At 70.0% G+C, this 56,561-nt stretch carries 52 protein-coding genes (2 of these 52 only partly in view); 20 read left to right on the forward strand and 32 right to left on the reverse strand.

The features are described 5' to 3' along the window. Positions 1-6, forward strand: partial view of a catalase gene (locus C6Y14_RS31390; RefSeq protein WP_107020252.1) — the final stretch only. It extends 1,458 nt beyond the left edge of the window; 6 of the gene's 1,464 nt are visible here — the last part of the coding sequence; its start codon lies beyond the left edge, outside the window; it ends in the stop codon at positions 4-6. Positions 7-191: 185 nt separating this feature from the next. Here C6Y14_RS31390 and C6Y14_RS31395 read toward each other — a convergent pair whose 3' ends face one another. After that, positions 192-2,483: a transglycosylase domain-containing protein gene (locus C6Y14_RS31395; RefSeq protein WP_107020253.1), complete on the reverse strand. Its 2,292-nt coding sequence runs from the start codon at positions 2,481-2,483 to the stop codon at positions 192-194. 268 nt (positions 2,484-2,751) lie between these two features. On the opposite strand from C6Y14_RS31395, the gene C6Y14_RS31400 reads away from it, so the two are divergent. From C6Y14_RS31400 to C6Y14_RS31425, 7 genes are all read left to right on the forward strand, one after another. Beyond that, entirely contained in the window at positions 2,752-3,702 is a 951-nt protein-coding gene (locus tag C6Y14_RS31400; protein WP_107020254.1) for an SPFH domain-containing protein, read from the forward strand. Then, the gene (locus C6Y14_RS31405) at positions 3,699-3,989 is read left to right on the forward strand and encodes a hypothetical protein (protein ID WP_318658071.1); all 291 of its coding nucleotides are present in this window, start codon (positions 3,699-3,701) and stop codon (positions 3,987-3,989) included. Before C6Y14_RS31400 ends, C6Y14_RS31405 begins: the two co-directional genes overlap by 4 nt. A 307-nt stretch (positions 3,990-4,296) precedes the next feature. Then, entirely contained in the window at positions 4,297-4,821 is a 525-nt protein-coding gene (locus C6Y14_RS31410; protein WP_107020256.1) for a PadR family transcriptional regulator, read from the forward strand. Next, positions 4,818-5,510, forward strand: a complete 693-nt coding sequence (locus C6Y14_RS31415) for an ABC transporter ATP-binding protein (protein WP_107020257.1) — start codon at positions 4,818-4,820, stop codon at positions 5,508-5,510. The genes C6Y14_RS31410 and C6Y14_RS31415 overlap by 4 nt, the downstream gene beginning before the upstream one ends. A gap of 113 nt (positions 5,511-5,623) precedes the next feature. Further along, positions 5,624-7,924: an ABC transporter permease gene (locus C6Y14_RS31420; RefSeq protein ID WP_107020388.1), complete on the forward strand. Its 2,301-nt coding sequence runs from the start codon at positions 5,624-5,626 to the stop codon at positions 7,922-7,924. A gap of 280 nt (positions 7,925-8,204) precedes the next feature. Then, positions 8,205-8,378: a hypothetical protein gene (locus C6Y14_RS44270; protein ID WP_159074342.1), complete on the forward strand. Its 174-nt coding sequence runs from the start codon at positions 8,205-8,207 to the stop codon at positions 8,376-8,378. Between the two features lie 3 nt (positions 8,379-8,381). Continuing rightward, positions 8,382-8,915, forward strand: coding sequence for an alkyl hydroperoxide reductase (locus C6Y14_RS31425; protein ID WP_107020258.1), 534 nt, complete (start codon positions 8,382-8,384; stop codon positions 8,913-8,915). 206 nt (positions 8,916-9,121) lie between these two features. Here the strand turns inward: C6Y14_RS31425 and C6Y14_RS31430 are convergent, their stop codons facing one another. The 4 genes from C6Y14_RS31430 to C6Y14_RS31450 all read right to left on the reverse strand — a co-directional run bounded on the left by C6Y14_RS31430 (position 9,122) and on the right by C6Y14_RS31450 (position 14,194). Beyond that, entirely contained in the window at positions 9,122-10,462 is a 1,341-nt protein-coding gene (locus tag C6Y14_RS31430) for an AI-2E family transporter (protein WP_107020259.1), read from the reverse strand. A 135-nt stretch (positions 10,463-10,597) separates the two neighbouring features. Continuing rightward, a complete protein-coding gene (locus C6Y14_RS31435; RefSeq protein ID WP_450152398.1) occupies positions 10,598-11,296 on the reverse strand; it encodes an aggregation-promoting factor C-terminal-like domain-containing protein in 699 nt (232 codons plus the stop codon). A 436-nt stretch (positions 11,297-11,732) separates the two neighbouring features. Beyond that, complete coding sequence (locus C6Y14_RS31440; RefSeq protein WP_107020261.1) at positions 11,733-13,058, reverse strand: PhoH family protein; 1,326 nt, start codon at positions 13,056-13,058, stop codon at positions 11,733-11,735. A 362-nt stretch (positions 13,059-13,420) separates the two neighbouring features. Continuing rightward, positions 13,421-14,194, reverse strand: a complete 774-nt coding sequence (locus tag C6Y14_RS31450; RefSeq protein ID WP_107020263.1) for an isoprenyl transferase — start codon at positions 14,192-14,194, stop codon at positions 13,421-13,423. A gap of 944 nt (positions 14,195-15,138) precedes the next feature. Between C6Y14_RS31450 and C6Y14_RS31455 the strand changes: the two genes are divergently transcribed. Continuing rightward, positions 15,139-16,299, forward strand: a complete 1,161-nt coding sequence (locus C6Y14_RS31455; RefSeq protein ID WP_107020264.1) for a winged helix DNA-binding domain-containing protein — start codon at positions 15,139-15,141, stop codon at positions 16,297-16,299. A 92-nt stretch (positions 16,300-16,391) separates the two neighbouring features. On the opposite strand, the gene C6Y14_RS31460 is transcribed toward C6Y14_RS31455, so the two are convergent. Beyond that, positions 16,392-18,311 carry a heavy metal translocating P-type ATPase gene (locus C6Y14_RS31460; protein WP_107020265.1) on the reverse strand — a complete coding sequence of 640 codons (1,920 nt, stop codon included), beginning with the start codon at positions 18,309-18,311 and terminating at the stop codon, positions 16,392-16,394. A 67-nt stretch (positions 18,312-18,378) separates the two neighbouring features. On the opposite strand from C6Y14_RS31460, the gene C6Y14_RS31465 reads away from it, so the two are divergent. Then, the gene (locus tag C6Y14_RS31465; protein WP_107020266.1) at positions 18,379-18,729 is read left to right on the forward strand and encodes an ArsR/SmtB family transcription factor; all 351 of its coding nucleotides are present in this window, start codon (positions 18,379-18,381) and stop codon (positions 18,727-18,729) included. A 165-nt stretch (positions 18,730-18,894) separates the two neighbouring features. Here the strand turns inward: C6Y14_RS31465 and C6Y14_RS31475 are convergent, their stop codons facing one another. From C6Y14_RS31475 to C6Y14_RS31550, 16 genes are all read right to left on the reverse strand, one after another. Beyond that, positions 18,895-19,656: a class I SAM-dependent methyltransferase gene (locus C6Y14_RS31475; protein WP_107020267.1), complete on the reverse strand. Its 762-nt coding sequence runs from the start codon at positions 19,654-19,656 to the stop codon at positions 18,895-18,897. 59 nt (positions 19,657-19,715) lie between these two features. After that, positions 19,716-20,216: a GNAT family N-acetyltransferase gene (locus C6Y14_RS31480; RefSeq protein WP_107020268.1), complete on the reverse strand. Its 501-nt coding sequence runs from the start codon at positions 20,214-20,216 to the stop codon at positions 19,716-19,718. Positions 20,217-20,280: 64 nt separating this feature from the next. After that, positions 20,281-21,156, reverse strand: coding sequence for an LLM class flavin-dependent oxidoreductase (locus tag C6Y14_RS31485; RefSeq protein ID WP_107020269.1), 876 nt, complete (start codon positions 21,154-21,156; stop codon positions 20,281-20,283). A 41-nt stretch (positions 21,157-21,197) separates the two neighbouring features. Further along, complete coding sequence (locus C6Y14_RS31490; RefSeq protein WP_107020270.1) at positions 21,198-21,821, reverse strand: OmpA family protein; 624 nt, start codon at positions 21,819-21,821, stop codon at positions 21,198-21,200. Positions 21,822-21,823: 2 nt separating this feature from the next. Beyond that, complete coding sequence (locus tag C6Y14_RS31495; RefSeq protein ID WP_107020271.1) at positions 21,824-22,417, reverse strand: hypothetical protein; 594 nt, start codon at positions 22,415-22,417, stop codon at positions 21,824-21,826. Positions 22,418-22,432: 15 nt separating this feature from the next. Further along, entirely contained in the window at positions 22,433-23,038 is a 606-nt protein-coding gene (locus C6Y14_RS31500; RefSeq protein ID WP_225891380.1) for a pilus assembly protein TadG-related protein, read from the reverse strand. Further along, positions 23,035-23,241, reverse strand: a complete 207-nt coding sequence (locus C6Y14_RS31505; RefSeq protein ID WP_107020272.1) for a hypothetical protein — start codon at positions 23,239-23,241, stop codon at positions 23,035-23,037. Before C6Y14_RS31505 ends, C6Y14_RS31500 begins: the two co-directional genes overlap by 4 nt. A gap of 141 nt (positions 23,242-23,382) precedes the next feature. Beyond that, the gene (locus C6Y14_RS31510; protein ID WP_107020273.1) at positions 23,383-24,135 is read right to left on the reverse strand and encodes a response regulator; all 753 of its coding nucleotides are present in this window, start codon (positions 24,133-24,135) and stop codon (positions 23,383-23,385) included. Next, on the reverse strand, positions 24,128-25,591 hold the full coding sequence (locus tag C6Y14_RS31515; protein ID WP_225891369.1) for a sensor histidine kinase: 1,464 nt from the start codon (positions 25,589-25,591) through the stop codon (positions 24,128-24,130). The genes C6Y14_RS31510 and C6Y14_RS31515 overlap by 8 nt, the downstream gene beginning before the upstream one ends. A gap of 82 nt (positions 25,592-25,673) precedes the next feature. Beyond that, positions 25,674-26,564, reverse strand: a complete 891-nt coding sequence (locus C6Y14_RS31520) for a DUF5936 domain-containing protein (protein ID WP_107020275.1) — start codon at positions 26,562-26,564, stop codon at positions 25,674-25,676. 61 nt (positions 26,565-26,625) lie between these two features. Next, the gene (locus C6Y14_RS31525; protein ID WP_107020390.1) at positions 26,626-27,531 is read right to left on the reverse strand and encodes a type II secretion system F family protein; all 906 of its coding nucleotides are present in this window, start codon (positions 27,529-27,531) and stop codon (positions 26,626-26,628) included. Positions 27,532-27,721: 190 nt separating this feature from the next. Beyond that, the gene (locus C6Y14_RS31530) at positions 27,722-29,062 is read right to left on the reverse strand and encodes a CpaF family protein (RefSeq protein WP_107020276.1); all 1,341 of its coding nucleotides are present in this window, start codon (positions 29,060-29,062) and stop codon (positions 27,722-27,724) included. 162 nt (positions 29,063-29,224) lie between these two features. After that, the gene (locus C6Y14_RS31535) at positions 29,225-29,599 is read right to left on the reverse strand and encodes a TadE/TadG family type IV pilus assembly protein (RefSeq protein ID WP_225891370.1); all 375 of its coding nucleotides are present in this window, start codon (positions 29,597-29,599) and stop codon (positions 29,225-29,227) included. Then, positions 29,599-31,218: an AAA family ATPase gene (locus tag C6Y14_RS31540; protein WP_107020277.1), complete on the reverse strand. Its 1,620-nt coding sequence runs from the start codon at positions 31,216-31,218 to the stop codon at positions 29,599-29,601. Before C6Y14_RS31540 ends, C6Y14_RS31535 begins: the two co-directional genes overlap by 1 nt. Before the next feature lie 68 nt (positions 31,219-31,286). Then, positions 31,287-32,000: a Flp pilus assembly protein CpaB gene (gene cpaB / locus C6Y14_RS31545; protein ID WP_107020278.1), complete on the reverse strand. Its 714-nt coding sequence runs from the start codon at positions 31,998-32,000 to the stop codon at positions 31,287-31,289. 128 nt (positions 32,001-32,128) lie between these two features. Continuing rightward, positions 32,129-33,010 (reverse strand): hypothetical protein, encoded by an 882-nt coding sequence (locus tag C6Y14_RS31550; protein ID WP_225891371.1) that lies wholly within the window; start codon positions 33,008-33,010, stop codon positions 32,129-32,131. Positions 33,011-33,425: 415 nt separating this feature from the next. Between C6Y14_RS31550 and C6Y14_RS31555 the strand changes: the two genes are divergently transcribed. Continuing rightward, on the forward strand, positions 33,426-35,117 hold the full coding sequence (locus tag C6Y14_RS31555) for a chitinase (protein ID WP_199854932.1): 1,692 nt from the start codon (positions 33,426-33,428) through the stop codon (positions 35,115-35,117). Between the two features lie 99 nt (positions 35,118-35,216). On the opposite strand, the gene C6Y14_RS31560 is transcribed toward C6Y14_RS31555, so the two are convergent. Then, a complete protein-coding gene (locus C6Y14_RS31560) occupies positions 35,217-36,614 on the reverse strand; it encodes an Nramp family divalent metal transporter (protein WP_107020281.1) in 1,398 nt (465 codons plus the stop codon). Positions 36,615-36,882: 268 nt separating this feature from the next. Between C6Y14_RS31560 and C6Y14_RS31565 the strand changes: the two genes are divergently transcribed. After that, complete coding sequence (locus C6Y14_RS31565) at positions 36,883-38,220, forward strand: M14 family metallopeptidase (RefSeq protein WP_107020282.1); 1,338 nt, start codon at positions 36,883-36,885, stop codon at positions 38,218-38,220. A 79-nt stretch (positions 38,221-38,299) separates the two neighbouring features. Here C6Y14_RS31565 and C6Y14_RS31570 read toward each other — a convergent pair whose 3' ends face one another. The 5 genes from C6Y14_RS31570 to C6Y14_RS31590 all read right to left on the reverse strand — a co-directional run bounded on the left by C6Y14_RS31570 (position 38,300) and on the right by C6Y14_RS31590 (position 42,923). Further along, entirely contained in the window at positions 38,300-38,854 is a 555-nt protein-coding gene (locus C6Y14_RS31570) for a hypothetical protein (RefSeq protein WP_107020283.1), read from the reverse strand. A 66-nt stretch (positions 38,855-38,920) separates the two neighbouring features. Next, on the reverse strand, positions 38,921-40,480 hold the full coding sequence (locus C6Y14_RS31575; RefSeq protein WP_107020284.1) for a GntP family permease: 1,560 nt from the start codon (positions 40,478-40,480) through the stop codon (positions 38,921-38,923). A gap of 75 nt (positions 40,481-40,555) precedes the next feature. Continuing rightward, positions 40,556-40,969: a RidA family protein gene (locus tag C6Y14_RS31580; RefSeq protein WP_107020285.1), complete on the reverse strand. Its 414-nt coding sequence runs from the start codon at positions 40,967-40,969 to the stop codon at positions 40,556-40,558. Next, positions 40,966-41,730: an IclR family transcriptional regulator gene (locus tag C6Y14_RS31585; protein WP_107020286.1), complete on the reverse strand. Its 765-nt coding sequence runs from the start codon at positions 41,728-41,730 to the stop codon at positions 40,966-40,968. The genes C6Y14_RS31580 and C6Y14_RS31585 overlap by 4 nt, the downstream gene beginning before the upstream one ends. After that, entirely contained in the window at positions 41,727-42,923 is a 1,197-nt protein-coding gene (locus C6Y14_RS31590) for a sugar kinase (RefSeq protein ID WP_107020392.1), read from the reverse strand. Before C6Y14_RS31590 ends, C6Y14_RS31585 begins: the two co-directional genes overlap by 4 nt. A 222-nt stretch (positions 42,924-43,145) precedes the next feature. On the opposite strand from C6Y14_RS31590, the gene C6Y14_RS31595 reads away from it, so the two are divergent. Together C6Y14_RS31595 and C6Y14_RS31600 are read left to right on the forward strand one after the other, a co-directional pair. Beyond that, positions 43,146-44,447: an amino acid deaminase gene (locus C6Y14_RS31595; protein ID WP_107020287.1), complete on the forward strand. Its 1,302-nt coding sequence runs from the start codon at positions 43,146-43,148 to the stop codon at positions 44,445-44,447. 9 nt (positions 44,448-44,456) lie between these two features. Further along, positions 44,457-46,082 (forward strand): N-acyl-D-amino-acid deacylase family protein, encoded by a 1,626-nt coding sequence (locus tag C6Y14_RS31600; RefSeq protein WP_107020288.1) that lies wholly within the window; start codon positions 44,457-44,459, stop codon positions 46,080-46,082. Between the two features lie 27 nt (positions 46,083-46,109). Here C6Y14_RS31600 and C6Y14_RS31605 read toward each other — a convergent pair whose 3' ends face one another. Continuing rightward, a complete protein-coding gene (locus C6Y14_RS31605) occupies positions 46,110-46,991 on the reverse strand; it encodes a S1 family peptidase (protein WP_107020289.1) in 882 nt (293 codons plus the stop codon). A gap of 561 nt (positions 46,992-47,552) precedes the next feature. On the opposite strand from C6Y14_RS31605, the gene C6Y14_RS31610 reads away from it, so the two are divergent. The 6 genes from C6Y14_RS31610 to C6Y14_RS31635 all read left to right on the forward strand — a co-directional run bounded on the left by C6Y14_RS31610 (position 47,553) and on the right by C6Y14_RS31635 (position 54,650). Then, positions 47,553-48,764, forward strand: coding sequence for a pyridoxal phosphate-dependent aminotransferase (locus tag C6Y14_RS31610; RefSeq protein ID WP_107020290.1), 1,212 nt, complete (start codon positions 47,553-47,555; stop codon positions 48,762-48,764). Positions 48,765-48,873: 109 nt separating this feature from the next. Continuing rightward, on the forward strand, positions 48,874-49,317 hold the full coding sequence (locus C6Y14_RS31615; RefSeq protein WP_107020291.1) for an SCO4983 family protein: 444 nt from the start codon (positions 48,874-48,876) through the stop codon (positions 49,315-49,317). Positions 49,318-50,020: 703 nt separating this feature from the next. Next, positions 50,021-51,109 (forward strand): substrate-binding domain-containing protein, encoded by a 1,089-nt coding sequence (locus C6Y14_RS31620; protein ID WP_107020292.1) that lies wholly within the window; start codon positions 50,021-50,023, stop codon positions 51,107-51,109. 13 nt (positions 51,110-51,122) lie between these two features. Further along, the gene (locus C6Y14_RS31625; protein ID WP_107020293.1) at positions 51,123-52,325 is read left to right on the forward strand and encodes a toxic anion resistance protein; all 1,203 of its coding nucleotides are present in this window, start codon (positions 51,123-51,125) and stop codon (positions 52,323-52,325) included. A 215-nt stretch (positions 52,326-52,540) separates the two neighbouring features. Further along, positions 52,541-54,046 carry a substrate-binding and vWA domain-containing protein gene (locus C6Y14_RS31630; RefSeq protein WP_225891381.1) on the forward strand — a complete coding sequence of 502 codons (1,506 nt, stop codon included), beginning with the start codon at positions 52,541-52,543 and terminating at the stop codon, positions 54,044-54,046. Further along, positions 54,033-54,650 (forward strand): hypothetical protein, encoded by a 618-nt coding sequence (locus C6Y14_RS31635; RefSeq protein WP_107020295.1) that lies wholly within the window; start codon positions 54,033-54,035, stop codon positions 54,648-54,650. The genes C6Y14_RS31630 and C6Y14_RS31635 overlap by 14 nt, the downstream gene beginning before the upstream one ends. A gap of 55 nt (positions 54,651-54,705) precedes the next feature. On the opposite strand, the gene C6Y14_RS31640 is transcribed toward C6Y14_RS31635, so the two are convergent. The 3 genes from C6Y14_RS31640 to trhA form a co-directional block, all read right to left on the reverse strand. Continuing rightward, a complete protein-coding gene (locus tag C6Y14_RS31640) occupies positions 54,706-55,434 on the reverse strand; it encodes a Mut7-C RNAse domain-containing protein (protein ID WP_107020296.1) in 729 nt (242 codons plus the stop codon). A 35-nt stretch (positions 55,435-55,469) separates the two neighbouring features. Beyond that, the gene (locus tag C6Y14_RS31645) at positions 55,470-56,138 is read right to left on the reverse strand and encodes a TetR/AcrR family transcriptional regulator (protein WP_404828851.1); all 669 of its coding nucleotides are present in this window, start codon (positions 56,136-56,138) and stop codon (positions 55,470-55,472) included. A 72-nt stretch (positions 56,139-56,210) separates the two neighbouring features. After that, positions 56,211-56,561, reverse strand: the 3' end of a protein-coding gene (gene trhA, locus C6Y14_RS31650; RefSeq protein ID WP_107020298.1) for a PAQR family membrane homeostasis protein TrhA. It continues 363 nt past the right edge of the window; 351 of the gene's 714 nt are visible here — the last part of the coding sequence; the start codon falls outside the window, past its right edge — the gene reads right to left on this strand; it ends in the stop codon at positions 56,211-56,213.

Genomic DNA, 56,561 nt, shown 5'->3' on the forward strand with positions numbered 1-56,561 from the left:
GCGTGAGCCCGTTCCGGGCCGAGCGCCGTGCCTGCTGGCGCCGGTGGGGAGCTGCGGGTCCGCTGTGGCCGGCCGCGCAGTTCCCCGCGCCCCTAAGGGCGAAAAGACTGCGCAGTTCCCCGCGCCCCTAGGAGGGGCGCGGGGAACTGCGCGGCCCGCCCCCACCGGGGCCGCAGGTCACGGGACGTGGGTCAGTCGTCCGACTGGGGGTCGTCCGGGTCCGGGGGGAGTTCGATGCCGCCGGAGGACGACGGGGCGCTCGTCGTCGGGGTGGGGTCCTCCTCCGACGGAGTCTCCTCCGGGGTGGACTCCGGCGCGGACGTGGTCGTCGGGGGCTTCGTCGTCGGATCCTTCGTGGAGGGTTCCGCGGACGGCGTCGTCGGCGTGGAGGTGACCGTCGGCGTCGGCGTGGGCTTGACCGCCGCCCCCTGCTTCGTGTCCAGGTCGAATCTGGTCACGTCACCCATCGCGTCGAACGTGTACGCCGCCCAGATCTGCGCGGGATAGCCACCGCCGTTGACGCGGCCCTTGCCCGGCAGGAGGCCGGTGGCACCCTGCATCGTCACCTGCGCGTGGGACTTCGCGTCCTCGCCGAACATCCCGACCGAGGTGACCAGGTCGGGGGTGTAACCGGTGAACCAGGCCGACCTGTTGAAGTCGGACGTACCGGTCTTGCCCGCGACCTGCTGCCCGTCCCGCGACGGGTTGTCCCGCACGGAGGTGCGGGCCGTACCGTCGTCGACCACACCCGTCAGCACCGAGGTGACGGTGTCGGCGGCCTCACGGCTGATGGCCTGATCGCCGATCGGGTCAGGGAACTTGACCGCGCGGTCCTTGTGCTCGACCTTCTTGATGACGGCCGGGGTGACCTTCTTGCCGTGGTTGTCGAGGGTCGCGTAGACCCCGGCCATCTCCAGCGGGCTCGCGCCCATCGTGCCGAGGGTCTGGGCGGGCACCGACTTGACGCCTTCGACGTCCATGCCCAGCTCGCCCGCGGTCTTCATGACCTGGTCCATGCCGACGTCGACGCCCATCTGCGCGAAGACGGAGTTGATGGACTTGTTCATCGCGGTCTGGACGTCGACGTCGCCGTAGTCGACGTCGTCCTCGTTCGGCGGGGAGAAGCCGACCTTCGTACCGTCGTCGAGGACGGGACGCTTGCTCGTGCCGTCGTAGATCGTGTTCGCCGTGATCGGGTCGTCGTCCTGGGTCGTGGCGTCCTTGTCGACGGCCGCGGCCAGGATGACGGGCTTGAAGGTGGAGGCGGGCTGGTAGTCGCGGCGCGTCGCGTTGTTCGTGAAGTGCTTCACGTAGTCCACGCCGCCGTACATCGCGAGGACCCGGCCCGTCTTCGGGTCGACGGAGGCGGCGCCGGCCTGGATGTCGGCGTCGACGTCCCGCTTCTTCCCGTCGAGCTTGCTGGTCAGCTTGGCCTTGACGGCCTTCTCCAGCTGGGCCTGCTTCTTCTTGTCGATGTTGAGCGTGATGGTCCAGCCGCCCGCCTTGACCATCGTCGCGGCCTCGTCCATGTCGGAGGCGGTGCCGTCCTCGACTAGCTGCTTCTCCAGCGTCGAGTTGGCGGCCTCCACCAGGTAGCCGGCCTGGCCTTCGAGGCCGGGTGCGCCCTGGGGGTCCTCCGGCACGGGGAACGTCATGCCGTCGCGCTTGGCGGAGTCCAGCCAGCCCTCCTCGACCATGTTGTCGAGGACGTAGTTCCAGCGGTTCTTGACGAGCTTCTTGCTGGTGTCGCTCGCCACCGCCCAGTCGTACTGGCTCGGGGCCTGGAGCAGGGCGGCGAGATACGCGCTCTGGGCGACGCTGAGCTTGTCCGCGTCGACCCGGTAGTACGCCTGCGCGGCGGCCTGGATGCCCCAGGCGTTGCGGCCGTAGTAGCTGGTGTTGATGTAGCCCGCGAGGATGGCGTCCTTGGACTGCTGGCGGTCCACCTTCAGCGAGATGACCAGTTCCTTCAGCTTGCGCGTGACGGTCTGGTCCTGCGTGAGGTAGTAGTTCTTGACGTACTGCTGGGTGATCGTCGAACCGCCCTGCTTGCCCTTGCCGGACAGGGTGTTGAGCAGACCGCGGGCCGTGCCCCTCAGGTCGACGCCGGAGTCCTTGTAGAAGGACTTGTTCTCGGCGGCGACGAACGTCATCCGCACGCCCTTGGAGACCTGGTCCAGGTCGACCAGCTCTCGGTTGACCTCGCCGTCGCGGGCGAGGGTGTCGCCGTTGGCGTACTTGTAGATGTTGCTCTGCTGGACCGCCGCCGCGTTCCCCTTGGGAACGTCGATCATCAGATAGAGCCCTACGAAGGCGGCCATGCCGAGCAGGCAGACACCGAAGAACGTGCCGAGGATCTTCTTCCAGGTGAAGAAACGGCGTATACCGCTCTTGCCGGTCTTGCCCTCCGCCCTGGACGAGCGTTTCGGCGCGCCGCGGTGTCCACCGCGCTGCCGCGCTCGTCTCTCATCCGCTCGTCCCATGGGTACGTCCGCTCCGCTTCCGTCTCTCGTGTCTCACAGGTTCATCGCTCGGGCCAGCTCAGCAAACTAACACCGCAGCTGCGGACAAACGCCTGTCGATCCGGCCTTTTACGGACGTGAGAATCAGCACCCACCCCTATGGAACCGACGATTCGCGGGAGTGGAAGGTTGCCGTGGCGGGTAAAGTGATATCACTTAGATAGCCAGACGGATCGAGCCCGGCGCGTCCGCGCGCCGGGCGAAAACACCACGAAACGGGGGAACACCCATGTCCGCACCCGACTCTCCGGACCGCGCCGACGTAGACCGCGCCGACGTACCCGAGATGCCCACTCCGCGCGTACGGGAGGTGGCCGCGCACAGCATCGGCGGCGGGCTCGCGCTGCTGCTCGGACTCCTCGGACTACTGCTGGGCGCCGCGCTGGTCGTCTCCGCCACCGCGGTGGACGCCACCGGCGGCAAGGCCGTGCTCATCGTGGCCGGCATCCTGATCGGCCTCGCGGCCTTCATCGCCATGTGCGGCCTGAACATGGTGGCGCCCGGCGAGGCCCGCGTCGTCCAGCTCTTCGGCCGCTACCGCGGCACGATCCGCGAGGACGGGCTGCGCTGGGTCAACCCGCTCACCTCCCGTACGAAGATCTCGACGCGGGTACGCAATCACGAGACGGCCGTCCTCAAGGTCAACGACGCCTACGGCAACCCGATCGAGCTCGCCGCCGTCGTGGTGTGGCGGGTCGAGGACACCGCGCAGGCGAGCTTCGAGGTGGACGACTTCCTGGAGTTCGTCGCCACCCAGACCGAGGCGGCCGTACGGCACATCGCCATCGAGTACCCGTACGACGCCCACGACGAGGAAGGCCTGTCGCTGCGCGGCAACGCGGAGGAGATCACCGAGAAGCTCGCGGTCGAGCTGCGGGCCCGGGTGGACGCGGCGGGCGTGCAGATCATCGAGTCCCGCTTCACGCATCTCGCGTACGCGCCCGAGATCGCCTCGGCGATGCTCCAGCGGCAGCAGGCGGGGGCGGTCGTGGCCGCGCGGCGGCAGATCGTGGACGGGGCGGTCGGCATGGTGGAGGCCGCGCTCGCGCGGATCTCCGAGCGGGACATCGTGGAGCTGGACTCCGAGCGGAAGGCGGCGATGGTGTCGAATCTGATGGTGGTGCTGTGCGGGGACCGGGCGCCGCAGCCCGTTCTGAACACGGGGTCCCTCTACCAGTGAGTCCGTCTCCGGAGGGGGCGCCTCCGACTCCCCCTGATCCCCCCGACCCCCTCGATCCCCCTGCTCGGCGGCGGGCGCAGCAGCAGCGCAAGCAGGTGCTGTTGCGGCTGGATCCGCTGGTGTACGAGGCGTTGGCGCGGTGGGCCGGGGACGAGCTGCGCTCGGCCAACGCGCAGATCGAGTTCCTGCTGCGGCGGGCGCTGGGCGAGGCGGGACGCCTGCCCGGCGGGGCGGGCCCGATCCCCCGCCGGGGCCGCCCTCCCCTCTCCGGGGAGGGGGAGGAGTAGGCAGGCGGGCTGCGCCGTTCCCCGCGCCCCTTCATTCGGGTGCGGGTCCGGTGGGGGCTGATCGCGCAGTTCCCCGCGCCCCTCGGGGAGGGGCTTCGCCCCGTCCCACCCAGGGGCGCGGGGAACTGCGCGGCCCACCCCCACCGGACCCGCACCACACATCCGACCCAAGCCCCGCAGGGAAGCGGTCGCAGAACCGTGACAATCGCGTCTGACCTGGCGGGACGCATATGCCGGGCACCGTTCGGGCACAGGTCTACACAGTGCGTATACACGGTGTGTATACGCACTGTGTAGAGTGCTCCGCATGTCCATCGGTCACACGCTCCTAGGGCTCCTGGAGTCCGGGCCCCGCCACGGTTACGACCTCAAGCGGGCCTTCGACGAGAAGTTCGGTCACGACCGGCCGCTCCACTACGGCCAGGTCTATTCGACGATGTCCCGGCTGCTGAAGAACGGCCTCGTGGAGGTCGACGGGATAGAGGCGGGCGAAGGCCCCGAGCGCAAGCGGTACGCGATCACCGAGGCGGGCGTCACCGACGTCCAGCGGTGGCTCGCGACGCCGGAGAAGCCGGAGCCGTATCTCCAGTCGACCCTCTACACGAAGGTCGTCCTCGCCCTCCTGACGCACCGCGACGCGTCCGAGATCCTCGACACCCAGCGCTCGGAACACCTGCGCATGATGCGCATCCTCACCGACCGCAAACGCAAGGGCGATCTCGCCGACCAGCTGATCTGCGACCACGCTCTCTTCCATCTCGAAGCCGACCTGCGATGGCTGGAACTCACCGCCGCGCGCCTCGGCAAACTCGCTGAAGCGGTGACCCGATGACCTCCACCCCCGCAGGCTCCCTGCTCGTGGCCCACGACCTGCGCAAGGCGTACGGCCCCACCAACGCCCTCGACGGCGCCGAGTTCTCCATCCACCCGGGCGAGGTCGTCGCCGTGATGGGCCCCTCGGGCTCCGGCAAGTCGACCCTCCTGCACTGCCTCGCCGGCATCGTGACGCCCGACTCGGGCTCGATCACGTACAACGGCCGTGAGATGGCGACCATGAACGACTCCCAGCGCAGCGCGCTGCGGCGCTCGCAGTTCGGGTTCGTCTTCCAGTTCGGCCAGCTGGTGCCGGAGCTGACCTGCGTCGAGAACGTGGCCCTGCCGCTGCGTCTCAACGGCACCTCCCGCAAGGAGGCCGAGCGCACCGCACTGGCCTGGATGGAGCGGCTGGAGGTCGACGACCTGGCGGGCAAGCGGCCCGGCGAGGTCTCCGGCGGCCAGGGCCAGCGTGTCGCCGTGGCCCGTTCCCTGGTCACCAGCCCGCGGGTGCTGTTCGCGGACGAACCCACCGGCGCCCTCGACTCGCTCAACGGCGAGCGCGTGATGGAACTGCTCACGGACGCCGCCCGGTCCGCCAACGCCGCCGTCGTCCTCGTCACGCACGAGACCAGGGTGGCCGCCTACTCGGACCGCGAGATCGTCGTACGCGACGGGAAGTCCCGGGACATGGAGCGCGCCGTATGAGCGCCCGCCCGTCGACCGCCACCGCCCCGCCGAAGGCCGCCCCGGAGCCGCCCGCCTGGGACGATCCGCGCCACGCGACCCCGATGCTGCGGCAGTGGTCCAGGGACCTCACCATGGGCATCAAGTTCGCGTTCACCGGCGGTCGCGAGGGCTGGGTACGGGTCCTGCTCACCGGTGTCGGTGTCGGGCTCGGCGTGGCGCTGCTGCTGCTCACCACGGCCATCCCGAGCGCGCTGCAGGCACGGTCCGACCGCGAGTACGCGCGGATGGACCTGGCGATGAACGGCGTCGAGCCGGCGAAGTCCGACAACACGGTGCTGGTCGCGAACGTCGACACCGAGTTCCGCGGCCTGGACGTACGCGGCCGCCAGCTGGAGCCGGAGGGCCTGCGGGCGCCGCTGCCGCCGGGCATCGAGAAGTTCCCCGCGCCGGGCGAGATGGTCGTCTCCCCCGCGCTGAAGGAACTGCTGGACTCCAAGGACGCCAAGCTGCTGCACGACCGGCTGCCGTACCGCGTCACGGGAACCATCGCCGAGAGCGGCCTGATCGGCTCGGCCGAACTCGCCTACTACGCGGGCGGCCAGGACCTGGCGAAGTTCGACGAAGGCTCCCGCATCGTGCGCCTCGACACCTTCGGCGCGAGGAAGGGGCCCGCGGAGGAGATGGACCCGGTCCTTCTCCTGCTCGTCCTCACGGTCTTCGTGGTGCTGCTGATGCCGGTCGGCGTCTTCATCGCCGCGGCCGTACGCTTCGGCGGCGAGCGTCGCGACCGCAGGCTCGCCGCCTTGCGGCTGGTCGGCGCGGACGGCCGGATGACCCGCCGGATCGCCGCGGGCGAGGCGCTCGCCGGAGCCTTCCTCGGGCTGGCCTTCGGTGTCGGCTTCTTCCTGATCGGCCGCCAGGTCGCCGGTTCCCTGGAGCTCTTCGGGATCAGCGTCTTCCCGAGCTACCTCGACCCGACGCCCGTCCTCGCCGTCCTGATCGCCGTCGCGGTCCCGGCCGCCGCGGTGGCGGTGACGCTCCTCGCCCTGCGCGGCGTGGTCATCGAACCGCTCGGCGTGGTGCGTACGGCCAGGCCCGCGCGGCGCCGGCTGTGGTGGCGGCTGCTGCTGCCGCTGGGCGGCCTCGGCCTGCTCACCCCGATGATCGGGAAGGGCAACGACAACGGCGACTTCAACGAGTACATGGTGACCGGCGGTGTCGTCCTGCTCCTCGTCGGCATCACCGCGCTGCTGCCGTGGGTCGTGGAGGCCGTCGTGGCCCGTCTGAACTCGGGCTCGGTCTCCTGGCAGCTGGCCGTCCGCAGGCTGCAGTTGAGCAGCGGCACCGCGGCCCGCATGGTCAACGGCATCGCGGTGGCGGTGGCCGGCGCGATCGCCCTGCAGATGCTGTTCTCCGGTGTCGAGAGCGACTACACGAAGTCCACGGGCGAGGACCTCTCGCGCGCCCAGATGCAGGTCTCCGTACCGAAGTCCGTCTCTCTCGCGGACGCCAGGACCGAGCTCGCGGACACCCGCGGTGTGCGCGGCGCGGTCGCGCTGTCCGACCTCTCCCTGAGCGGGCGCGCGAAGAACCCCGACACGTCCTCGGGGATCACGGTCGGCGACTGCGCCGCCCTGCGCGAGGTGGCGAAGCTGTCCTCGTGCCGCGAGGGCGATGTGTTCGCCGTGCAGGGCGCCGAGTACGACTCGGAGACCGCGAAGTTCGCGAAGCCCGGCCGCAAGCTCGTCATCGACCCCACCTACGACGACGTCGTCAAGGGTGCGGAAGTGGCCTGGACCGTACCGAAGGACATCAAGAAGGCCGATCCGCGCAAGGACCCGACGGGCTGGGAGCGGGGCGGATTCCTGTTCACCACGAGCGCGTTGCCCGCCGCGGCGGTTCCGGCGAGCAGCGGGGTGATCTACCTCAAGCTCGACGGGACGGTCCCGGACGGGCAGGAAATCGTGCGCAACACCGCGGCGAAGATCAACCCGCTCACCGAGCCCATGACGTTCACGGGAAGTCAGCGCTCGGACCGCTTCGACTCCATCCGCACCGGGCTGTTCGTCGGCGCGGCCTGTGTCCTCGCACTGATCGGGGCGAGCCTGCTGGTCTCCCAGCTGGAGCAGCTGCGCGAACGCAAGAAGCTGCTCTCGGCGCTGGTCGCGTTCGGCACCCGGCGCCGCACGCTGAGCCTGTCGGTCCTGTGGCAGACGGCGATCCCGGTCGCGCTGGGGCTGGTCCTCGCCTCGGTGGTGGGCCTCGCCCTGGGCGCCGTCCTGCTGAAGATGACGGCCACGCCGGTGACGGTGGACTGGCTGAGCGTCCTGGCCATGACGGGCATCGGCGCGGCGGTGGTCCTGGCGGTGACCGCCCTGAGCGTCCCGCCGCTCCTACGCCTGATGCGGCCGGACGGGCTGCGCACGGAGTAGCCCCCGCTGGGGTCCGCAATGGCTGGTCGCGCCGTTCCCCGCGCCCCTTAAAGGATTGCGCCGTTCCCCGCGCCCCTCAAAGCGAAAAGACAGCGCCGTTCCCCGCGCCCCTGAAAGCGAAGGGACCGAGCCGTTGCCGGTACGGGTGTCACAGCGCCCGTACCGGCAACGGCTTCAGCGCGTCCCTGAAGATCAATGCGCTCTGTGCCACGATCGTCGGCGTCCAACCCATGGGAAAGCCCCTCAAAAAAAGGGGGGTTCTTCGTTGCGAGGAGAGCGCGTGCTCACTGTCGGTGACAAGTTCCGTGAGTTCGATCTGACTGCCTGTGCCGGCGGTAACCCCGAGGAGGTCCTGCGGGTCCCGGACGTGCTGCGGACCGACGAGCTGCGCCCCTGCGACCGGGCCAAGGGCGAGACCACGCCCGGCCCGGTCGAGCTCCTGGCCGGTGCGTGACCCATGTCCCTCGACGCGCTGAAGTCCGCGATTCCGGACTACGCCAAGGACCTCCGCCTGAACCTCGGTTCGGTCATCGGCGACTCCGACCTTCCGCAGCAGCAGCTGTGGGGCACGGTGCTCGTGTGCGCCATCGCCTCGCGGTCGCCGCGGGTGCTGCGTGAGCTGGAGGAGGAGGCGAACGCGAAGCTCTCGCCCGAGGCGTACACGGCGGCGAAGTCCGCGGCGGCGGTCATGGCGATGAACAACGTCTTTCACCGCACGCGGCATCTGCTCTCCGATCCGGAGTACGGGACGCTGCGGGCCGGGCTCCGGATGAACGTCCTCGGCGATCCGGGGGTGGCGAAGGTCGACCACGAGTTGTGGTCGCTGGCCGTGTCCGCGATCAATGGGTGCGGGCGGTGTCTTGACTCGCACGAGCAGGTGCTCCGCCGGGCCGGTGTCGACCGGGAGACGATTCAGGAAGCGTTCAAGATCGCGGCGGTTGTGCAGGCGGTGGGGGTCACGCTGGACGCGGAGGCGGTCCTGGCGGAGTAGTTCCGCGGGGTTTTCGCCCCCGCCGCCCCTACCCGTTCCCGTCCACACATGGGGGCTGCGCCCCCTCGCCCCCTTTGTCCTCAAACGCCGGACGGGCTGAAAGATGCCTTTCAGCCCGTCCGGCGTTTGAGGACCGGGGGTTCGGGGGCTGCGCCCCCGAGTCAGTGACGGGAACGGGTAGGGGCGGCGGGGGCGACAAACCCGGCCTACGCCGACGGGGGCGTGTCCTCCGGGGGTGCGGGGGTCGCGGCGACGGCCGTCGAGCCGTGTGGCCCCGGCGAATGCCGCAGCGCCGTCTCGCGTGAGTGGGACCGCAAGTACCCCACCACCGTGTTGGTGACGGCGACGAGCGGCACGGCAACCACCGCGCCACCGATCCCGGCGACCATCCCGCCCGCCGCGACCGAGAGGACGACGGCGAGCGGATGCACCCGCACCGCCCGCCCGAGGATGAACGGCTGCAGGATGTGGCCCTCGATCTGCTGGACGGCCAGCACGACGGCGAGGGTCATGACGGCCGTGAAGACGCCCTGTGTGACGAGGGCGACGACGACCGCGAGCGCTCCGGAGATGACCGCGCCGACGAGCGGGATGAACGCGCCGAGGAAAATGAACACGGCGAGCGGAACGGCCATCGGGACGTCGAGGAAGAAGATGCCGAGTCCGATGAAGATGGCGTCGATCAGAGCGACTATCACCGTGCCGCGGACGTACGCGGTGAGCGTGCGCCAGGCCCGCGGCCCCGCTCCCGCGACGCCCGGACGCGCGGCCGCCGGGACGAGCTTGAGCGTCCACTCCCAGATGCGCTTGCCGTCGTAGAGCAGGAAGAGTGTGGAGAACATCGTCAGGAGGATGCCGGTGAGCGCCTCGACGATGACGGTGACGCCTTCGAGCCCCGCGGACGTGATCTCCTCGGTGTTCGCCCCGACCGCCTCGCGCAGGCTCTTGGCGATGTCCTTGATCTGGTCCTCGGTGACGTGGAACGGGCTGTTCAGCAGCCAGCGCTGGAGCTCGTCGATGCCGTCCTGGATCTGGTCGGCGAGGTTGTTGATGTTCTCCATGACCTGCCAGACCACGAACCATCCGACCAGTCCCATGATGACGAAGCCGAGGATCGCGGTGAGCGCGGTGGCGAGGCCGCGCGGGAACCCGTATCTGCGCAGCCGGGCGACCGTGGGCTGGAGGAGGGCGGTGATGAGCAGTGCGGAGACGAAGGCCAGGACGACCAGTTGGACGGCGCTGATGACGCGCATCAGCACCCAGACGGTGCCCGCGAGGACGAGCAGCCGCCAGCCTGCCTCGGCCGCGACCCGCATGCCCCACGGGACGGCGGTGGCGGGGTCCGGGCGGACGTGGGCGACCGGGCCCGCGGGGGACGACCCCGACAGCGACGAGGGCGAGGACAAGGACGAGGAGTCCGTACCGGCCTCTTCGTCCCTGTCGATCTCGTCGTCCTTCTCGGCTGCCGCGCGGCGCGCGTCCAGCCGTTCTCCTACTTCGGTGAGTCCGGCACCGATCCGGCCGAACCAACCTGGCACTCGCGACATGAACCGTCCTCTTCCCCCGTTGCTCCCCACCACTCCTCCCTGGAGTCCCTGGAGACGTCGGCATCGACCGTACATGGCAGAAGCCCCTCACCGTAGGACGGTGAAGGGCTCCGCGGGGTTGAGCCTGCCGGCGGCTCAGTAGTAGTTGTTGGCCTGCCAGAAGTTCCAGGCGGCGCACGGGCTGCCGTAGCGGCCGTCCATGTAGCTCAGGCCCCACTTGATCTGCGTGGCCGGGTTGGTCGCCCAGTCGGCACCGGCCGAGGACATCTTCGAACCCGGCAGGGCCTGCATGAGGCCGTACGCGTCGGAGGTGGGGTTGTCCGCCTGGTAGTTCCAGCTGGACTCGTGGTCGACGATCCGGCTGAAGCACGCGAACTGGTCCGCCGGGACGAGCTGGCGGGCCATCTCCTGGACCTCGGCGGCGGTGTACGACGCCTTGACCGTGAAGCTGGAGGCGTCACGCGTGGCGGAACGGCTGGCGACCTTCTCGGCCTCCTTGCGCTCCTTCGCCTCTTTCTCGGCCTTCTCTGCGGCCTGCTGCTTGGCGACCGCGTCCTTGGCCGCCTGCTTGCGCGCGGCTGCTTCGGCGTCCTTCTTGGCTGTCGCGTCGGCCGCGATCGCCTGGGAGTCGGCCTGCTGAGTCAGAGAGGCGGTCTGTACCTGCGCCTGCGCGCCCGCGGGTATGTCCGCGAGGAGCGTAGAGCCGCTTGCCGTCGCCTCGGCGTCATCGCTCGCCGGTGCGGTGCTGCCCGAGGCAACACCCGTAACAGCGCCGACAGCGGTGACTGCGGTGGCCGAGGCCACTGCGAGCCCACGGACCGAAATCCGGCTCACACGGTTTCCTTCCAGCATCGACCGCTACAGGTGACCCTCGCGGACGCAATCTTGCCCCTTGCACTGGCCTCCCAACTGCGGGGTCACGGGAGGCACGGGCCCGGTGGGCAACTCCCTTGCAGGGAGCGCCGCTTGGTGCGCGGGCGGCATACGACGGCGTTATGGAGTTCTGAGGTTCTTGCTGTGCTGTGCCGCTGGGGGTACAGGTGTGTCGTATGCGGGGCCTGACAGGAGTGAGACTCTGCCGTACCCCGGCGCCGGGAGGCAATTCTGTGCTGGGTGTGAAAGCTCACACCTCGTTTGCCTGAGAACTTTTCCGGAAACGAGCGCGCACGGCGACGCCGCCCGGCTAGGCTCTTGGCCTTTGCCGGACGGCGCCAACTACCGTGCATCGACCACCCGTCGGACAGACCGGGACGGGTGGGTGCAGCCAGGATCAGATCTGTCCGTCCTCCAGCATTTCGGTCACAAGGGCGGCAATCTGGGACCGCTCGGACCGGGTGAGGGTGACGTGCGCGAAGAGCGGATGCCCCTTCAGTTTCTCGACGACGGCCACCACTCCGTCGTACCGGCCGACCCTGAGGTTGTCCCGCTGGGCCACGTCATGGGTCAGGATCACCCGTGAATTCGAGCCGATTCGGGACAGAACGGTCAACAGGACGTTCCGTTCCAGGGATTGCGCCTCGTCCACGATCACGAACGCGTCATGGAGGGAGCGGCCCCGGATGTGCGTGAGCGGCAGGACCTCCAGCATGCCGCGCGCGGTGATCTCCTCGATGACTTCGCGGCTGGTGACCGCGGACAGCGTGTCGAAGACCGCCTGCGCCCAGGGGCCCATCTTCTCGGACTCGGAACCGGGCAGATAGCCCAGCTCCTGCCCGCCGACCGCGTACAGCGGCCGGAAGACCATCACCTTCTGGTGCTGGCGCCGTTCGAGCACGGCCTCCAGGCCCGCGCACAGGGCGAGCGCCGACTTTCCGGTGCCGGCCCGGCCGCCCATCGACACGATCCCGATGTCCGGGTCGAGGAGCAGATCCAGCGCGATGCGCTGCTCCGCGCTGCGGCCCTTGATGCCGAAGGCCTCCCTGTCACCGCGTACGAGCCGGACGTTGCCCTCGGCCGTCACACGTCCGAGCGCCTTGCCGCGCTCGGACTGGATCATCAGACCCGTGTGGACGGGGAAGTCGGACGCCTCGGGGACGTACAGGCTCTCCTGGTCGAAGAGGAGGTCCACCTGTTCGCCGGAGAGCGTCAGTTCGGACATTCCGGTCCAGCCGGAGGAGCCTGTGATGGCGAGTTCCGCCCGGTACTCCTCGGCGAGGAGCCCGACCGAGGAGGCCTTGATCCGCAGCGGGAGGTCCTTCGACACGACCGTGACGTCGAAACCCTCCGCCTGCAGATTGCGGGCGACCGCGAGGATGCGGGAGTCGTTGTCCCCCAGGCGATAGCCGCTCGGCAGCACGCTGGGGTCCGAGTGATTGAGCTCGACACGGACCGTCCCGCCCAACTCCCCCGTGGGGATGGGGGCGTCAAGACGGCCATATTTCACCCGGAACTCGTCGAGCAGACGCAGGGCCTGCCGGGCGAAGTACCCGAGCTCGGGATGGTGCCGCTTGGCCTCCAATTCCGTGACCACGACGATCGGCAGCACTACTTCGTGCTCGTCGAAGCGGTTCATGGCGTGCGGGTCGGCCAGCAGGACGCTGGTGTCGAGAACATAGGTGCGCCGGTCTGGCATACGGCGCTTTGTGCTGGTCACCACGGAAGGACGTACCCCCTCGGATGAGGTCGGGGAGCGACGGAGGAGAGGCTGGGAGGTGGGCGGGAAGAATCCCGGCCGGTTTCCGGCTCCGATGCACGGGCCGTGAACCGGCCCTCCGCCTCGTCCGTACTGACCGCACGGTCGCGCTGGTGCAAAGGGCCTCCCGGGCGGACGGCCCCGTGCCGTCCGCTGAGATCCGACACCCGTGATTCGGGCGTCGACCTGGAGGCTTTATGCCCTCGAACGAGCCATGCCATGCCAGCACACATGACGGCGCCCTGGTGAACTCCTCATTACTTCCACCCCAAAGGACCAATCCCCGGTCCTGCGGCAGCCCCTGGCGGCGGGGCCGCCTCGGTCCCTCATCCGCCGTAGCGCCGGTGGCGGGCCGCGTAGTCGCGCAGGGCGCGAAGGAAGTCGACCTTGCGGAAGGCCGGCCAGAAGACCTCGCAGAAGTAGTACTCGGAGTGCGCCGTCTGCCAGAGCATGAATCCGGACAGCCGCTGCTCGCCGCTCGTACGGATCACGAGGTCGGGGTCGGGCTGGTCGCTGGTGTAGAGGTGCTTGCCGATCATGTCGACGGTGACGTCCTCGGCGAGCTTCTCCAGCGAGGTGCCCTTGTCGGCGTGGTCGAGCATCATCGAGCGCACGGCGTCGGCGATCTCCTGCCGGCCGCCGTAGCCGATGGCGACGTTGACCAGTATTCCGCCGACGTGCGCGGTGGACTCCTCGGCCTCCTTGAGGGTGGCCTGCATCTGCGAGGGCAGGATGTCGGGCGTGCCGACGTGGTGCACGCGCCAGCGGCCGTCGGCGGCGAGGGAACTCACGACGTTCTCGATGATGCCGAGCAGCGGTACGAGTTCTTCCTCGGGCCGGTCGAAGTTGTCCGTGGACAACAGCCAGAGGGTGACGACCTCGACGTCGGTCTCGGAGCACCAGCCGAGGAACTCCTCGATCTTGTGCGCTCCGGCCCGGTGCCCCTGGGCGGCGGTGCTGCCGGCGGCCTTCGCCCAGCGCCGGTTGCCGTCCATGATGACCCCGATGTGCTTGGGCACCTGGTCGTGGTCAAGGTGGCCTTCCACCCTGCGTGCATAGAACCTGACCAGCAAGCGGCGCAGGTTGTCGCGCAGGTTCACGTTTTCGTCAGCCCCTCCGTGCAGATGGCAGTCCCCGAGGGCGACACCCTACCCCCGCTGGAGCGCCCGTCCCCCTAGGGGTACAAGGGCTCCCGGCCGACGGACGGACCGGGTGCGGGGTCCGGGCGGACCGCGGGCTGACGGCGGGCGGACCGCCGCGCGGTCCGAGAGCAGGCCGGGGGCAGGCCGGGGGCAGGCCGGGCGCATTCGCGGGGGGTGAGGACGCCCGGCTCGGCACGACGGCGGCTCCGGGGCGTACGCCCGGCGCGTGTCGGCGCACAAAAAAACGGGCCGGTCCGTGGGGGGGAGACGGACCGGCCCGAGGGGGGGTTCCACCATAACCCTTCGTAAGTGATGTCGCGCGCATCGGCGTGCCACAACTACTCTCCGGAGTCGGCTGACACCGTCTGCGTGGGAGTGGAAGCGTTCATTCAGTGGCAGATCATGGCCGATTCCCAGCGAATTCGAAGGAGATCGAGGAGAATTCGAAGAGAACCAGGGGGTTCGCACGAGGATATGAGGCGTTGACCCATCCGCCTCGGACGTACGCCCCAAGAGTGACGCGGCCGGGCGACGATCACCTCCGCCCCCGGGAATCAAGGGGTGCGGCGGGCACCGCGCAGCCCCCTCCGCTGCGCGGCGCCGTCCCGCGCAGCTTTGCTGACGCGAATTGCCTTGGTCCGAACTTACGGGACCCCGAAGAGCGGAATGAGCCAAACGGCATAACGATGTGGAAACTCTGTGTGCGTTTCAGGGATTTTTACAGCCACCCCCATCGACCCGGGAAGGCGGTTGGCATTCTTTGCTGCCACTTGAGTGTTTACAGCAGGTAATTCCCTTCATCGGGCGGTTGCCCACCATTTGCCCACATGCGGACCTCAGGTGATGCGGCCACCGGCCCCAGCGGCCAGGATCTGACCTACTTGCCCTCTAGCGTCGCCGCCATGACATCGAGGATCACGAGGGTCACCTGGGACGAGGCGAGCGCGCGGCGCTACGGACGTCAGCTGCTGCGCTCGCCCGCGCGGTCCGGGACGTCCGTCGCCGCGGTCGCGTCCACCCTGCTCGCCGTGCACGCGCAGGTGCTGTCGGCCGCCGAGCTCTCGCTGGCCCTGCGACTCGGCGGCGGCACGACCCGCCAGGACGTGCGGTCGGCCCTGTGGGAGGACCGGAGCCTGGTGAAGACGTACGGCCCGCGGGGCACGATCCATCTCCTCGCCGCCGACGAACTGCCCTTCTGGACCGCCGCCCTGACGGCCGTGCCGAGCAGTACGAGCGCGAACCCGGCGGTGCGCATGACCGCCGAACAGGAGGAGCAGGTCGTCGCCGCGGTCGGCGACGCCCTCGACGGACGGCGGCTGACCATCGACGAGCTGTCCGAGGAGGTCGTGGCCCGCACCGGCCCGTGGGCCGGGGACCTCGTCATGGAGGCGTTCCAGGGCAAGTGGCCGCGCTGGCGCCAGGTGATGCACCGCGCGGGCCAGTCCGGCGCCCTGTGCTTCGCCCCCGACCGGGGCCGCAAGGCGACGTACACCCGCCCGCCGCACTTCGACCCGCTCCCCGCCGACGAGGCTCTCGCCATCCTCGTACGCCACTATCTGTCCACGTACGGTCCCGCGACGCCGCAGCACTTCGCCAAGTGGGCCGCCGCGCCCCGGGGGTGGGCCGCCGCCCTCTTCTCGTCGCTGGCCGCGTCCGGCGGGATCGAGGAGGTCGACTTCGAGGGGGCACCGGCCTGGGTGGTGGCGGGCGACAAGGACTTTCCCACCGAGCCCGTACGGGGCGTGCGGCTCCTCCCCTACTTCGACGCGTACGCCGTCGCCGCCCAGCCGCGTGAGCGCATGTTCCCCGGCGCCGCCTACGAGCGGGCCCTGGCCCGCGGACAGGCGGGGAACTTTCCCGTGCTGCTCGTCGACGGGGTGATCGCGGGGGTCTGGCACCAGCGGCGGCAGGGGAAGCGGACGACGGTGACGGTCGAGCCGCTGGGCCGGCTGACCGGCGCGCAGGAGAGGGAGTTGGGCGAACAGGTCGAGCGGGTGGGCGAGATCCTGGAGGCGAGGCCGGAGCTCGTGGTGGGGAAGGTGACGGCGGGGGCGCACGCCTGACTGGACGAGGAGTGCTCGGGGACGAGTGCTCGGGGGCGAGGGCTTGGGGGCGAGTGCTTGGGGGCGAGTGCTCGGGGCGAGTGCTCGGGAACCTACTCGCGCCAGGCGCTCTCCCGGAGGAGCCGCAGGCCGTTGAGCCCGACCAGGATCGTGGAGCCCTCGTGGCCCGCGACGCCGAGGGGCAGCGGCAGATGGCCCACCAGGTCCCAGACGACCAGCACGCCGATGAACGCCCCCGCCAGGCACAGGTTCTGCACGACCAGCCGCCGGGCACGCCGGGAGAGGGCGACCGCCTTGGGGACGGCGGTGAGGTCGTCGTGGACGAGTACGGCGTCCGCGGTCTCCAGGGCCAGGTCCGAGCCCGCCCGGCCCATCGCGACACCGGTGTGGGCGGCTGCCAGGGCGGGGGCGTCGTTCACCCCGTCGCCGACGAGGAGCACCCGGCCGCCCAGCTCCCGTACCGCTTCGGCCTTCTCGTGCGGGAGCAGGCCGGCGCGTACGCCGTCGGACGGGATGCCGGTCCGCTCGGCGACGGAACGGGCGGCCCGGAGGTTGTCGCCGGTGAGGAGGGTGGGCGGGGCGGTGGTGAGGCGGTTCAGCGCGGTGACGGCTTCGGGGGCGCCGGGGCGGATCCGGTCGGCGAGGAGCAGCCAGCCCGCGCGTACGCCGTCCACGCGCACCACGACCGCCGTGCCGTCGGTGTCGGGGACCGGCGCCCCCTCCCCCAGCCGCTCGGGCGAACCGACCGCCACCTCGCGTCCGGCGACGGTCGCCGTGACTCCGCAGCCGGGCGCGGACCGGAAGTCGTACGCCTCCCCCGGGGTCTCGCCGCGCGGGAGGTCGTGCGCGGCGGCCACGATCGCGCGGGCCAGCGGGTGCTCGCTGCGGTGCTCGGCGGCGGCCGCGAGGAAGAGCAGCTCGTTCTCCGAGAAACCGGGCTCGGGGAGGATCTTGACGAGGTGGGGGGTGCCCTCGGTGAGCGTGCCGGTCTTGTCGTAGACGATCCGGTCGGTCTGCCCGAGGCGTTCCATCACCACGGCGGACTTGATGAGCACGCCGTGGCGGCCCGCGGTGGCGATGGCCGACAGGAGCGGCGGCATCGTCGCCAGGACCACCGCGCACGGCGAGGCCACGATCATGAAGGTCATGGCACGCAGGAGCGCCCCGGTGAGGTCGGCGCCGAAGGCGAGAGGGACGGCGAAGACGAGGACGGTCGCGGCCACCATGCCGAGCGCGTAGCGGTGTTCGATCCGCTCGACGAAGAGCTGAGTGGGGGCCTTCGTGCGGGACGCCTCCTCGACGAGGGCGACGACCCGCGCGATGACCGTGTCGGAGGGGTCGCGTTCGACGCGGACGCGCAGGGCGCCGGTCCCGTTCAGGGTGCCGGCGAAGACCTCGTCGCCCACCGCTTTCGGTACGGGCAGGGGTTCGCCGGTGATGGTCGCCTGGTCGATGTCGCTCACGCCGTCGAGGACGCGTCCGTCGGCTCCGACGCGCTCACCGGGGCGTACGAGGATCACGTCGCCGATGGCGAGCGCGGACGCCTCGACGGTCTCCTCCCTCTCCCCTTCTCCCGCCGCACCGCTCACGGGGTGCGGCCGGAGCCGGGTGGCGGTCGGGGGTGCCAGACCGAGGAGGCCGCGGACGCTGTCCTCGGTGCGGGCGGTGGCCAGCGCCTCCATCGCGCCCGAGGTGGCGAAGATGACGATGAGCAGGGCGCCGTCCATGACCTGGCCGATCGAGGCCGCGCCGAGCGCCGCGACGATCATCAGCAGGTCGACGTCGAGGGTCTTCCCGCGCAGCGCCCTGAGCCCTTCCAGCGCGGGCTCCCAGCCGCCGGCCAGATAGGCGGCGGCGTACAACGGGCCCCACAGCCAGGCGCTCGCGCCGAGCAGGTGGAGCGGGAGCGCGAGCAGGAAGGCCACCGTGGAGACGGCGGCCCAGCGTGCTTCGGGCAGGGCGAGGAGGCGGGTGTGGGCGGGCTGCACGAGCGCCACCATACAGGAACACATGAATATGTCTTCATTTGTACCTGAGGGATTTCGATGGTCGGCGCGGCCGTCTCGCTACGATGGCGGCATGGGTCATGGAGTGGATGCGAAGAGCAGCATCCGCGACCGTCTGGACGCCGTCGGCGCCGCGGACGTCGCGGCGACGCTCCAGGCCCTGGCCACGCCTTCCCGGCTGCGCATCCTGGCTCGCCTGCGGGAGAGCCCGTGCGCGGTCGGCGAACTCGCCGAGGCCGCGGACCTGGAACAGTCGGCGTGCTCCCACCAGCTGCGACTGCTGCGGAACCTGGGGCTCGTCACGGGAGAGCGCCGCGGACGGTCGATCGTGTACGCGCTGTACGACCACCATGTGGCGGAACTGCTGGAGCAGGCGCTGCATCACGTGGAGCATCTGCGGCTGGGACTGCGGGACGAGACGTGACCGCCTGACGCTCGGTGCTCGGTGCTCGGTGCTCGGTGCTCGGCGGTCGGCGGTCGGCGGTCGGCGGTCGGCGGTCGGTGCTCGACGATCAGCGGTCGGCGGCCAGCGGCCGACGATCGGCGGCAAGCGGTCGACGATCAGCAGTCGGCGGCCGGCGGTCAGCGGTCAGGCAGTGGGCTTGCGGGCCTCGATGAGGTGGCGGGTGCTGTGGGCCACGAACGGGCCCTGCGCCTCGATCTGCTCGTGCAGGCGCAGGAGTTGGGGCCGGTACCGGTCGACGGTGAAGCCGGGCACCATCCACACCACCTTCCGCAGGAAGTGCACGACGGCTCCGATGTCGTGGAACTCCATCCTCAGCCGCGCCGCCCGCAGGTCGACGATCCGCAGGCCGGCCGCCTCGGCGCCGGCCCGCTCGCGGTCGGGGTGGCGGTCGCCGCGCCCGGCCTCCGCCTGCGGACCGAGGAAGTACTCGATGACCTCGAAGACGCTGCCGGGGCCCACGTGCTGGGCGAAGTACGTACCGCCGGGCTTGAGGACGCGGGCGATCTCCGTCCAGTGCGGAGTCACCGGGTGCCGGCTCACGACGAGGTCGAAGACCTGGTCGCCGAACGGCAGCGGGGCGTCCTCCGGGGCGGCGACGACGACGGCGCCGAGCGGCTGGAGCAGGGCGGTGGCCTTGGCGACGTTCGGCGGCCAGCCCTCGGTGGCGACGGTGAGCCTCGGCAACTTCGGCGCGGAGGCCAGCACTTCGCCGCCCCCGGTCTGGATGTCGAGGGCGGCGTCCGCGGTGGCGAGGCGCTCTCCCATGGCGCGCGCGTAGCCCCAGGAGGGGCGTTCCTCGGTGGCCCGCCCTTCGAACCACGAGAAGTCCCACCCGTCGGTGGGGACGGCCTCGGCTTCGGTGACGAGTTCATGGAAGGAGCTCATCGGGCGATGGTGACAGGAGGTGCGTGCGGGTCGCGACAGGTTTCCTGCCGGGCTACGGGCTACTCCGGAGCGCTGGTCGGATCCTCGTCGAGTACGAGGAGGGCGTGGACTTCGTCGCCGTGCCGGATCGTGCCGGCGGGGCGGAAGCCGTGGTGCTCCAGCAGGCGGACCGAGGCGGTGTTCTCGGTGAAGGGGTCCGCGTAGAGGGGGCGGTTGCTCTCCTCGCGGAGGAACAGGGCGAGGGCTTGCGTGCCGATGCCCCTGCCCCAGTAGGACCGTCCGAGCCAGTACCCGACGAACCGCCGGTCCTCCTTCCCGTCCCCGCTCTCTTCCCACCAGGCGACGATGTGACCGGCCGGGGCGTCGTCCACGTCGACCGTCCGTACGAGGACGGTGTCGTCGCCGAGGATGCGGGTGGCCCAGTGGGTCATGAAGCGCCCGCGCGGCCGGGCGGGGAATCTCGACCGGCGGGTCGCCTCGGGGTCCTGCTCCTGTTCGAAGAACGCCTCCAGATCGGCTTCCTTCACGGGCCTCAGCCGTACGCGCGTGTCATCAGTCATACCGAGGGAGTCTGGCAGCGGGTACTGACAGTCGCCGGGCCGCCGCCGTCGCCGTCGCCGTCGTTCAGGGCACGAGGGGGCGTACCTCTTCGGCGGTGAAGCGGATGAAGGCCTCGGGGTCCGGTTCGTCGGCGGTGGGCTGGAGGATGACCGTGTCGGCGCCTGCCTCCGTGAGGCGCTGCACGGCCTTGGCGACGGCACCGGCGTCCCCGGCGACACCGAGGTCCGGGACCGATGCCACGCCCTCGGCCTCCAGTTCGGCGTGGAGACGGGCGGCGGCGCCGGGCCCGGTGGCAGTGAGGAGGTAGACGACGACGGTGTGCGGGGCGTCGGTACGGGAGGCCGCCGCGCGCCCCTCGTCGATGAGCTGACGGGCCTTGCGTACGCCGTCGGGTGGCGTGTTCGCGGTGAGGATCGTGCCGTCCGCGGCCTCTCCGGTGAGCTTGAGGGAACGGGGGCCGGTGGCTCCGGCGAGGATCGGCACGGGGGCGGGCGGCGGCCAGTCGAGGGCGACGCCGTCGAGCTTCACGTACCGGCCGTCGGTGGTGACGCGCTCACCGGCGAGCAGGGCGCGCAGGGCGGCGAGGTACTCGCGCAGGAGCGTCACGGGCGACTCGGCCCGAGCGCCGACCTGCCCCATCCAGTCCTGCACTCCGTGGCCGACGCCCAGGACGGGCCGGCCGGGGAAGAGCCGGTGCAGGGTGGCGGCCTCCATGGCGGTGACGGCGACATTGCGCAGCGGCACGGGGAGGAGGCCGACTCCGACGCGGAGCCGATCGGTCCAGGCGAGGGCGGCCGCGGCGGCGGAGATGCCTCCTTCGAGGAAGCAGTCCTCCCACAGCCAGAGCTCCTCCAGCCCGGCGTCGTCCGCGGCGCGGGCCAGCTCCCGCAGACGTTCTGGTGGCAGTTGAGGCCGAAAAACAGCACCGAGTGAGGTCATGGCCTGTTCCTACCCGGGGGGCGGGTGGGGCTCAACCTGTTTCAGCCCTCCTTCGGGAACGTCACCTCCACCCGGCGGTTCTTCCTGCGGCCCTGTTCCGAGGTGTTGTCGGCGATCGGGTAGTCCTCGCTGTAGCCGCGGACCACGAAGGTGACGTTCATTCCGCCGAGGTTCGAGGCCAGTTCCTCGTGGACGACCTCAGCCCGCCGCTTGGAGAGGGTCAGGCCGTGGGCGTACGAGCCGAGGTTGTCCGTGAAGCCGAAGACGCGGACGTTCGTGGCGTTCTGGGACTTGATCTCGTTCGCGATCGCCGCGATGCGGGCGTTCGCCTCAGGGTTGAGCTTCGAGCTGTCCTTCGGGAAGAGGACCTCCGCCTGGAGCGCGAACGTCACGTTCTCGTTCGTGTCCTCGCGCCGCTCCTCCCCGCCGAGGTCCTCGACGACCGACTTGATGTCGAGCACCCGCGCGGCGGCGAGCGTCGCGCCGTCGGCCAGCTTCAGCCCCGGGCTGTTCGCGTCCACCTCCGGTGGCGGGGACGTGGTGACACTGCCCGGCGGGGCGCTCGGGTCCTCGTCCTCCGCGTGGGCCGAGGTCAGCGGCGTCATGAAGACGAGGGTCGCGAGGGCGGTGAGGGTGACCGACGCGGTGCGGGGGGTGAGGGGCATGGTCACTCGCCCTCGGAGATCTCTACGGAGGCCGGGGGCATCGAGCCGACCTGGAAGGAGACCTTGGCGGTGTCTTCGGGTGGGGCGGGGAACTGGGCGTACCACTCGGCCGTTTCCCCCGACTTCACTCCGCCGACGAAGCGCGTGCAGAGGCACCGGCCCTCGGTGTCACGGAGGATGAGGTACTTCTTCTTGCCCGTCTGGTCGACCAGGCTCGCGCCGGCGACGGATGAGGCGTTCTGCCGCAACTCGTTCTCGTCGCCGCGCCAGTCCGCCGCCACGAACAGCCTCGAACCGTTGTTGGTGACCGTGCCGGACACGGTCAGGAAGCCCCCCTCGTCGCGCACGGCCGACGTGATGGCGAGCGAGATGTCCCCTTGCTTGGACTCCGCCAGCACCTGGTTCTCCGCCGGGGCCTTCGACTCCTCGTCCTTGGCGTCGTCGTTGCTCCTGCCGGACGTGGACGACGACGCGGCCTTGTCGGGCTTGTCGTCGTCACCACCTCCACCGCAGCCGGCCACCGTGAGGACCAGCCCAGTCGTGATCGCCACGGCGGTCAGTACCGTGCGGCCCTTCGTGGTGCGCCGAATGTTCATCGGTACGGCTTCCTTTCACTCGGCCAGTTGCACAGAGAACAGCACGGATGCGTCGGGAAGGTCGTCCAAATCGAAATCTTCGGGGTCGATATCCAAAATGTCGCCGTCACAGTCCAATTCGACGACGTCCTTCGGATCGTCAGGCACGTCGAAGTCGCAGCGGGGCTTGATGACGGCCGCGGCATCGGCGTTCGCGCGCATGCCCTCCGTGCCCGGAATGATGGAGTCCCCGACTGTGTAGTTGGTCTGGATCTCCACCTGGTAACCGGGGTAACCAGCCGCCGTATAGTTCCCGAATCCCGTTACGGTGGCGTCGTTCTCAGCGGCCAGTTCACCGGCCGCTGCGGCGGCTCCCGCGCCGTCGAATCCTTCGCCGTCGAGCCAGTCCAGCCAGTCGTCCTCGACGCCGATGGCACCCTCCAGGCCTTCCATCAGCTCATCCCTGGAATCCTGCGCCGCAGCCAACGCAGCGGCGTCCGCCGCGGATTGGGCTCCGTTCCGGGCGGACGCCGCTTGGGCGAATGCGAAGAAGGCGAACGCGGCGAAGAGCAATATCCCCGTCAGCCAGATGGAGATGGGAAGTGTCGCCCCCCGGTCACCCTGGAAGCCGGGTCGGGTCAGCCACCGCCGACGACATCCGCGACCGCGTCGCCGATCGCTCCCGAGATCTGGCCGTCCAGCCCGAGCCCGTCGATCAACGTGAAGATTCCGGCGATGAGGATCATCAGGCCCGCGTACTCGACGAACCCCGCTCCCGCGTCCCGGTCCCGGCCGCGCACACGGGCGGAGACGGTCCGCGCCCAGGTCGCCAGCGCCTGCTCCATGCCCACTGTCGCCCTGAGCGTCCAGTTCCTCGCCATCACGTCCCCTTCCCTCCCACCCAAAACCACTACCTTCCCGCGCACCGTACGTGAGAATCCGCCTACTGCGGGTGGGTCCAGGGGCCCAACTTCTCCTCGTCGGAGTCATCGGTTCCACCCCCCGTGGGCCGTCCCCAGCCAGCAGGCGATCGCTTCGCTGCGTGAAGAACTGTGCAGCTTCGCGAAGATGCGGTTGATGTGATTCTTCACCGTCTTCTCGCTGATGAAGCACGTGGCGGCGATCTGCTGATTGCTCATGCCGGCCGCGATGAGATCCATGACCTCCACCTCCCGTGAACTCAGGTCGTGATCCAGGCGGTTGTGGCCGCGGCGGTGGAGTCCCGTCGCGTAGGCGGGGCGAGCCTTCCACGACTGTGCCACAACCGATTGCAGCTGCGAAGAGCTTTGGTTCGGTTCGTACGAAACACCGAGCGAATCCGACACATCGACGGCGGACGAGGTGAAGGTCGCCGTCCCGTCGCCCAGGTCCCGTACCGCGGTGATCAGTTCGTCCGCCGTGAACTCGCCGTGCACGAGATAGCCGGCCGCGCCCCGGCGCAACGCCTCGGCCACCACCTCGGGTTCACGGCTGTACGTCAGCATCATCACCGGTGCCAGCCGGGCCAGCCGGGGAAGCGCGGTCAGGCCGTCGGTGCCGGGCATGCGTACGTCCAGGAGGATCACGTCGGGAGCGTGACAGGTCGCGGCGGCGACCGCCTCCGCGCCGTTCGACGCCTGGGCCGCGACGCGGAGGTCGGGGTGGGCCGTCAGGAGGGCCGCGAGACCGGCCCGTACGACCGGGTTGTCGTCGGCCACCAGCACGCGCAGGAGCGGGCCGGGAAGTGCCTGGTCAGGCATGTGCGGCCTCCTCTTGGGGAGAGCGTGGGAGGGGTGCGGGGACGGTGGGGGCACAGGGGACGGTCAGCGTGACCTCCGTGCCTCCGTGTGCGGTGCTGTGCAGTTGGAGCTCGGCGGCCACCGACGCCGCGCGCTCCAGCATTCCCAGCAGGCCGAAATGGCCGGTATTCGCCAGGACGTGTACGTCGTCCAGGGAGACGGCCGTGCCCTCGCCGTCGTCCCGCATCGTCAGGCACAGGGCGGACCGCGAACACTCCAGAGTTACACGCACGGTGGTCGCCTTCGCGTGGCGGTGGGTGTTCTCCAGCGCCTCCGAGGCGATCGCCAGGAGTTGGCGGGCCGCCCCCGGGGGGAGGGTGGCGGCCGGGCCCTGCCAGTGGGGGTCCGGACGGTGGGGGTCCGGACGGTGGGGGTCCGGATGGTGGGGGTCCGGATGGTGGGGGTCCGGACGGTGGGCGAAGGTTGCCCTGATGCCCGTGCGGGACTCGAAGTCCGCCACCCTTGACGCCAGTTCCGTCACCATGTCCATGGGTGGGTGGGACATGGCCGTGTGGGCCCGCAGGTCCGTCAGGAGTTCCCTGGACTCCGTCGCCGCCCTGCGTGCCGCTCCCGCCACCGCGGTCGCCTGGGACTTGAGGGTGCGGGGGTTCGTCTCGTTGTCCGCCGCCACCGCCAGGGCCTCCGCCGACAGGGCGAGGCCGTGCAGGGTCTTCGCCACGGAGTCGTGCATCTCTCGTGCCAGGCGGGCGCGTTCGGACTCCACCGCCTCCGCCACCGCCAGGCGGGAGTTCGCCTCCGCGAGTGCCTGGCTTGCCGTGCCGAAGCGGAACATCAGGTTGCGCAGGGTGACGCCGATGACGCCCGCCGCGACGCAGAACCCAGCGATGAGGAGGGTGCTGGCACCGGCGCCCGGGCGGTGTTCCCACGCCCTGAACACCGTGAGCAGGACCACCAGCTGCAGCCCCGTGAACACTCCGGAGCCACGCCAGCCGTACAGCAGGCCCGAGAGGAGCGGGGTGCAGACCGCCGCGTACGCGAGGGGGGACGCGGGGGACGCCGTGAGCAGCAGTACCGCGCCGAAGAACAGGTCCACCGCCATGAGGGTGGGGTGGGCGAGGAGCTGCGGCGCGCATCTGTCCCAGTCCCTGAGCATGGCGTACGAGCCCATGACGCCGAGGACCGCGGCGGTGAGGACCGCGTGACGGGGGAAGCCGTCCGCGGCGTTCGCCGTCGCGAAGGGGGCGCCTATCGCGATCAGGGTGAGGCGGATCGCGAATGCCTGGCGGCAGAGGGCCTGGAGGGCGTTGAGTTGGAGGCGGATGCCGTCCGGCGCCGCCGCGTCGTCGGCGAAGTAGCCTGCGGCCGGCTTGGCGGAGCCGCCGGGGAAAAGGGTAGTTCGTTGGCTGCGGGCCGGATGTGGCTGGGCGCGCCCCGCGGCGGAGCCGCCAAATGTCACAGCCCCGCGCCCCTGAAGGGGCCCCTGACGGGGCCCTTCAACAGGGCGCCCGACTCGCCCGTACCTCCAGCGCCGCGCCATCTCAGCGTCCCAGGATCGAGCCGAAGTTCGTTCCCGAGCCCAGGAACATGCCCGTGGCGATGAGGATCATCGTGGCCGGGAGCATGAAGACCAGGGTGACCATCGTCGCCTTGGGGATCGTCTTCGCCGCCCGGCGGCGGGAGTTCTGGGCGTCCGTGCGGCGCATGTCCGTGGCGAGCTGGATCAGGGTGTCCGCGATCGGGGAGCCCAGCTCCTCGCCCTGCTGGAGCGCCGAGACGAACTGGGCGACCTGCTCGGAGGAGTTGCGCCTGCGCAGTTCGTCGAAGGCCTGGCGGCGGCTGACGCCCATGTCCATCTGGCGAAGGGTTATGCGGAGTTCGTCCGCCCATGGGCCTTCGTAGTGGTCGGCCACGCGCTCCAGGGCCTGGCGGAAACCGAGGCCCGCCGACACCACGACCGCCAGGACGTCCAGGAAGTCGGGGAGGGTACGGTCGATGACCTCCTTGCGTTCCCGGATCGCCTGCCAGATCAGGGCGTCGGCGGCCAGCAGGCCGAACGCCAGGGCCATCAGGGCGAAGAGGGTCCGGCCGTTGGAGAGGAAGATCAGGAAGAGCAGGACGCCGAAGACGCCGTACACCGCCCGGCGGGCCGCGTAGCGGTTCAGGGTCAGGCCGCCGGGGTTGCCCGCCATGTCGATGCGGCGGCGTTTGGCGTCGACCCTGCGGGGGCCCATCAGGCGCAGGACGAGCGGGGCGAAGCGCATGCCGAGGCGGTCGACGGCCGAGTCCGCCTTCGAGACGCGGGTCCCGCCGACCTCCAGCGCGAGGGCCATGTCGCCGGGGAGCTTGGCCTCCGCGCGGTACATGCGGACGCCGAGGAGGATGCCTCCGACGGCCAGTCCCATCAGCGCGGCGAGCAGCAGAGCGGTCATCCTGGGCTCCTCCTCATCCGTCGCCTCCTGACCCGTCCACTCCTCATCCCTCGTCCCCTCCTCATACTTCGATCTTGCCGAGGCGGCGGATCACGAAGAAGCCGATCGTGTAGAGGCCCATGGCGATCAGGACCAGGGTCTGGCCCAGTGGGGAGCCGGTCACCTTGGCCAGGGCGCCCTCGTTCGAGGAGTTGACGAGGAGGAGGGAGCCGAGGCCGAGGAGGGGCACGGTGAAGGCCGTCGCGTTGACCTCGGAGAGCATCGTGCGGACCTCGCGGCGGGTCTCCTTGCGGTCCTCCAGGGTCTTGGTGAGGTTCCGCAGGGAGTTGACGACCGTGCCGCCCGCCTTGTTGGACAGGACGAGGGTGGTGACTAGGACGACGAGTTCGCGGGACGGGAGGCGTTCGGCCAGTTCACCGAGCGCGTCGTCGACCGAGCGGCCCATGGTCAGCTGGTCCGCGACCCGGGCCAGCTCCTCCCCCGCCGGGGCCTCCAGTTCCTCCGCCGCCATCGCCAGGGCCGTGCGCAGGGCGAGGCCCGCCGCCGCCGCGTTGGCCAGCAGGCGGGCCACGTCCGGAAGCTGGTTGATGAAGGCCTCGATGCGCTTCTGGCGCTGCCAGTTGAGGAAGATCGCGGCGCTCCACACGCCCACCACGCCCGCGATGGGGCCGAAGAACGGGGCCAGGGCCGCCGCCGCGATCAGCCAGAGCGCGACGACCACGACGGCCACGTACGTGAAGAACTCGCCCGCCGTCAGGTCGAGTCCCGTCGCCGACAGGCGCAGCTGGATCGTGCGGCCCAGGCGGGTGCGGCGCAGCCGGCGGTCGACGGCGGCGAAGCGGCGGGCGCGGCCGGCGGCGGTGCGCAGGGGGCCGCCGCCGGAGAGGCGGTCGACGAGTGCCTGGCGCTGGGCGCGGCCGGACGCGTACGTGTGCACGCCCGCGACGGCCAGCGTGCCGCACAGCATGGTGGCGCCGAGGGCGAGGGGGACCGCCTGGCTCACGGCTCGCTCCTCTCGGTCGGGACTGCGACGGCTGCGGCGACAGCGGCGACAGCGGCGACAGCCCCGACTGCGACGGCTGCGGCTGCGGCTGCGGCAACAGCCCCGAATGCTGCGACCGCGGCGACCGCGGCGGATTCAAGAGTTCCGGTGGGTGTCATCCGATGGCCTGCCGGGTGGTGAGGACGTCGATCGCCTCCGCCACCCCGAAGGCGGGCGGCAGCGGCTCGTTGGCGACGTACAGCTTCTCCGCGACCGAGCGGGGCAGCGGGAGGTGTTCGAAGTGGCCGTGGACGACCCGGTCGGGGCCGGTGGGGCGCGGGACGAACCGGGTGACGGGCACGATGCGGAACTGTTCGCGGCCGTGCGAGACCAGCAGCGCGATCTCAGTGACCTTGCGGGAGCCGTCCGCGTGCCGGGTGAGCTGGACGACGACGTCGACCGCCGAGTTGATCTGGTCCTTGAGCGCCTCGAACGGGATCTGCACCTCGGACATCGAGCCCAGTGTCTGGAGGCGCATCAGGGCGTCCTCCGCGGAGTTCGAGTGGACGGTCGCGAGGGAGCCGTCGTGGCCCGTCGACATGGCCTGGAGCATGTCCAGGGTCTCACCGCCGCGGACCTCACCGACGATGATGCGGTCGGGGCGCATGCGCAGGGAGTTGCGGACCAGGTCGCGGATGGTGATCTGGCCCTTGCCCTCCACGTTCGGGGGGCGGGATTCGAGGCGGATCACATGCTCCTGCTGGAGCTGCAGTTCCGCGGAGTCCTCGATGGTGATGATGCGCTCGTGGGACGGGACGAGTCCGGAGAGCGCGTTCAGGAGCGTGGTCTTTCCCGAGCCCGTACCGCCGCTGACGATGACGTTGAAGCGGGCGCGGACGAACGCGGCCAGCAGCATCAGCATCTGCTCGTCGAGCGAGCCGAGGCCGATGAGTTCGGGGAGCGTGTACGCGCGCGGGAAGCGGCGGATCGTGAGGGTGGGCCCGGTGAGGGCGAGCGGCGGGATGATGACGTTGACGCGCTCCCCGGTGGGGAGGCGGGCGTCGACCATCGGGTTCGACTCGTCCACGCGGCGGTTGACCGTGGAGACGATGCGCTCGATGGTCTGCATCAGCTGCTCGTTCGACGCGAAGCGCAGCGGGAGCTGCTCCACGCGTCCGGCGCGCTCCACGAAGATGGAGTCGGGGCCGTTGACCATGATCTCGGTGATCGACGCGTCGGCGAGGAGGGGTTCCAGGACGCCGAGGCCGAGCGCCTCGTCGACGACCCTGCGGATCAGCTGGGAGCGCTCGGTGGTCGACAGGACCGGGCCCTCGCGGCTGATGATGTGCCCGAGGACGCGCTCCAGGCGTATGCGCCGTTCAGCGGCCGCGAGGCTCGACATCTCCGCGAGGTCGATCTCCTCCAGCAGCTTGGCACGGTAGACGGCGACGAGATGTCCGTCCTCGCGACCGGCTCCGCCCTCTTCGGGGGCGGCGATACGGGCTCGCAGGCTCATGTCTTCAACTCCTCTCGGTCAAGCGGTCAAGCGGTCTAGCGGTCTAGCGGTCTAACGGTCGAGCGGCTGTACGGTCCTGCGGTCTTTCAGCCGTACGGTCTGTCGGTCGTACGGTCAGTCGGTCGTGCGGTGGGTCTGTCGTGCGGTGGATCGGTCGCGCAGTCAGTCGTCGGTGGGCATCGTGGCCTCGCGTTGCACGGTCACGCTCGGCAGGAGGGGGATGACGGCGGGGACCTGGAGCGTGACCGTCGCGGTGGTGACGTCCGCGCCCTCGGCGGCCGACACGTTCGGGCTGAGCCAGCCGCTCACCGCCGCCGTCCCCGCCGCTCCCCCGTCGTCGCCCTGCGAGGCGGCCCGTGCGGCGGCCCGCGCCGCCGAACCGGCCTGGTTGATGCCGTAGCCGATCAGGCCGAGCTGGATGGCGGCCATCCCGACGAGCAGCAGGATCGGCAGGAAACCGGCGAACTCCAGCATGGACACGCCCCGGTCGTCCCGGTCCCGTAACCGCCGTCGCAGGCGTCGCGCGAGACGCTTCATCAGTCGTCCCCCTCCAGTGCGGCGCCGGCCGTTCCCTCGACCGGCCAGCCCACGTCGAAGCCCGGGAAGAACAGGGGCACCTGAGCGGTGACCGTGGCCTTCATGACCGGGCCTTCGATGCCGCAGTCGATCCCGGCGCCGTCCCAGGCACCCGGCAGGTGCTTCCCTCCGGCGGCGCTGCAGGCACCGCCGACATCCCCGTCGATCGCGTACGCGGCGGTCGCCGCCCGTGCCGCCTCGTCCGCCGCGTTCCCGGCGAGGGAGTACGTGTAGCCGTACAGCGCGCACTGCCACAGGATCGTCATCACGACCAGCAGGATCGGGAACATGCCGGCGAATTCGAGGGTGACCGCGCCCCGGTCGCCGCCCTTGCGGCGCAGGGAGAGGGAGCCCCTGTCCTTGTCCGAGGAGATCTTGCGGCGCCGGCCGCCGCCGCCCGCGGGCTGTTCGGCCATCAGGCCCAGCTCGCCCGCCAGCGCCCACAGGGCCTGCTTGACCGTCGAGCGGGCGTCCAGGTCCTGCATCCGGCCCGCGTCGACGACGGACTGGAGTTCCTTGAACGCGGCGGGGACCGTGGTGCGGACGACCTTGGTGCCGGTGACGCGTTCGACCAGGGACGGCTGTATCTCCGTACCGCGGGCGAAGCGGTTGACGACCGTGCGGGTCTCCTCCGCCTTGCGGATCTGGAGGCGGTCCCACATGCGGACCATCCGTTTGGCGGCGCGGACGGCCACCACGTCGGGGGTGACCAGGAGCAGGGCCTGGTCGGCGAGTTCGACGGCGGCGGCGTTCGCGGCGTTCAGCTGGGCGCCGCAGTCGACGACGACGAGGTCGTAGCGGGAGCGCAGGGCGCCCAGGACCTGCCGGGCGACGCGGTCGGTGATCTCCTCGCCGCGTTCGCCCTCGGCGGGGGCCAGGAGCAGACCGAGGCCGGTGTCGTGGGCGTAGACGGCGTCCTGGAGCACGCGCGGGTTGATGTCGCTGATCGCGGCGAGGTCGGCGATGGTGCGGCGGAACTGCACGTCCAGGTACGAGGCGACGTCGCCGGACTGGAGGTCCAGGTCGAGCAGGGCGACCGAGCGGCCCGAGGCCTGGGCGGCCAGGGCTAGCTGGACGGCGGTGACGGTCGCGCCGACGCCGCCCTTCGCGCCGGTCACCGTGACGATCGAGCCGCCGGGGCCCGTGTACAGCTCGGGGGTGGCGCTGCCCAGGTGGCGGCGCATGCCGGTGGACCAGGCGGCGGCGGCCTGGACGCGTTCGGCGAGGGCGTCGTAGCCGAGCGGCAGGCCGACGATGCCGCGCGCGCCGGAGTCCATGGCGGCGGTCAGGACGCCGGTGCTGGTGTCGGCGGTGATGAGGACGACGCCGACGGCCGGGAAGCGCATGACCAGGTCGCGGATGACGTCGAGGGCGGGGACCGGGCCGATCCGCTCGTGGACCAGGACGACCTCGGGCAGTTCGTCGAGGGATTCGGCGGCCAGCCGGGCCAGGGTGTCCAGCAGGGCCGTGGTGTCGGGCACCGGCGGGGCGGGTTCGGCGTCGGCGAGCTGGCTCAGGAGGGTGCTGAGGGCGCGGGCCGAGTCGATGTCGCCGACGGCGGGCAGGATGCGGATGGTCATCGGCACGCCCTCGCGTGTGACGGCCTCGGGGGGACTGGGAGCACAGGCTGTGAGCGCATCATGGCCTCCTACTTGTCCTCGTCGAGGGTGTACGAGCGGTCGCCGGGGGCGACGGTGGCGTCGGCGCCGCCCGCGATCAGGGCGAGGCGGACGTGTTCGGCGAACGACTCGGCGTACGCGACGCGCTGGGCGTCGGCGGTGTCGAGGGCGAACGTGATGGGGACGGCCTCGGTGGCGGTGCGGCGGCGGTCGTTGCTGGACTGGCCGGGTTCGAGCGCCGTCAGTTTGCCGACGTCGATGACGCGGGCGTTCTGCACGATGACCTTCGACTGGTCCTTGCCGTTGTCGCTCTCGTCCTTGAACGTGGCGTAGATGTTGACCCGCGAGCCCGGGTTGATCTTGCCCGCCACGCCGGTCGCCGCGTCGATCAGGATCGCGATCTCCTGCTGGCCGGCCTGCAGGGAGGGCCGGTCGACGATCATGTCCGTCTGGAGCAGCGAGCCCTTCTTCAGCTGCGTGACGGCGATCTTGCCGCGGACCTGGGAGAGGCGGGTGACGGCGGTGGACGACAGCCACCGCTCGGGCATCGAGACCTTCTCGAACTGGTCGGCCGACAGCGCCTTGTAGGGCGCGATGTCGTCCTTCAGGCGGTACGCCGCGACCTCGGGGCCGACCTTCGAGTTCACGTCGCGGATCACCGAGAGCACTCCGGCGAAGGCGCCCACGGCGCACAGGACCGAGAGGACCAGCAGGATGACGCCGCGGCGCTGGCGCGAGTTCACTACATCTCACCTCGTGGGGACAATGCCGAGTTCAAGGGGTATTCACCGGTAACAGAGGGTGCTGCAAGGTATTCACCGTTATTCAGGTATGCACCGTTATTCAGGTGTACGTGCCTGACGTGCGGGGCTCACATGGCCCCTCGGGGCAGGGCGCGTACCGAAGAGGCTGCCCGCGCGAGCGCCGTCGGAAGCTCGTTCGACGAGGGTGGCGGCAGCGGCGCCGCACAGAAACCGCAGCGGTCCCCGATGAGTTCGAGACCGCACCAGTGGCATTCCTCGCGCCGTACGGACGAGACCAGTTGGTAGAGCACGGAGACGTCGTAGAGGCCCGCGGCGAACTCGGCGACCTTGCCGGTGCCCCACCAGCGGGCCGACTCGGCGGGCAGCGGCACGGTCGCGACGCCCTGGACGTGCCAGGCGGGGGCGAGCGTCCCGGTGAGCCAGTCGGCGGGCAGCTGCCCGGCCGCGACGAGCATCCGCGTCCCGAACTCGGGCCCGGTCAGCTCCTCCTGCCCGACGCGCACGAGCTGGGGTCGCGGCGTGGCCAGTACGGCGAACTGGGCGCCCGGCACCCAAGACTTGGCGTGGGACTTGAGGGAGACCGGGATGCGGTCGAGTCTGGCGACCGAGTTCAGCAGGGCGCCCGAGTAGATGTAGTGGGCGAGCAGCCGCGCGGAGGAGGCGAGCACTCCGGGGCTGAAGTCGCAGACGGAGAGCTGGCGCAGCTGCTGGGCGAGCAGGGCGAGGCCGAGCGGTGGCAGGTCGAGGGCGAGCAGGGCGATGCGGTCGGTCTCCAGGACGGAGCGCACCGCGTGCAGCCGCCGGATCACCCCGGCCGGCGCGGAGGACGGATAGAGCGCGATCACATAGCCGTGCTGCTCGATGAGGGCGTACATGGCCGTGAGGGAGGCTTCGAGGCCGTCGAGGGGCTGAACGGCGGCGGGCGGGGTCTGCCGGTCGTGCGGCGGGAGCACCAGATCGGAACTGGTGACGGCTATCGCGGTCGGCACGCTGCACACCACCCCGTTCACTGGGACGGGGTGGTCAACCGCGTCCCAGATCGCCCCTGTATCGCCCGAATATTGTCGTGAACAACGCCATCAATCCCTCACGGACGGACACAACTTGCCACTGTGGCGTCCTTCCGCAACTGCACCTTATCCACGGCGTGCGCCGCTCAACACCGGAAACTTGAGATCAATTCACGCAACGTGCGACATGATCCACACAGAGTGATCCGCATATGCCTCAACTCTGCGGCGCGACAGGCGTGTTGGCCTCGCCAAAGGTCTTGACAACCTGATTGGTCTGGACCAGTTTGGAGAGGCGACGGTGGCCACCGTGTCAGGGCCTGTGCAACAGGCTCTTGTCCCCTCCCGCACCCCCACTCCCCCACCGGAGGCCCCAGTGGACCGCGTATCAGGCATGCCCAGACGCAGACGGACCTGGGCCGGCGCCCTCGCCGCCGTACTCGCCGCGTCCGCCCTCTCCCTCGCCGGTGCCGGCCAGGCCTCGGCCGCGGACGTCAACAACACCAAGAACGCCGGCTACGAGTCGGGGCTGTCCAACTGGACCTGCTCGGCGGCCAGCGGCGCCACCGTCTCCTCCCCCGTGCACGGGGGCGCCGCCGCCCTGAAGGCCACCCCGGCCGGGCAGGACAACGCCCGCTGCAGCCAGACCGTGGCCGTGAAGCCCAACTCCAGCTACACGCTGAGCGCCTGGGTGCAGGGCGGGTACGCGTACCTCGGCGCGAGCGGCACGGGGACGACGGACGTGTCGACCTGGACGCCTGACTCCTCGTCCTGGAAGCAGCTGACGACGTCCTTCACGACGGGCGCCAACACCACGTCCGTGACGGTCTACACCCACGGCTGGTACGGACAGGCCGCCTACTTCGCCGACGACGTGTCCGTGTTCGGACCCGACGGGGGCGGCGGCACGGGCGACCCCGACCCGGTGGTCCCCGCGACCCCCGCCGGCCTGAACGTGGCCTCCACGACCTCCTCCTCCGTCTCCCTGGCCTGGAACCCGGTGTCGGGAGCGAGCGGCTACAGCGTCTACCGCAGCGGTACGAAGGTCGCGGCGGTGACCGGCACCTCGGCCACCGTCACCGGGCTGGCCGCCTCCACCTCCTACTCCTTCCAGGTCACCGCGACGAACACGGCCGGTGAGTCGGCGAAGTCGACCGCGGTCACCGGGACCACCAAGGCGTCCTCGGGCGGCGGGGGCAACCTGCCCAAGCACGCGGTGACCGGCTACTGGCAGAACTTCAACAACGGCGCGGCCGTCCAGAAGATCTCCGACGTCCCGTCCCAGTACGACATCATCGCGGTGTCCTTCGCGGACGCCACCTCCACGCCGGGCTCCGTGACCTTCAACCTCGACTCGGCCGGGCTCGGCGGCTACACCGTCGACCAGTTCAAGGCCGACGTCCAGGCCAAGAAGGCCGCGGGCAAGAAGGTGATCATCTCGATCGGCGGCGAGCGCGGCACGGTCGCGGTGAACGACGCCGCCTCGGCGACGAACTTCGCGAACTCCGTCTACTCACTGATGCAGACGTACGGGTTCGACGGCGTCGACATCGACCTGGAGAACGGGCTCAACGCCACGTACATGACGCAGGCGCTGCGGTCCCTGTCCTCGAAGGCCGGCTCCTCACTGATCATCACGATGGCACCGCAGACCATCGACATGCAGTCCACGTCGAACACGTACTTCCAGACGGCCCTGAACATCAAGGACATCCTCACGGTCGTCAACATGCAGTACTACAACAGCGGTTCGATGCTCGGCTGCGACGGCAAGGTGTACTCGCAGGGCTCGGTGGACTTCCTGACCGCCCTCGCCTGCATCCAGCTGGAGGGTGGCCTCGCCCCGTCCCAGGTCGGCCTCGGCGTCCCGGCGTCGACACGCGGCGCGGGCAGCGGCTACGTCTCCCCGACCATCGTGAACAACGCCCTGGACTGCCTGGCCAAGGGCACGAACTGCGGTTCCTTCAAGCCGTCCAGGACCTACCCGGACCTGCGCGGCGCGATGACCTGGTCCACGAACTGGGACGCCACGGCGGGCAACGCGTGGTCGAACGCGGTGGGGCCGCACGTGCACGCGCTGCCGTAGCGCGGACACGCTGCCTTGGCGGCGAAGCTTTCACTTTTTCGGCGCCGCACCGGTGTTGTACGCACCGGTGCGGCGCCGCGTCGTGTTCCGGCTGCGGAACTAGAAGAAGTCCGCCCACGGCTGGTCCCAGATCTGCTTCACGCACAGGACCACGAAGAGCAGGCCCGCGATCGTCAGCATGGCGTTGCTCAGGAGTCCGTTGCGCCACTCGGGGGGTGTTCGGTCGGAGTTGAGGAGCCAGACCAGGGTGAGGGCCAGGAAGGGCAGGAAGGCCGCGCCCAGGACTCCGTACAGGATGATCAGGCGGAAGGGCTGGCCCTCGAAGAGCAGGACCATGGGCGGGAAGGTCAGCCAGAGGAGGTACGCGCGGAACGGCCAGGACTTCTCGTGGGCGCCGGATGCGACCTCCTCGCCGGAGGCGGGGGTGGGGGCGGGGGCCTCCGGGGTGGGGTTCTGCGGGTTGGTGCGCTGCGCGGCGGACGCGGCCCTGTCCTTGCGGAAGCGTTCCACGAAGTCCGCGAACATCAGGCTCACGCCGTGCCAGACGCCGATCAGTGAGGTGAACGACGTGGCGAAGAAGCCGATCAGGAAGAACTTGGCGGTCGCCGTGCCGTACTCGTCCTCCAGGATGTCCCCGAGCTGGATCAGGCCCTTGTCGCCGCTCGCGATCGCGACGTTGGAGGAGTGCAGGATCTCCGCCCCCACGAACAGCATGGCGATGACGAAGATGCCCGTCGTGATGTAGGCGACCCGGTTGTCGAGCCGCATCACCTTCATCCAGCCGGTGTTCGTCCAGCCCTTCGCGTTGACCCAGTAGCCGTACGCGGCGAGCGTGATCGTGCCGCCGACGCCGCCGATCAGGCCGAGCGTGTTGAGGATCGAGTCCTTCTCGTCGGGGAGCACCGGGAGCAGGCCCGCGAACGCCTTGCCCAGGTTCGGGGTGACGCGGATCGCCAGGTACACCGTGACGACGAACATGACGCCGACCAGGACCGTCATGACCTTCTCGAAGACCGCGTACTTGTTGAACCAGACGAAGACCAGACCCACCAGGCCGGTCAGGATCGCCCACCACTTGAGGTCCATGACGTCCGGGAACAGCGCCTGCAGAGGCAGGCCCGACGAGGACATGGCCGCCGCCCCGTAGACGAAGCCCCAGATCACGACGTACGCGACGAAGAACCATGACGTCCAGCGGCCGAGGCTCGCCCAGCCGTCGAAGAGGGTCCGGCCGGTGGACAGGTGCCAGCGGCCCGCCGCCTCGGCGAGGGAGATCTTGACGAGGCAGCCGATTACGGCCGCCCACAGGAGGGTGTAGCCGAAGTTCGAGCCCGCGATCAGCGTGGCGACGAGGTCGCCCGCGCCCACGCCGGTCGCGGCGACCACGATGCCGGGGCCGATGTACTTCCAACTGGATTTACGAGGGGACGGGGCGCCGCCGTCACCGGCCTTGCCGCCCGAGTCCCTGGTGTCCGCGTGTCCCGAGGTGTCCGCCATGCCGATCAAGAAAGCGTAAAGAGATCCGCGGCACAAGAGGGCGTGCGCCGATCCCCACCTGATGTGCACAGCGTGAACTGCCTGTTCGAGGGGTGGTCGAGCGGCGGGACCGGTTCGATTTCGGCCTGATTCCGGTGTCGGGTTCCGGGCTGAGCTTGACCCGGACATGCCATGGCTCCACGATGAGCGCCACACCGCACAGCCATCCCCCGCTCCAATCCCCACATTTCCGGTGATCCCGGATTCCATGGAGAAAACAGGAGGATCAATGCGTTTTCGTGACAGACGTGGGCGGCGTTCCGCTGCTCTCGCCACGCTCCTCGCGCTGGCTCTCGCGGCGCCCGTCGCCGCCATGACCGACGCGGGAGCCGCCCCCGGCAGGGCTCCCGCCTCCGACACGGACGAGATCCGCCAGTACGAGATCCATGTGCACGGCAGCACCTCCGCCGTCCGTACGGCGATCGCTCGGACCGGCGTCTCCATCGACGAGGCCGACGAAGAGACGGTCGTCGTCTCGGGGCGCGCGGCCCAGGCCAAGGAACTGCGGCGGCTGGGGTACGAGATCTCGTCCCTCGGCGCCGCGCCCGACCGGTCCAGCGCCGCCGACGTCGGCGTTCTCGACTTCCCCTCCGCCGACTCGCGCTATCACAACTACGCCGAGATGAACACGGAGATCAACCAGCGGCTGTCCGCTTACCCGGGCATCATGAGCAAGCGCGTGATCGGGAAGTCGTACCAGGGCCGGGACATCATCGCCATCAAGATCAGCGACAACGTCGCGACCGACGAGGCCGAGCCCGAGGTGCTGTTCACCCACCACCAGCACGCGCGCGAGCACCTCACCGTGGAGATGGCGCTGTACCTGCTGCGGGAGCTGGGCGCGGGGTACGGGTCGGACTCCCGCGTCACCAACATGGTGAACAACCGGGAGATCTGGATCGTGCCGGATCTGAACCCGGACGGCGGCGAGTACGACATCGCCACCGGGGCGTACCGGTCCTGGCGGAAGAATCGGCAGCCGAACAGCGGTAGTTCGGCGGTCGGGACCGACTTGAACCGCAACTGGAACTACCGGTGGGGGTGCTGTGGCGGGTCCTCCGGGTCCACCTCGTCCGAGACCTACCGGGGCCCCTCGGCCGAGTCCGCGCCCGAGGTGAAGGTCGTCGCCGACTTCGTCCGCAGCCGGGTCGTCGGCGGCACCCAGCAGATCAAGGCGGGCGTGGACTTCCACACGTACAGCGAGCTGGTGCTGTGGCCCTTCGGGTACACCACCGCGGACACCGCTACCGGGATGACGGCGGACGACCGCAACGCGTTCGCCGCGGTCGGGCAGAAGATGGCCGCCAGCAACGGGTACACGCCGGAGCAGTCGAGCGACCTGTACATCACCGACGGGTCGATCGACGACTATCTGTGGGGCAGTCAGAAGATCTTCGGCTACACCTTCGAGATGTATCCGTCGTCCAGTGGCGGGGGCGGGTTCTATCCGCCCGACGAGGTCATCGAGCGGGAGACCTCGCGGAACCGGGACGCGGTGCTGCAGCTGCTGGAGAACGCCGACTGCATGTACCGGTCCATCGGTAAGGAGGCGCAGTACTGCGCCTGACCTTCGGTGGGCTGCGGTGAGGAGGGGTTCTGGGGAACTGCGGGTTTGTTGTGGCTGGGCTCGCAGTTCCCCGCGCCCCTTAAGAGGCGCTCTCCTGAGCCTCTTCCGCTTCCTCGAAGTAGGCGTCCAGGACCTTGTCCAGGTCCGCCTCGAACTCCGCGAAGTCCGAGCGTGACTTCGCCTCGATCTCCAGCGGGTACCAGCGGCGGTCGGGGGTGTGCACCGTGATGGTGAAACGCTTCCCGAACCGCGGGGACTCCGTCTCCACCGCGCCGATCTCGTCCCAGCGGAACTCGGCCTCCTGGTCGTCCAGGGTCAGCCGTACGCCCTTGTGGTCCGCGACGATCTTCGCTCGGCGGTCCGATGCCTCGAAGACCGGGGCGCCTTCGGGGGCTGGGGGGTCCTCGGGGGTCGGGGGGGCCTCGGGCTCGTCCGGTTCGGCGGGCTCGTGCTTGTTGGAGGGTTCCTGTTCCTCCTTTGTCGCCGCGTCGGACGCCGCCTCGGAAGAGACGGCGTCCGACGGCTCCGGCTTCGCGGGCTCGGCGGGGCGCGGGCCCGTGATGCCGGGCACGGCCGCCGGGTCGACCGCGGCACCTTGCAGGGGCTGGATGTTGGGTCCTATGCGCTGCTCCACAGCGGGCAGTATGGTCGACGATCCTGTGTCAGGAACAGTCGGACTCCGGTTCGTCCCGCTACATCGTTATATGAAGACGCTCAGTGCCGCCGCCATCACGAAGCCCGCCACCGACAGCACCGTCTCCAGGACCGTCCATGACTTGAGGGTGTCTCGTTCGGAGATGCCGAAATACTTGGCGACGATCCAGAAGCCGCCGTCGTTGACGTGCGAGGCGAAGATCGAGCCGGCCGAGATCGCCATGATGACCAGTGCCAGGTGCGCCTGGGACAGGTCCTGGCCCTCCACCAGCGGGACCACAATGCCCGCCGTGGTGACGATGGCCACCGTTGCCGAGCCCTGGGCCACGCGCAGGACGACCGAGATCAGGTAGGCCAGCACGATGACCGGCAGGCCCACGTCGTTGAACGTGTCCGCGAGTGCGTCCGCGATGCCCGAGCCCTTGAGTACGGCGCCGAAGACACCGCCCGCGCCCACCACCAGCAGGATGTTGCCCACCGGCTTCAGGGATGACGTGGAGACCGTCTCCAGGGACTTGCGGGACCAGCCTCGCCTGATGCCCAGCAGGTAGTACGCCATCAGCAGCGCGATCGTCAGCGCGACGAAGGGGTGGCCGAAGAACTCGATGACCGAGCGGAAGGTCGACGGGTCCAGCGCGATCGAGGAGAACGTCGCGGCCAGGATCAGCAGCAGGGGGGTGCCGATGATCAGGAAGACCGTGGGGAGGGGGACCGGTTCTTCCGCGTAGTCGTCGGGGGGCGTGGTGGTGGCGACGGTTCCTGCTTCGCCTGCGGCTGCGTTGTCGGGCCCTCCTGTGGAGCGGGCTGCCGCTCGGCGGGCCGCTCGCTCTTCGGCCACCGCCGCCTTCGCCTCGTCCGCCGCTTCCAGCATGTCCTGCGGTACGGGGACGAAGAGGCGCTTGCCGATCCAGGCCGCGTACGCCCAAGCCGCGAGTACGGCCGGGATGCCCACGACGATGCCCATCAGGATGACCCAGCCGAGGTCCACCTTGAACAGGCCCGCGGCGGCCACCGGGCCGGGGTGCGGCGGCAGGAACGCGTGCGTCATCGACAGGCCCGCGAGCAGGGGCATGCAGTAGAGCAGAATCGACTTGCCCGAGCGCTTGGCTGCCGCGTAGACGATCGGCGCCAGGACGAAGATGCCCACGTCGAAGAAGACCGGGATGCCGAAGATCAGGCCGGTGAGGCCCATGGCCAGGGGGGCGCGCTTCTCACCGAAGAGGTTCAGCAGGCGGGTGGAGAGTGCCTCCGCTCCGCCCGACACCTCCAGGATCGCGCCCAGCATCGTGCCCAGGCCGATGATGATCGCCACGTGGCCGAGGATGCCGCCCATGCCCGACTCGATCATCGAGACGGACGTCGATTTCTGGACCGTGCCGAAGAGTTCCGTGACGGAGAGGCCTGCGGAGAGGCCCACCGCTATGGAGACCGCCAGCAGGGCTACGAACGGCTGGAGTCTGACCTTGATGATCAGGACCAGCAGAAGAACGATGCCCAGGGCCGCGACGGTCAGGAGTCCTGCCGTGCCGTCCAGGAGGAGGAGCAGGCCTCCCGTGTGGGGTGGGATTTCTGGGGCTGTTGGGGCTGCTGCGAGGAGTGGGGTCATGGGGAGGGCCTCTTTTTTTGGGCAGGGGGTATCGCCGTATGTCGTGCGGGATTTGTGGGGGGGAGTTTTTTCCGCTCAGGCGGTCAGGACCGCCAGGGCGTCGATCTCGATCAGGAGGCCGGCCGGCAGGCCCACGTAGACCGTGGTGCGGGCCGCGGGGGGTGCGGTGAGGTTTTGGTCCTGGAAGTACGCGTTGTAGATCTCGTTCATCTCTGCGAAGTGGTCCACGTCCGTGAGGTAGACGCGGATCATCATCGCGTCGTCCCAGGAGGCGCCGCCCTCTTCGAGAATGGCCTTGACGTTGGCGAGCGTCTGGAGCGTCTGCTCGCGCAGGGTCGGGCCCGCGGGGGTCGGCGGCTGGCCCTCCACCGCGGGCAGGAAGCCGACCTGGCCCGCGACCTGGAGGATGTTGCCCTTCCTGACGCCGTGCGAGAACTTGGCGGGCGGGGTGGTGTGGGTCTTGGGGGTCAGGGCGGTCTTGTCGGTCATGTGTTTGGTTCCTTTGTCGGGGTCTTGCCTGAGTACTCGGCGCTGATGGCCTCCGCTGTGCGGCGGACCAGGGGGAGCAGGGTGAGGAGTTCGTCCGCCGTGACCACTACGTTCGGGGCCGAGACGGACATGGCTGCCACTACGCGTCCGTCGGTGCCCCGGATGGGGGCCGCCACGCAGTTGATGGACTCCTCGTGGCCTCCGAGGTCGGTGGCCCAGCCCTGTTCCTTGACCTTGTCCAGCTCCCGCAGGAAGGCGGAGGCGCTGGGGGTCGAACGGGGCGTGTACATGGGGTAGTCGAGCTTCTCCGTGAAGGCTCGGCGCTCGGGGTCGGGGAGGTCTGCGAGGAGGAGCTTGGCGACCGCTGCGACGGTGATGGCTACCGGTTTGCCGATGCGGGAGTACATGCGGACCGGGTAGCGGCTGTCGACCTTGTCGATGTAGAGGACTTCGCCGTCCTCGTGTACCGCCAGGTGGACTGTGTGGCCGATATTTTCGTTGAGGCGTACCAGGTGGGGGTGGGCGATCTCGCGGACGTCCAGGTTCTCCACGGCTTCCTGGGCCAGTGCGAAGAGGCGGGCGCCGAGGCGGTAGCGCTGGTCGGACTGGCGGTAGACCAGGCCGTGTTCGTGGAGGGTGCGCAGGAGCCTGAGGGCTGTGGACTTGTGGACGTCCAGGCGGTCGGCGACCTGTCCTAGGTCGGCGGGGCCCTCGGCGAGCAGCGGCAGGATGCTCAGCGCTCGGTCGACTGTCTGGCTCATGGGGTCGGTACCTCCTCCTGGGCCCGGTCTGCGGTGTTCGTCCAGCCGGGGGCGAGTCGAAGTCTCCCCCACTCGGTGTCGTCCAGGGCGGCCAGGCGGTCGGCGTCGGCGCGGGAGGGGGGTGTGGCCAGGTCGCCGGGGGTGGTGAGGGCTGCTGCGGCCATGAGGTGGCCGTGGCGGAGGCGGTGTTTTGCGGGGAGGCCGCGGAGGGTCGCGGAGAGGAAGCCTGCTGCGAAGGCGTCGCCTGCTCCCACTGTGGCTACTACGTCGACCTTGAGGGCGTCGGCCTCCGTCACTGTGTCGCCCTCGCGTGGAGTGTGGGGCGGGGGCGTACCGGGGGGTGTCCGTCCTCGGTCCGGTGCGGAACAGGGGGCTTTGGAGGGGAGCGCGGTTGACGCACCGGCGCCTGCGGGCGAACACCCCCCGGTACGCCCCCTCGCGTCCGTGGGCGGGTGCGGGTGGGGGTGGGGGGAGGGGGTCGACTCGAAGAGCGTGGCGCCTTGGCTGCCGTTCTTGATCACCAGGAGTTGAGGTTCCGGGAGTGCCTCTCGGATGGCTGTGGGGCCTCCTGTGATGCCCCAGGCCTCCTCTGCCTCGTCCTCGCCCACGAAGACCAGGTCCGCGCCTCGGGCCAGGGCGAGGAGGGTGTCGCCCGCCGTGGTGGCGTCCGGCCAGAGCCCCTCCCGGTAGTTCACGTCGAAGGAGATCAGTGGGCGGGGGGTGGGGTCACTCGGGCGGGGGGTTGGGGCGCTTGGGCGAGGGGCCGTGAGGGTTTGCAGGAGAGTGCGGCACGTGGTGGAGAGGGCCGCCGTGATGCCGGAGAGGTGGAGGATGTCCGCCGACCGGAGGGCCTTGAGGTCGACCGTGGTGGGGGACATCGCTGAGGCTGCGGAGCCTGTGCGGTAGTACGCCACCTCGTGGGCGTCGGTTGATCTGTCGCCGGCCGTGCGGAAGTAGATGCCTGTGGGGCGGGTGGTGTCGCGTTGTACGGCGGAGGTGTCCACGCCGTAGGACGCGATCGTCTCCAGGAGGTGGTCGCCGAAGCCGTCCGCGCCGACTCTGCTGACCCACTTGGTGGTGTGGCCGGCTGCTGCCAGGACGCACGCCACATTGGATTCCGCGCCGCCGATCGCGCGCTCGAAGGTCGGTACGTCGGCGAGGCGGCCTGGGCGGGAGGGCAGGAACGTGACCATGGACTCGCCGAGGGTGACGACCTCCGCCGCGGCCGGAGGGCGCTGGGTGTCGTCGCGTTCGGGCGGTCCGTTGCGGGTCACGGTGGTGGGGGCTCCTGTCTCTGCCGTGGGTCTGGGCGGCTCCGTTGACCCGGCGTTGGCCGAGATGTTAGACAGCAGTAAGCGTGACACGCAATGGCCATTGCGGAGGATGCAATGGCCTCTATGAAGGAGGCTCGCGCTATGGCCGCCGACTCCGTCTCTGCTCGTGGCAGGGAACGTCTTGCCTCGCTCGCCGATGAGCCTGTCGACCATCGGTTCAAAGGTCTTCCGCCCGACGCCGAGGGGCTGACCGTCGGCGAGCTGGCTCTTGAGCGCCGCAATCTGTTCAGCGGTGGGTTCACCACGCCGTTGCTCGCCCTCTCCGCCGAGCGGCTTGAGCACAACCTGCGGCTCATGGAGACGTACGCGGAGCGGCACGGTCTTGTTTTTGCTCCGCACGGCAAGACGTCCATGGCTCCTCAGCTTTTTTGGCGGCAGATCGAGCATGGGGCCTGGGGCATCACGCTTGCCGTGCCTCATCAGGTGCGGGTGGCTCGTGCCTTCGGTGTCCAGCGGGTCTTTCTGGCCAATGAGTTGGTCGATGCTGCTGCGCTTGGTTGGATTGCCAGTCAGTTGGCCGACGATCCCTCGTTTCGGTTCGTCTGTTACGTCGACTCCGTGCGGGGGGTCGAGTTGATGGACGCCGCGCTGCGTGGGGTCTCCTCCTCGCGGCCCGTGGACGTCGTCGTCGAGCTCGCGGCGGGTGAGGGTGCCCGGACCGGAGTGCGGACCGAGGCCGAGTGCGCGGTCGTCGCCGACGCCGTGGCCGGGGTGGAGACACTTCGGCTCGTCGGGGTCGCGGGGTACGAGGGTGAGGTGCCGGACGCCGATCCCGAGCGGGTACGGGCCTGGCTGCGGCGGCTCACCGGCCTGGTCGTGGACTTCGACAAGGCGGGGCGGTTCGCGGGGGCGGGGCTCGACGAGATCGTGGTGAGTGCGGGGGGCAGTGCCTGGTTCGATGCTGTCGCTGATGTCTTTGGTGAGTTGCCTGAGCTGTCGCTGCCTGCGCTGAAGTTGCTGCGGTCGGGTGCCTATGTCTCGCACGACGACGGGCACTACCGGGAAGTGACGCCCTTCGTGCGGGTTCCCGAGGAGGGCGCTCTGCAGCCTGCCTTCCGGCTGTGGGCGCAGGTCGTCTCCCGGCCCTCGGCCGAGCAGGCCTTCGCCAACGCCGGTAAGCGCGACGCCGCATACGACCTGGACCTGCCCGTCGTGCAGGTCGTGCGGGGGGAGGGTGGGGAGCGGGCCGCGGAGGGTATCGATGTCACCTCCCTGTCCGACCAGCACGCCTGGATCCGGACCGCCGAGGGCGCTTCGCTGGAGGTCGGTGACTGGGTGGGGATGGGGCTCTCGCATCCCTGCACCTCGTTCGACAAGTGGCAGCTGATTCCTGTGGTGGAGCAGGACGGCACCGTCGTCGACTACGTCCGCACCTACTTCTAGGAGCTCGCCATGCTGGATCTCGTCATCCGTGACGTGGACGTCGTCGACGGCAGCGGAGGCCCGTCCTTCCGGGCCGACGTGGGGATCGAGGGCGGCAGGATCACGACCGTGATGCAGGAGGCGGCCGCTGCCGGGTGCCTGAGGCCCGTCGCCCGTCGGGTGGTGGATGCCGAGGGGCTGGTGTTGGCTCCCGGGTTCATCGACATGCACGCCCACAGTGATCTGGCCCTGCTGCGGGATCCCGATCACAGCGCCAAGGTGGCCCAGGGGGTCACACTGGAGGTCATCGGGCAGGACGGGCTGTCGTACGCCCCCGTCGACGACCGCACGCTCGCCGAGGTGCGCCGCGCGATCACCGGCTGGAACGGCAGCGGGGACGACATCGACTTCAGCTGGCGCTCGGTGGGGGAATACCTCGACCGCCTGGACCACGGGTTCGGTGGGGAAGGGATCGCCGTCAACGCCGCCTATCTGATTCCTCAAGGTGCTGTGCGGATGCTTGCCGTCGGCTGGGACGACCGGGAGGCGACACCCGAAGAGCTGGGGCGGATGCGGCAGTTGGTCGCCGACGGGATGCGTGAGGGCGCGGTCGGCATGTCGTCGGGGCTCACGTACACCCCCGGCATGTACGCCAAGGACGCCGAGCTGACCGAACTGTGCCGGGTGGTCGCCGAGTACGACGGCTACTACTGCCCGCACCATCGGTCGTACGGCGCCGGCGCCCTGGACGCCTACCGGGAGATGGTGGAGCTGACCCGCGAGGCCGGGTGCTCACTCCATCTCGCGCACGCCACCATGAACTTCGGCGTCAACAAGGGAAGGGGCTCTGAGCTGTTGGCGCTGCTCGATGAGGCGCTGGACGGTGGGGCGGACATCAGTCTTGACACGTATCCGTACACGCCCGGGTGTACGACTCTTGTGGCGATGCTGCCCAGTTGGGCGAGTGAAGGCGGGCCGGAGGCGACCCTGGCCCGGCTGAGGGACGGCGGGACGGCCGGACGGATCCGTCACCACATGGAGGTGGTGGGGTCGGACGGGTGTCATGGCGTGCCCATCGAATGGGACACGATTGAGATTTCGGGTGTCGCCGACCCGGCGCTTGCCTCGTATGTGGGGCGGACGGTCCAGGAGTCGGCGGACGCGCGTGGCGAGGCGCCGTGGACGACCGCGCGTCGGCTGCTGCTCGACGACGGTCTCGGGTCGACGATCCTTCAGCACGTGGGGCATGAGGAGAACGTGCAGACGATCATGCGGCACCGCGTGCACACCGGTGGCTCGGACGGCATTCTGCGCGGTGACAAGCCGCATCCGCGGGCGTACGGCACCTTCCCGCAGTACCTGGGCCGGTACGTCAGGGAGCTGGGCGTCCTCGGTCTGGAGGAGTGCGTCGCCCACCTCACCTCACGGCCCGCGGCACGCCTGCGGCTGCCCGACCGCGGGCTGGTGAGGGAGGGGTACCGCGCGGATCTGGTGCTCTTCGACCCGGAGACGGTGGCCGCGGGTTCGACCTTTGCGGTCCCGCGAACACTGCCGACCGGCATCCCGCATGTGCTGATCGACGGGCGGTTCGTGATCGAGGACGGGCGACGGACAGGAGTGCTGGCGGGGCGGGCGGTCCGCCGTACCGCTGGCTGACCGCCCGCCGACCGGCTGGCTGGTTCGTTACGGCTTGGGCAGGGTGCAGCCGCTCGCGTTCAGGTCGAGTTTGCTGTCGAGGCCGAAGCAGGCGGGTATCTGGTAGGTCTCCTGGCCGTAGTTGATGCCCGCGCGGACGGTGACGGTGCCGTTCTCGTCCACCTCGCACGGGTTGTTGTCGGTGCAGCGTCCGCCGTCCTCGTTGCCGGTGTTGTTGACGGCGACGACGTTGCCGGTGGCGTTGTCGATCACGGGTGAGCCCGAGGTGCCGCCGATGGTCTGGCAGGCGGAGGTGTAGCGGACCGAGTCCTTCCAGGTCCAGGCACCCTCCTTGAGGCGGTAGGCGAAGCCGTCGACGTTGCAGGCGTACGTGCGCTTCCAGTAGCCGGAGACGACCGTGATGGCGGTGCCGGCGACCGGGTGCGTGTCGTTGAGGGTCAGCGGGCTGATGCCGTACGAGCTCCTGATCGCCCCGTAGGTGGTGGTGAGCTGGTAGAGGGAGACGTCCGTGTCGGTCATCGTGGCGTAGGCGATCTTGCTGGCGCGCAGGGTGGCTACGCGGGTGCCGGCGGAGTTCAGCAGGCCGAAGGTGCGGGTGGAGGCCTGGTCGACGATGACCTCGCCGGCCGCGGGGAAGCCGGTTTCGAGGCAGTGGCCGTTCGACATCACCAGCGCCGGGTCGTCGTCCTCGGAGTCGGGGAAGCGCACGACGGAGCCGGAGCAGTTGCTGAGCGAGACGGTGCCGGCGAAGGTGACGGCCTGGATGGCCGCGGGTTCGCCGGCCGCGGATTCGCTGACCGCGGGTGTGCTGGTGGCGGTCTTCGTCTCGGTGGCGGCCACCGCCGGGGCTGCCAGGCCCGTCCCTGTGATCATCAGGGCGCCGAGCGCGGCAAGGAGAGGCTTTTTCATGTGGGGGTCCCCTCGTGTGACGTGAGCGGCCGAAGATCTTCCGACCACTTCCCGTTTTTGTCATGCGCATTCTCAGCCCCCTCCCCCACCCCGACAAGAACCCATTTCCAGCCGCCGGGTGCGCCCCTTGGGGGGACCCATGTGTGTTGCCTGCGGGCGGGTGGGGACTGACCGCAGGCACACAACAGCCCCCGCCCCCTAAGGGGCGCGGGGAACGGCGCGGCCAGCCCTCACCGGCCCGCAGGTGAGAACAGACGCCCACCCCCACCCCCCAAGGGGCGCGGGGAACTGCGCAATCAGCCCCCACCGACCCGCACGTGAAGACAGACGCGCACCCCCACCCCCAAGGGGCGCGGGGAACTGCGCGGCCAGCCCCCACCGGCCCGCACCCGCATCGCAGCCGCCGGCGGGCACCCCCCAAGGGGCGCGGGGAACGGCGCGGGGAACGGCGCAGGCAACCCCCACCGACCCGCACCCACACGACCACCCACCCCAAGACGGACGTCTCACGTGGTGGAAAACACGGCGCGACAACCCCTACCCGCCCGTAAGCTCACGAACATGCAGGTGATCCAGTCGACCAAGCTCGCCAACGTCTGTTACGAGATCCGGGGCCCGGTCCTTGAGGAGGCGATGCGGCTGGAAGCAGCAGGCCACCGCATCCTCAAGCTGAACACCGGAAACCCCGCAGCGTTCGGCTTCGAGTGCCCGCCGGAGATCCTGGAGGACATCCTCCGCAACGTGTCGTCGGCGCACGGGTACGGCGACGCGAAGGGCCTGCTCGCGGCCCGCCGCGCCGTGGTCATGCACAACCAGACCCTCGGCATAGAGACGGACGTCGAGCACGTCTTCATCGGCAACGGCGTGTCCGAGCTGATCGTGATGGCGATGCAGGGCCTGCTGGACGACGGCGACGAGGTACTCGTACCCGCACCGGACTACCCCCTGTGGACCGCCGCCGTCTCCCTCTCCGGCGGCACCGCCGTCCACTACCGCTGCGACGAGCAGTCCGACTGGATGCCCGATCTCGCGGACGTGGAGCGGAAGGTCACGGACCGCACCAAGGCGATCGTGATCATCAACCCGAACAACCCGACGGGCGCGGTCTACGACGAGGCGATGCTGCGGGGCCTCACCGACATCGCCCGCCGCCACAACCTGCTGGTCTGCTCGGACGAGATCTACGACAAGATCCTGTACGACGAGGCCGTGCACACCCCGACCGCCAAGGTCGCCCCCGACCTGCTCACCCTCACCTTCAACGGAATGTCGAAGGCGTACCGCGTGGCCGGGTACCGGGTGGGCTGGATGGCGATCTCCGGGCCGCGGGCGCACGCCGACTCGTACATCGAGGGGCTGACGATCCTCGCCAACATGCGGCTCTGCGCGAACATGCCAGGTCAGCACGGTGTCGTCGCCGCTCTCAGCGGGCGGCAGACCATCAACGACCTCGTCCTGCCCGGCGGGCGACTGCGCGAGCAGCGGGACGTGGCGCACAAGCTGCTGACGCAGATTCCGGGCGTGACCTGCGTGAAGCCGAAGGGTGCGCTCTATCTCTTCCCGCGCCTCGATCCGAAGGTCTACAAGATCAAGGACGACCGGCGGATGGTGCTGGACCTGCTGCGCAGCGAGAAGATCATGGTCGTGCAGGGTACGGGCTTCAACTGGCCGGAACCCGACCACTTCCGGGTCGTCACCCTGCCGACCGCGCGGGACCTGACGGACGCGGTGACCCGGATCGGGAACTTCCTGGACGGGTACGGACAGAGCTGACGCCTCGTCACCCTGCGTGGTCGGGTGGCTGCGTTTTCGGAGTCTGCTCAACTTTAGACGAAATCTAAGCTAGGATGGCTTCCTGTCAGAGCACAGGAGGCCATCTCCCATGTACGAACCGATCCGCACCAAGTCGGTCCACACGATGGCCGGCACCGCCGACTTTCCCCATCGGTCGCGCGAGGAGGAGCTGGACATCCAGCTCGCCGGTCATCTGGCGGCACTGCTCGCGGTCACGGACGAACTCCGCGGGCTCGAACCGTCCGCCTCCGCCGAACTCGATGCCGCCGCGGAACGGCTGGCCGAGCAGGTGACACGGCTGCGTGGGGGGCGTCCGCCCGTCCGTGCGGCGGTTGCGTCCGCCGGCGGTGGCGGTCGTGGGCCGGTGTCCGTCGGATTGCATCAGCGGGCACATGCCCTGGCGGGGCGGGCACTTGTCGTCGCCGCGTCCCGGGCGGATACGGCGGGCGCGATTCTGGCTGCGCAGCGCATGGATGCGCATGCGGCTGCGGCTGCCGCTGCCGCCACCGAGCCGGCACTCACCGCTCGCTGAACCGGAACTTCCGGCTCCTCCGATCGGCCCCGGTCCGCGCGCACCCGCAGCGACGTGCGGACCGGGTGCCATGCATGCATGAAGGGCCGCCCCCTGGGGGGTGCGGCCCTTCTTCGCACTGCGTGCGCCCGCAGCTTCTCGCCTGCGGCCCCGGTGGGGGCTGGCCGCGCAGTTCCCCGCGCCCCTAAAAAACGGGGCTGCGCCCAGCGATCCTCTACCTCGCCCGACACGTGCGGAGCACAAACCCGGGGGCCGGCCCCGAAGTCCTTTCCTTTCAGCCCGTGCGGCGCTTGAGGAGCAGAGGCCCGGGAGCTGGCCCCGAGGTCCTTTTCTTTTAGCCCGTCCGGCGTTTGAGGACCGGGGGTTCGGGGGCTGGCCCCCGCGTCAGTGAGCTGAGGGGAGACTGGACTCGCGCGCCCCCGAGGCCCTTTTCTTTTAGCCCGTCCGGCGTTTGAGGACCGGGGGTTCGGGGGCTGGCCCCCGCGTCAGTGAGCTGAGGGGGACTGGACTCGCGCGCCCCCGAGATTCTTTTAGCCCGTCCGGCGTTTGAGGACCGGGGGTTCGGGGGCTGGCCCCCGAGTCTGTGACGGGGCGTGGGGCTCAACAGGAGGGCCGGGGTCCGGTTGCGTACTGGGATGCGGTCGTCACCCCGTGTTCATGCGATGCGACGAGGAACGTTGGGTTCCGGGAGCACGCTCCGCACGTGAGACGAATCATCGCCATCGTCCTGGCGGTATTCCTGATCGGCGGAGTGGCAGCAGCCGTCGTAGCGGGCCGCGAAGACCAGGACAGCAGCACGGCAACGAAGACCGTGCAGGGAGTGATCGGGTCGGAGAAGGCGGAGTTCTTCGCCGACCCGGACGTGGTGGAGGCCCTCGCTGCCGAGGGCTACACCGTGGAGACGGAGACCTCCGGGTCCTGGGCCATGGAGGGACTCGACCTCAAGGGGTACGACTTCGCGTTCCCTTCCAGCCAGGCGCCCGCCGGGGAACTCGCCTCGAAGTACCACGTACGGCAGCCCCTCCCGCGCCCCTTCTACTCGCCCCTCGTGGTCGTGGCGCACCGCAGCGCCGCCGAGGTGCTGGCGGCCAACGGCCTCGCGACCCTGGAGGGCAAGGGCGGCGGCAAGGGCAATGGCACCCTCGGCATGAAGGCCTACCTCAAGGCCGCCGAGGCCGACCGGACCTGGCAGCAGCTGAAGGGGAGCGAGAAGCACGGTGAGCTGAGCGGCACGCTGTTCATCTCCACGACCGACCCGACCAGTTCGAACTCCGGTGCCCTGTACCTCGCCGCCGCCTCCTACGTCGCCGACGGCGGCCGGGTCGCCGACGGTGCCGCCGCCGTCGACCGCACGGCGCCCCTGATGCGCAAGCTGATCAGTGTCCAGGGCTCCCAGCAGACCAGCACGGACGCGGCCTTCCGCGACTTCGTCAGCGGTGTCGGCAACCCGCTGGTCCTCGTGTACGAGTCCCAGGTCGCCGCGCTCCTCGCCGGCGGCCGGGGCGTCGACGACCTGGTCGTCCTCTACCCGGACACCACCGCCAACAGCGACCACACGGTCGTCCCGCTCACGGCGGAGGGCCGCGCCCTCGGTGAGCTGCTCGGCACCGACAAGGAGTTGCGGCGGCTCGCGGTACGGCACGGGTTCCGTCCTCAGGGCGCCGCCGCCGAGTTCACGGCGGCCACCGACGCCCACACCACCTACCTCAACCAGACGCTGACCGGTGTCCGGCAGGTGCCCGTGCCCGCCTCCGAGGTGCTGCACGAGATGGCACGCCGGGCCCGGGACTAGGGGGAAACAGCACGTGAGCAACAACGGGAACACGAACAAGGACACGAGCGGGGACACCTTCACTCTCACTCCGCCCGAGGCTGTCGCGGCGGTGCCGAAGGAGAAGGCCGGCGGGCTCGTGCCGGTCGACGAGTCCGTCCGTACGGACATGGCGCGCAAGGCCGCGGAGTACGTCGACGGGCTCGCCGTCCTCGACGCCCGCTCCCCCGAATTCGCCGGGAAGATCGGCGAGATCGTCGCGCTCGGTTCCGGTGAGATGCGGGGCGCCGCCGCCCAGTCCAACCGCATGCTGGAGCGCACGATCCGCGCCCTGCCCGCGAACGGCGAGGACGCCCAGTCCCGGGTCTCGTCCTCGCTCGTCGAGCTGCGGCGCACGGTCGAGGACCTGGACCCGCGCGACCTGCCCGGCGGCAGGGCCCGCAGGCTGCTGTCCCGGTTGCCCGGCGGCAACAGGCTCCGCGACCATGTGGCCAAGTACGCCTCGGCCCAGGGCACGCTGAACAAGATCGTGGGCTCGTTGCGCGGCGGCCAGGACGAACTGCGGCGCGACAACGCAGCCCTGCAGACCGAACGCGTCCGTCTCTGGGACTCGATGGGCAAGCTCCAGGAGTACGTCGTCCTGACCGAGGCGCTGGACGCGGCGGTCGAGGGGCACATCAGCGGGGTGGAGGCGCGGGATCCCGCGCAGGCCGACACCCTGCGCGCCGACGTCCTCTTTCCGGTACGGCAGAAGCACCAGGACCTGCTCACCCAGCTCGCGGTGTGCGCCCAGGGGTATCTGGCGATGGACGTCGTCCGGCGCAACAACGAGGAGCTGATCAAGGGCGTCGACCGCGCGGCCACCACCACGGTGTCCGCGCTGCGCATCTCGGTCATGCTCGCCTCCGCCCTCGACAACCAGCGCAAGGTCGTCGAGCAGGTGAACGCGTTGCGCGGCACGACGGAGGACCTCATCCGCGGTAACGCGGAGATGCTCGCCACGCAGAGCGGGGAGATCCAGCGCATCGCCGCCGACCCCGCCGTGGGAGCGGAAACCCTCCGCTCGGCCTTCCAGCAGATCTACCAGACCCTGGACACCATCGACACGTACAAGGCCCAGGCCACGGAAACGATGGCGGCAACGGTCGAGTCCCTCACCTCGGAACTCCAGCACGCCACGGCGTACTTGGAACGCAGCCGCGCACAAGGCGCCCTGGACGGAGGCCACCTCACATGAGAGACCCTCGCACTCCTGCACCCCGCTGGTCCGTGGCCAAGCGTCCGCACCCGTCCCCGCCCAGGTGGTCCGCGGGCACGCACCCGTCCCCACCCCCGTGGTCCGTGGGCAGGCGTTCCGCAGGGCGATGGGGGTCCCCCCGCGCGAGCGAGGCCGAGCGTGGGGGAGGGCGGGCACGGACCACCCACCCGGCCGCAGCCGCCATCGCGCTGGTACTGGCGACCGCCGGATGCACCTCAGCCGTTGAGGGGCCAAGCCCTTCAAACAACAAGCCGGAGCCCGGCACCCTCCGCATACTCGCGTCAAGCGAACTCGTCGACATGACCCCCGTCCTGGACCAGGTCCACAAGGACACCGGCATCAAGGTGAAGCCCACCTACATCGGCACACTCGACGCCGTCGACGTCCTGGCGAAGGGCGGGGCGAAGGGCGCGTACGACGCCGTCTGGCTCTCCTCCAACGACTACCTCCGTCTCGACCCCGCCGCCGCGAAGCAGGTCGTCTCCCAGACCCCGGTGATGTCCAGTCCGCTGGCGATCGGGGTGAAGCCCGCCACCGTACGGAAGTTGGGGTGGAAGCCCGAGGACGTCACCTGGGCCGACATCGGGAAGGCGGTGCGCGGCGGCGGCCTGACCTACGGCATGACCGACCCGTCCCGCTCCAACTCGGGTTTCTCCACCCTCGTGTCCGTGGCCTCGGGTCTGTCCGACGCCCAGTCCGCGCTGACGGACGCCGATGTGAAGGAGGCCACGCCCCGGCTGACGGAGTTCTTCAAGGGGCAGAAGCTGACGTCCGGTTCGTCGGGCTGGCTGGCGCAGGCGTACGACCGGCGCGGTGACGTCGACGCGCTGCTCAATTACGAGTCCGTGCTGGAGTCGAGGAAGGATCTGACGGTGATCCGGCCGCGGGACGGCGTCGTCACCGCCGACTATCCGCTCTCCTCGCTCACGAACACGGGTCGGGAGGTCCGGGAGGACGTCAGGCGGCTCGCCGAGGCCCTGCGTACCCCGGCGATCCAGCGGCTGATCACCGAGCGGACGCTGCGCCGGCCCGTCGTGCCCTCCGTGCCGCCCGCCGCGGGGCTCGATACCACTCGGCGGCGCGAACTGCCGTTCCCGGGGAGCCGTTCCGTCGCCGACGGGCTCCTCGACTCGTACGAGAACAAGCTGCGCCGCCCCTCCCGGACCGTGTACGTGCTCGACACCTCGGGCTCGATGGGTGAGGACGGGCGGCTCGGGCGGCTGAAGAAGGCGCTCACCGATCTCACCGGCGACTTCCGCGAACGCGAGGAGGTGACGCTGATGCCGTTCGGCTCGGCCGTCAAGAGCGTACGCACGCATGTGGTGCGGCCCGAGGACCCGCGTTCGGGGCTCGACGGGATCCGCCGTGACACGCGGGCGCTCACCGCGGAGGGCGACACCGCGATCTATACGTCGCTGCAGAAGGCGTACGAGGAGCTGGGGGCCGACGGCGACACGTTCACGTCGGTCGTGCTGATGACGGACGGCGAGAACACGGAGGGTGCGAGCCCGGCGGAGTTCGACGGATTCTACGGGCGGCTGTCCGCGGCCGAGCGGCGGATTCCCGTCTTCCCGATCCTGTTCGGCGACTCCGACCGCGGCGAGCTGGAACACATCGCCGAGCTGACCGGCGGCCGTCTCTTCGACGCGCGGAAGGGCTCACTGGACGGCGCTTTCAAGGAGATCCGTGGCTACCAATAGGACCGGCAAGGCCGGCAGGCTTCTCGGCCGGCTGGAGTCGCGTAAGAATCTCACCGGGAGCGCCTGCGGGATCGTCGGTCTCGGGCTGACCTTCGCGGGGGTCGCGGGGGCGTACTGGCCCGTCGTCGTCGTGGGTCTGTACGGCGCGGGCGCGTTGATCGCCCCGCCGGAGCGCCCGCCGCTGCCGGACTTCCCGGACCCGTCCGCCCAGTTGGACGAGATACGTGCCGACTTCGGCAAGCTGCGGGCCTATCTCGCGGACGTCGAGCTGCCGCCCGCCGCCGCCGGGCGGCTCACCGAGCTGACCGAGCTGCTGGCGGCGCTGCTCGATCCGGGATGGGTCGCGGAGATCCTCGCGCAGGATCCGGAGGGGGTGCACGCGCTGTCCCGTACCGTGCGGACGGACGTGCCGGAGGCCGTGGACACGTTCGTACGGACGCGGTGGTGGGTGCGGCTCGCGCCCGGTACGGAGGCGCCCGAGCGGCATCTTGAGCGGCAGCTCACGCTGCTGCACGAGGAGGCGGAGGCGCTGGCCGCCGGTCTGCGGGAGACGGAGGCCCGGCGTCAGGAGTCCCACACCCGATACCTGGAGGACCGGGCGTAACCCCCGATACCTGGAGGACCGGGCGTAACCCCCGAGGGTCGCGTGGGGAGTGGGCTCAGCCGGTGCCGAACTCCGTGAGCGCCCGGTCCACGATCGCCTCCAGCTGCTCGTGGTGTGCGCCCCGCCAGTACGCCCGCCCGCACTCCGCGCATTTCGCGAACACGTCGTACGACCTCCGCGTACCCCCTTCGAGCTGCTCGGCGACCTCGTCCTTCGAGGCCTCCGTCAGCAGGCCGTTGCACGCGGTGCACCTGGTCCAGGGGTGCAGGGCGGGGGCGAAACGGCCGAGGACGTCCCGTAGTTGTTCGTCCGGTCGGGTGCTGTAGACGAACGCCCCCGCCCACAGCTCCCGGCGCCGCAGCAGGCCCCGGTCCCGGCTGAGCATCACCCGCTGCTCGGCCGCGGATCTCGCCGCGAGCGCGGGGTCGCCGATGTCCAGCGACTCGTACGCGGCGTCGACGCCGAGCAGCCGCAGCCTGCGCGCCAGCGTGCCGAGGTGGACGTCGAGCAGGAACCGCAGCGGGGCGCCCGGCACCGGCTGGGGGCGCTCGACCGCGCGTACCTCGACGGAGTCGGCCGCCGTCGGCAGATGCGAGACGGCCACCGGGCTGCCGTTCACCACGAGTTCCCCGACCTCGGTCAGCGGGACGCCCAGCGACTCGACGACATGGCCCAGCGTGGACGAGCCGTCGGTGGCGACCGGCGTGGCCCCCGAGCGGCGTCCGTGCGGGACGAACACCCGCAGTCCGGGAGCGAATTCGACGTGGATCTCCGGTCCGTTCACCGGGTCAGGATGACATGCGGGGCGGGCCCGTGGCCTCAGGGTTTCCCCTGAGCGAGCCCTTGGTCCAGGACGTCCAGGGCCCGGTCGACGAGAACGCCGAGGTCGTCCTCGTGCCCGTGCTCGGCCCAGTACAGGGTCGTCTCCGTCAGAGCGCCCACCAGGGACATCGCGGCGACGCGCACCTCGAAGGCGTCCGGTGCCCGGCCGGTGCGCTCGCCGATGACCTGGCAGAGCAGCCGGCCGGTGCCGGACATGTTCTCCGTCATCCGGGTGCGCACGGCGGGCACCTCGACCATCAGCCTGGTCCGCAGCCGGGTCGCCTCGGGGTCCTCCGAGGCGCCGAGGGCGATGCCCGTCCTGAACGCGTGCCGCAGGGAGTCGAGCCACGGTTCGCCGGCCGGGCGGGCGCGCAGTTCTGTCAGCAGGATCGGGGCGTACTCGTCCGTGAGGACGATGTCCTCCTTGGCCGGGAAGTAGCGCAGGACCGTGGAGGGCGACACCTCGGCCCGCGCGGCGATCTGCTCGATCGTCGTCGCGTCGTACCCCTGCTCGCGGATCAGCCCGTACGTCGCTTCACGGATGGCCGTGCGCGTCTTGGTCTTCTTGCGCTCGCGGAGTCCTGGCCGGGGGCCGCCCGCCGCAGGAGCGGCTGGGGCGGCCGGAGCGGCCGGAGCGGCGGGAGGGGGAGTACGTGCGGCCGTCATGGCGGTCATTGTCGGGCATCCGGCCGGACCGGTGCCATGTCCGGGACGGCCGGATGCCGGCGCCTGCCGTGGCTATCCGTACTGGTAGGCCACCATCGAGATGCCGATGTAGTGCGCGATGAACGCCGCGAGCGTGAACGAGTGGAAGACCTCGTGGAAGCCGAACCAGCGCGGTGACGGGTTGGGCCGCTTGAGCGCGTAGATCACGCCGCCGGCGCTGTAGAGGAGCCCGCCCACGATCACCAGGACCAGGACGGCGATACCCCCGGCCCGCATGAAGTCGGGGAGGAAGAAGACGGCTGCCCAGCCCATCGCGATGTAACAGGGGGTGTAGAGCCAGCGCGGGGCGCCGATCCAGAAGACCCGGAAGGCGATGCCCGCGAGCGCCGCGATCCAGATGCCCCACAGCAGCCACTTCCCCTT

Origin of the sequence: Streptomyces dioscori (assembly GCF_003024195.1) — a bacterium.
GTDB classification, from domain to species: Bacteria; Actinomycetota; Actinomycetes; order Streptomycetales; family Streptomycetaceae; genus Streptomyces; species Streptomyces dioscori.

Excerpts from the sequence above, each read along its gene's own strand:
- C6Y14_RS31425 (WP_107020258.1), top strand. The coding sequence starts at position 8,382 with ATGTCCCTCGACGCGCTGAAGTCCGCGATTCCGGACTACGCCAAGGAC.
- C6Y14_RS31520 (WP_107020275.1), bottom strand. The coding sequence starts at position 26,564 with ATGACCGCTCTGCTGCTCGCCGCGCTGATGGGACTGGCCGTCGGAGGC.
- C6Y14_RS31395 (WP_107020253.1), bottom strand. The coding sequence starts at position 2,483 with ATGGGACGAGCGGATGAGAGACGAGCGCGGCAGCGCGGTGGACACCGC.
- C6Y14_RS31530 (WP_107020276.1), bottom strand. The coding sequence starts at position 29,062 with ATGAGCCTGCGAGCCCGTATCGCCGCCCCCGAAGAGGGCGGAGCCGGT.
- C6Y14_RS31465 (WP_107020266.1), top strand. The coding sequence starts at position 18,379 with ATGGGTCATGGAGTGGATGCGAAGAGCAGCATCCGCGACCGTCTGGAC.
- C6Y14_RS31510 (WP_107020273.1), bottom strand. The coding sequence starts at position 24,135 with ATGCCTGACCAGGCACTTCCCGGCCCGCTCCTGCGCGTGCTGGTGGCC.
- C6Y14_RS31455 (WP_107020264.1), top strand. The coding sequence starts at position 15,139 with ATGACATCGAGGATCACGAGGGTCACCTGGGACGAGGCGAGCGCGCGG.
- C6Y14_RS31575 (WP_107020284.1), bottom strand. The coding sequence starts at position 40,480 with ATGACCCCACTCCTCGCAGCAGCCCCAACAGCCCCAGAAATCCCACCC.
- C6Y14_RS31485 (WP_107020269.1), bottom strand. The coding sequence starts at position 21,156 with ATGACCTCACTCGGTGCTGTTTTTCGGCCTCAACTGCCACCAGAACGT.
- C6Y14_RS31525 (WP_107020390.1), bottom strand. The coding sequence starts at position 27,531 with ATGCTGTGCGGCACGCTGGCCGTCGCGGGCGTGCACACGTACGCGTCC.
- C6Y14_RS31540 (WP_107020277.1), bottom strand. The coding sequence starts at position 31,218 with ATGACCATCCGCATCCTGCCCGCCGTCGGCGACATCGACTCGGCCCGC.
- C6Y14_RS31480 (WP_107020268.1), bottom strand. The coding sequence starts at position 20,216 with ATGACTGATGACACGCGCGTACGGCTGAGGCCCGTGAAGGAAGCCGAT.
- C6Y14_RS31565 (WP_107020282.1), top strand. The coding sequence starts at position 36,883 with ATGCGTTTTCGTGACAGACGTGGGCGGCGTTCCGCTGCTCTCGCCACG.
- C6Y14_RS31560 (WP_107020281.1), bottom strand. The coding sequence starts at position 36,614 with ATGGCGGACACCTCGGGACACGCGGACACCAGGGACTCGGGCGGCAAG.
- C6Y14_RS31495 (WP_107020271.1), bottom strand. The coding sequence starts at position 22,417 with ATGAACATTCGGCGCACCACGAAGGGCCGCACGGTACTGACCGCCGTG.
- C6Y14_RS31475 (WP_107020267.1), bottom strand. The coding sequence starts at position 19,656 with ATGAGCTCCTTCCATGAACTCGTCACCGAAGCCGAGGCCGTCCCCACC.
- C6Y14_RS31535 (WP_225891370.1), bottom strand. The coding sequence starts at position 29,599 with ATGAAGCGTCTCGCGCGACGCCTGCGACGGCGGTTACGGGACCGGGAC.
- C6Y14_RS31605 (WP_107020289.1), bottom strand. The coding sequence starts at position 46,991 with ATGAAAAAGCCTCTCCTTGCCGCGCTCGGCGCCCTGATGATCACAGGG.
- C6Y14_RS31430 (WP_107020259.1), bottom strand. The coding sequence starts at position 10,462 with ATGTCGCGAGTGCCAGGTTGGTTCGGCCGGATCGGTGCCGGACTCACC.
- C6Y14_RS31410 (WP_107020256.1), top strand. The coding sequence starts at position 4,297 with ATGTCCATCGGTCACACGCTCCTAGGGCTCCTGGAGTCCGGGCCCCGC.
- C6Y14_RS31555 (WP_199854932.1), top strand. The coding sequence starts at position 33,426 with ATGCCCAGACGCAGACGGACCTGGGCCGGCGCCCTCGCCGCCGTACTC.
- C6Y14_RS31585 (WP_107020286.1), bottom strand. The coding sequence starts at position 41,730 with ATGAGCCAGACAGTCGACCGAGCGCTGAGCATCCTGCCGCTGCTCGCC.
- C6Y14_RS31600 (WP_107020288.1), top strand. The coding sequence starts at position 44,457 with ATGCTGGATCTCGTCATCCGTGACGTGGACGTCGTCGACGGCAGCGGA.
- C6Y14_RS31595 (WP_107020287.1), top strand. The coding sequence starts at position 43,146 with ATGGCCGCCGACTCCGTCTCTGCTCGTGGCAGGGAACGTCTTGCCTCG.
- C6Y14_RS31420 (WP_107020388.1), top strand. The coding sequence starts at position 5,624 with ATGGGCATCAAGTTCGCGTTCACCGGCGGTCGCGAGGGCTGGGTACGG.
- C6Y14_RS31590 (WP_107020392.1), bottom strand. The coding sequence starts at position 42,923 with ATGGTCACGTTCCTGCCCTCCCGCCCAGGCCGCCTCGCCGACGTACCG.
- C6Y14_RS31645 (WP_404828851.1), bottom strand. The coding sequence starts at position 56,138 with ATGACGGCCGCACGTACTCCCCCTCCCGCCGCTCCGGCCGCTCCGGCC.
- C6Y14_RS31415 (WP_107020257.1), top strand. The coding sequence starts at position 4,818 with ATGACCTCCACCCCCGCAGGCTCCCTGCTCGTGGCCCACGACCTGCGC.
- C6Y14_RS31615 (WP_107020291.1), top strand. The coding sequence starts at position 48,874 with ATGTACGAACCGATCCGCACCAAGTCGGTCCACACGATGGCCGGCACC.
- C6Y14_RS31610 (WP_107020290.1), top strand. The coding sequence starts at position 47,553 with ATGCAGGTGATCCAGTCGACCAAGCTCGCCAACGTCTGTTACGAGATC.
- C6Y14_RS31580 (WP_107020285.1), bottom strand. The coding sequence starts at position 40,969 with ATGACCGACAAGACCGCCCTGACCCCCAAGACCCACACCACCCCGCCC.
- C6Y14_RS31505 (WP_107020272.1), bottom strand. The coding sequence starts at position 23,241 with ATGGAGCAGGCGCTGGCGACCTGGGCGCGGACCGTCTCCGCCCGTGTG.
- C6Y14_RS31490 (WP_107020270.1), bottom strand. The coding sequence starts at position 21,821 with ATGCCCCTCACCCCCCGCACCGCGTCGGTCACCCTCACCGCCCTCGCG.
- C6Y14_RS31460 (WP_107020265.1), bottom strand. The coding sequence starts at position 18,311 with ATGTGTTCCTGTATGGTGGCGCTCGTGCAGCCCGCCCACACCCGCCTC.
- C6Y14_RS31400 (WP_107020254.1), top strand. The coding sequence starts at position 2,752 with ATGTCCGCACCCGACTCTCCGGACCGCGCCGACGTAGACCGCGCCGAC.